At 66.2% G+C, this 57,671-nt stretch carries 42 protein-coding genes (1 of these 42 cut by a window edge); 23 read left to right on the top strand and 19 right to left on the bottom strand.

Going from position 1 to position 57,671, the window contains the following annotated elements; translation table 11 throughout:
* Window positions 1-432, bottom strand: partial view of a hypothetical protein gene (locus tag RFA01S_RS08320; protein ID WP_032366878.1) — the 5' portion only. Its footprint begins 69 nt before the window's first position; only the first 432 of its 501 coding nucleotides appear in the window; it begins with the start codon at window positions 430-432; its stop codon lies beyond the left edge, outside the window.
* Between the two features lie 316 nt (window positions 433-748).
* Between RFA01S_RS08320 and treS the strand changes: the two genes are divergently transcribed.
* Window positions 749-2,929, top strand: a complete 2,181-nt coding sequence (gene treS / locus RFA01S_RS08315) for a maltose alpha-D-glucosyltransferase (protein ID WP_027495653.1) — start codon at window positions 749-751, stop codon at window positions 2,927-2,929.
* A 16-nt stretch (window positions 2,930-2,945) separates the two neighbouring features.
* On the opposite strand, the gene RFA01S_RS08310 is transcribed toward treS, so the two are convergent.
* Window positions 2,946-3,338, bottom strand: coding sequence for a bleomycin resistance protein (locus RFA01S_RS08310; RefSeq protein WP_032406190.1), 393 nt, complete (start codon window positions 3,336-3,338; stop codon window positions 2,946-2,948).
* Between the two features lie 83 nt (window positions 3,339-3,421).
* Between RFA01S_RS08310 and RFA01S_RS08305 the strand changes: the two genes are divergently transcribed.
* Window positions 3,422-3,985, top strand: coding sequence for a hypothetical protein (locus tag RFA01S_RS08305; RefSeq protein ID WP_032375008.1), 564 nt, complete (start codon window positions 3,422-3,424; stop codon window positions 3,983-3,985).
* Here the strand turns inward: RFA01S_RS08305 and RFA01S_RS08300 are convergent.
* The 3 genes from RFA01S_RS08300 to RFA01S_RS08290 form a co-directional block, all read right to left on the bottom strand.
* Complete coding sequence (locus tag RFA01S_RS08300) at window positions 3,974-5,434, bottom strand: dynamin family protein (RefSeq protein ID WP_027495651.1); 1,461 nt, start codon at window positions 5,432-5,434, stop codon at window positions 3,974-3,976. The two genes, RFA01S_RS08305 and RFA01S_RS08300, sit on opposite strands and share 12 nt — an antisense overlap.
* Window positions 5,431-7,239 carry a dynamin family protein gene (locus RFA01S_RS08295; protein WP_032406189.1) on the bottom strand — a complete coding sequence of 603 codons (1,809 nt, stop codon included), beginning with the start codon at window positions 7,237-7,239 and terminating at the stop codon, window positions 5,431-5,433. Before RFA01S_RS08295 ends, RFA01S_RS08300 begins: the two co-directional genes overlap by 4 nt.
* A 152-nt stretch (window positions 7,240-7,391) precedes the next feature.
* Window positions 7,392-10,034, bottom strand: coding sequence for an IniB N-terminal domain-containing protein (locus RFA01S_RS08290; protein ID WP_032406285.1), 2,643 nt, complete (start codon window positions 10,032-10,034; stop codon window positions 7,392-7,394).
* Window positions 10,035-10,290: 256 nt separating this feature from the next.
* Here RFA01S_RS08290 and RFA01S_RS08285 point away from each other — a divergent pair, with 256 nt between their 5' ends.
* The 6 genes from RFA01S_RS08285 to RFA01S_RS08260 all read left to right on the top strand — a co-directional run bounded on the left by RFA01S_RS08285 (window position 10,291) and on the right by RFA01S_RS08260 (window position 20,017).
* Window positions 10,291-12,036: an Hsp70 family protein gene (locus RFA01S_RS08285; RefSeq protein WP_032406188.1), complete on the top strand. Its 1,746-nt coding sequence runs from the start codon at window positions 10,291-10,293 to the stop codon at window positions 12,034-12,036.
* A 6-nt stretch (window positions 12,037-12,042) separates the two neighbouring features.
* On the top strand, window positions 12,043-14,514 hold the full coding sequence (locus RFA01S_RS08280) for a helix-turn-helix transcriptional regulator (RefSeq protein WP_052060440.1): 2,472 nt from the start codon (window positions 12,043-12,045) through the stop codon (window positions 14,512-14,514).
* 121 nt (window positions 14,515-14,635) lie between these two features.
* The gene (locus RFA01S_RS08275; protein ID WP_032406187.1) at window positions 14,636-15,805 is read left to right on the top strand and encodes a hypothetical protein; all 1,170 of its coding nucleotides are present in this window, start codon (window positions 14,636-14,638) and stop codon (window positions 15,803-15,805) included.
* Window positions 15,802-17,451, top strand: coding sequence for an Hsp70 family protein (locus tag RFA01S_RS08270; RefSeq protein ID WP_032406186.1), 1,650 nt, complete (start codon window positions 15,802-15,804; stop codon window positions 17,449-17,451). The genes RFA01S_RS08275 and RFA01S_RS08270 overlap by 4 nt, the downstream gene beginning before the upstream one ends.
* A 75-nt stretch (window positions 17,452-17,526) precedes the next feature.
* Complete coding sequence (locus tag RFA01S_RS08265) at window positions 17,527-18,825, top strand: S1 family peptidase (RefSeq protein ID WP_032371871.1); 1,299 nt, start codon at window positions 17,527-17,529, stop codon at window positions 18,823-18,825.
* A gap of 139 nt (window positions 18,826-18,964) precedes the next feature.
* Complete coding sequence (locus tag RFA01S_RS08260) at window positions 18,965-20,017, top strand: S1 family peptidase (protein ID WP_072692070.1); 1,053 nt, start codon at window positions 18,965-18,967, stop codon at window positions 20,015-20,017.
* A gap of 9 nt (window positions 20,018-20,026) precedes the next feature.
* Here the strand turns inward: RFA01S_RS08260 and RFA01S_RS08255 are convergent, their stop codons facing one another.
* The 5 genes from RFA01S_RS08255 to RFA01S_RS08235 form a co-directional block, all read right to left on the bottom strand.
* Entirely contained in the window at window positions 20,027-20,920 is an 894-nt protein-coding gene (locus RFA01S_RS08255) for a glycoside hydrolase family 16 protein (RefSeq protein ID WP_052060438.1), read from the bottom strand.
* The gene (locus tag RFA01S_RS27700; protein ID WP_032371870.1) at window positions 20,917-21,144 is read right to left on the bottom strand and encodes a hypothetical protein; all 228 of its coding nucleotides are present in this window, start codon (window positions 21,142-21,144) and stop codon (window positions 20,917-20,919) included. Before RFA01S_RS27700 ends, RFA01S_RS08255 begins: the two co-directional genes overlap by 4 nt.
* Window positions 21,141-23,366, bottom strand: coding sequence for a hypothetical protein (locus tag RFA01S_RS08245; RefSeq protein ID WP_032406185.1), 2,226 nt, complete (start codon window positions 23,364-23,366; stop codon window positions 21,141-21,143). The genes RFA01S_RS27700 and RFA01S_RS08245 overlap by 4 nt, the downstream gene beginning before the upstream one ends.
* Window positions 23,363-24,517 carry a glycosyltransferase family 2 protein gene (locus RFA01S_RS08240; RefSeq protein ID WP_162182867.1) on the bottom strand — a complete coding sequence of 385 codons (1,155 nt, stop codon included), beginning with the start codon at window positions 24,515-24,517 and terminating at the stop codon, window positions 23,363-23,365. The genes RFA01S_RS08245 and RFA01S_RS08240 overlap by 4 nt, the downstream gene beginning before the upstream one ends.
* 99 nt (window positions 24,518-24,616) lie before the next feature.
* On the bottom strand, window positions 24,617-25,801 hold the full coding sequence (locus RFA01S_RS08235; RefSeq protein ID WP_052060436.1) for a glycosyltransferase family 4 protein: 1,185 nt from the start codon (window positions 25,799-25,801) through the stop codon (window positions 24,617-24,619).
* A gap of 141 nt (window positions 25,802-25,942) precedes the next feature.
* Between RFA01S_RS08235 and RFA01S_RS08230 the strand changes: the two genes are divergently transcribed.
* The gene (locus RFA01S_RS08230) at window positions 25,943-27,286 is read left to right on the top strand and encodes a hypothetical protein (protein ID WP_032406184.1); all 1,344 of its coding nucleotides are present in this window, start codon (window positions 25,943-25,945) and stop codon (window positions 27,284-27,286) included.
* 61 nt (window positions 27,287-27,347) lie between these two features.
* On the opposite strand, the gene RFA01S_RS08225 is transcribed toward RFA01S_RS08230, so the two are convergent.
* Window positions 27,348-28,001, bottom strand: coding sequence for a DUF8020 domain-containing protein (locus RFA01S_RS08225; protein ID WP_032367340.1), 654 nt, complete (start codon window positions 27,999-28,001; stop codon window positions 27,348-27,350).
* Window positions 28,002-28,540: 539 nt separating this feature from the next.
* Here RFA01S_RS08225 and RFA01S_RS08220 point away from each other — a divergent pair.
* Both RFA01S_RS08220 and RFA01S_RS08215 read left to right on the top strand, forming a co-directional pair.
* The gene (locus tag RFA01S_RS08220) at window positions 28,541-31,930 is read left to right on the top strand and encodes a (Fe-S)-binding protein (RefSeq protein WP_032406183.1); all 3,390 of its coding nucleotides are present in this window, start codon (window positions 28,541-28,543) and stop codon (window positions 31,928-31,930) included.
* Window positions 31,931-32,097: 167 nt separating this feature from the next.
* Window positions 32,098-32,367 (top strand): hypothetical protein, encoded by a 270-nt coding sequence (locus RFA01S_RS08215; protein WP_027495639.1) that lies wholly within the window; start codon window positions 32,098-32,100, stop codon window positions 32,365-32,367.
* Here the strand turns inward: RFA01S_RS08215 and RFA01S_RS08210 are convergent.
* On the bottom strand, window positions 32,360-34,273 hold the full coding sequence (locus RFA01S_RS08210) for a dipeptidyl-peptidase 5 (protein ID WP_032406279.1): 1,914 nt from the start codon (window positions 34,271-34,273) through the stop codon (window positions 32,360-32,362). The two genes, RFA01S_RS08215 and RFA01S_RS08210, sit on opposite strands and share 8 nt — an antisense overlap.
* Window positions 34,274-34,373: 100 nt before the next feature.
* Between RFA01S_RS08210 and RFA01S_RS08205 the strand changes: the two genes are divergently transcribed.
* Entirely contained in the window at window positions 34,374-34,610 is a 237-nt protein-coding gene (locus tag RFA01S_RS08205) for a DUF3263 domain-containing protein (RefSeq protein WP_027495637.1), read from the top strand.
* Here RFA01S_RS08205 and RFA01S_RS08200 read toward each other — a convergent pair.
* Window positions 34,607-35,311 (bottom strand): SOS response-associated peptidase, encoded by a 705-nt coding sequence (locus tag RFA01S_RS08200; protein WP_032406182.1) that lies wholly within the window; start codon window positions 35,309-35,311, stop codon window positions 34,607-34,609. The two genes, RFA01S_RS08205 and RFA01S_RS08200, sit on opposite strands and share 4 nt — an antisense overlap.
* 105 nt (window positions 35,312-35,416) lie before the next feature.
* Between RFA01S_RS08200 and RFA01S_RS08195 the strand changes: the two genes are divergently transcribed.
* Both RFA01S_RS08195 and RFA01S_RS08190 read left to right on the top strand, forming a co-directional pair.
* A complete protein-coding gene (locus RFA01S_RS08195; protein WP_027495635.1) occupies window positions 35,417-36,667 on the top strand; it encodes a pyridoxal phosphate-dependent aminotransferase in 1,251 nt (416 codons plus the stop codon).
* Window positions 36,668-36,912: 245 nt separating this feature from the next.
* Entirely contained in the window at window positions 36,913-38,259 is a 1,347-nt protein-coding gene (locus RFA01S_RS08190) for a YibE/F family protein (protein WP_174557229.1), read from the top strand.
* Between the two features lie 75 nt (window positions 38,260-38,334).
* Here RFA01S_RS08190 and ald read toward each other — a convergent pair whose 3' ends face one another.
* The gene (gene ald, locus RFA01S_RS08185) at window positions 38,335-39,417 is read right to left on the bottom strand and encodes an alanine dehydrogenase (RefSeq protein WP_032406181.1); all 1,083 of its coding nucleotides are present in this window, start codon (window positions 39,415-39,417) and stop codon (window positions 38,335-38,337) included.
* Between the two features lie 112 nt (window positions 39,418-39,529).
* On the opposite strand from ald, the gene RFA01S_RS08180 reads away from it, so the two are divergent.
* Window positions 39,530-40,054, top strand: a complete 525-nt coding sequence (locus RFA01S_RS08180; RefSeq protein WP_027495632.1) for an Lrp/AsnC family transcriptional regulator — start codon at window positions 39,530-39,532, stop codon at window positions 40,052-40,054.
* A 6-nt stretch (window positions 40,055-40,060) separates the two neighbouring features.
* Here RFA01S_RS08180 and RFA01S_RS08175 read toward each other — a convergent pair whose 3' ends face one another.
* Entirely contained in the window at window positions 40,061-41,926 is a 1,866-nt protein-coding gene (locus RFA01S_RS08175) for an Hsp70 family protein (RefSeq protein WP_032406277.1), read from the bottom strand.
* Window positions 41,927-42,025: 99 nt separating this feature from the next.
* Window positions 42,026-43,381 carry an acetate and sugar kinases/Hsc70/actin family protein gene (locus RFA01S_RS08170; protein WP_139278418.1) on the bottom strand — a complete coding sequence of 452 codons (1,356 nt, stop codon included), beginning with the start codon at window positions 43,379-43,381 and terminating at the stop codon, window positions 42,026-42,028.
* A 276-nt stretch (window positions 43,382-43,657) separates the two neighbouring features.
* On the opposite strand from RFA01S_RS08170, the gene RFA01S_RS08165 reads away from it, so the two are divergent.
* The 7 genes from RFA01S_RS08165 to RFA01S_RS08135 all read left to right on the top strand — a co-directional run bounded on the left by RFA01S_RS08165 (window position 43,658) and on the right by RFA01S_RS08135 (window position 51,488).
* Complete coding sequence (locus RFA01S_RS08165; protein WP_027495629.1) at window positions 43,658-43,915, top strand: acyl carrier protein; 258 nt, start codon at window positions 43,658-43,660, stop codon at window positions 43,913-43,915.
* Between the two features lie 5 nt (window positions 43,916-43,920).
* On the top strand, window positions 43,921-45,078 hold the full coding sequence (locus tag RFA01S_RS08160) for an acyl-CoA dehydrogenase family protein (RefSeq protein WP_027495628.1): 1,158 nt from the start codon (window positions 43,921-43,923) through the stop codon (window positions 45,076-45,078).
* Window positions 45,075-46,013 (top strand): amino acid--[acyl-carrier-protein] ligase, encoded by a 939-nt coding sequence (locus RFA01S_RS08155; RefSeq protein ID WP_032389787.1) that lies wholly within the window; start codon window positions 45,075-45,077, stop codon window positions 46,011-46,013. Before RFA01S_RS08160 ends, RFA01S_RS08155 begins: the two co-directional genes overlap by 4 nt.
* A gap of 46 nt (window positions 46,014-46,059) precedes the next feature.
* Complete coding sequence (locus RFA01S_RS08150) at window positions 46,060-47,868, top strand: alpha/beta hydrolase family protein (protein ID WP_052060434.1); 1,809 nt, start codon at window positions 46,060-46,062, stop codon at window positions 47,866-47,868.
* Window positions 47,865-49,439 (top strand): lipopolysaccharide biosynthesis protein, encoded by a 1,575-nt coding sequence (locus RFA01S_RS08145; RefSeq protein ID WP_052060433.1) that lies wholly within the window; start codon window positions 47,865-47,867, stop codon window positions 49,437-49,439. The genes RFA01S_RS08150 and RFA01S_RS08145 overlap by 4 nt, the downstream gene beginning before the upstream one ends.
* A 238-nt stretch (window positions 49,440-49,677) precedes the next feature.
* Window positions 49,678-50,529: a glycosyltransferase family 2 protein gene (locus RFA01S_RS08140; protein ID WP_032372043.1), complete on the top strand. Its 852-nt coding sequence runs from the start codon at window positions 49,678-49,680 to the stop codon at window positions 50,527-50,529.
* Window positions 50,526-51,488, top strand: a complete 963-nt coding sequence (locus tag RFA01S_RS08135; protein ID WP_032386498.1) for a glycosyltransferase family 2 protein — start codon at window positions 50,526-50,528, stop codon at window positions 51,486-51,488. Before RFA01S_RS08140 ends, RFA01S_RS08135 begins: the two co-directional genes overlap by 4 nt.
* A gap of 28 nt (window positions 51,489-51,516) precedes the next feature.
* Here the strand turns inward: RFA01S_RS08135 and RFA01S_RS08130 are convergent, their stop codons facing one another.
* Window positions 51,517-53,934 (bottom strand): glycosyl hydrolase 2 galactose-binding domain-containing protein, encoded by a 2,418-nt coding sequence (locus RFA01S_RS08130; protein ID WP_052060432.1) that lies wholly within the window; start codon window positions 53,932-53,934, stop codon window positions 51,517-51,519.
* A complete protein-coding gene (locus RFA01S_RS08125) occupies window positions 53,931-54,935 on the bottom strand; it encodes a DUF1839 family protein (protein WP_052060431.1) in 1,005 nt (334 codons plus the stop codon). The genes RFA01S_RS08130 and RFA01S_RS08125 overlap by 4 nt, the downstream gene beginning before the upstream one ends.
* 358 nt (window positions 54,936-55,293) lie before the next feature.
* Between RFA01S_RS08125 and RFA01S_RS08120 the strand changes: the two genes are divergently transcribed.
* A complete protein-coding gene (locus tag RFA01S_RS08120; protein WP_032406273.1) occupies window positions 55,294-56,232 on the top strand; it encodes an endonuclease/exonuclease/phosphatase family protein in 939 nt (312 codons plus the stop codon).
* Between the two features lie 10 nt (window positions 56,233-56,242).
* Here the strand turns inward: RFA01S_RS08120 and RFA01S_RS08115 are convergent, their stop codons facing one another.
* The gene (locus tag RFA01S_RS08115; protein WP_052053538.1) at window positions 56,243-57,637 is read right to left on the bottom strand and encodes a DUF7159 family protein; all 1,395 of its coding nucleotides are present in this window, start codon (window positions 57,635-57,637) and stop codon (window positions 56,243-56,245) included.
* Window positions 57,638-57,671: the final 34 nt, after the last annotated feature.

Raw genomic sequence — 57,671 nt, 5'->3', positions numbered from 1 at the left:
CATGAAGTCGGCATCGAGTGCGCTGGCGAAGGCAGCTGCGCCGGCAGGGCGAGCGACCCATTCGCGATCGGCCGACGGCACGGTGTAGGTCATTGCCTCGCCCGCCTTGATGGTCTTCTCGGTGTTCTGACCCTGCAGACCCGGCAGTGCGCCGTAGTTGACGTTGACGTTCGACGCGTCGTCGGCACCCTTGTTCTCGACCTTGACCTGCAGTGCGACGACGCCGCCCTCGGGGGCCTTCTCGACTGCGGTGTCGCAGACAGTGGCCATCGAGACCACCAGGTCGGGGCTTTCCAGAACTGCGGAGCCGAGGGGCATCGCGGGCTCGGTCTCGGGCTCGGCCGAGGCCATGGGTACGAGGACGACCGCACCGATGCCGGCGGCCAGGGCGGCCGTCGAGGCCAGGATCGATGTGCGGGCAAGACGTCGCATGGACAACTCCTGTGACTTAGGGGATGTGACCCGTGAGTCTGATGTGACTGAAGGGACAGTTGGTACTTCCTCACTATGGCCTATCCGATTCAGACATTCCACACCAGGCGGTCTCGATTCGATGACGTTCGCATATCGAACAAAACCGGTCGGGCCGAATGACATTCGTGTGATTCGGCCGCCGCTCACCGATCGACGGGCCGGGCCCGGCGCGCCCACACGCTAGGTTTCGCTGGTCGAAGAAGAGGGGAACCACAACCCTGCGGATCGGCCGCGCCCTACGTAGGGTTGAGGAAAAGCGAGGCTACGGAGGCACATGGATCCCGAAGTGCAGCACGAACCGAGCGAGATCACCTACGACGAGAAGTTCTACCCGGCTCGGCCGAAACCGCTTCGTCCGTCCGTGCGCCGTGCGAACCGAAGTAGTGGTCCCACACCGGACAGCGAGCCGGTCGCGTCCAATCCCGAGTACGTGGACTGGCTCACCGAACAGTCGATGCTGCGAGATGCCAAGCTCATTGCCGAACAGCTGTCGGGCAAGGGCAGCATGTGGCAGAACCCGTATGCCGATCCCGATCCGCGAGCTGCCGTCGAGCGAGCACCCGTCTGGTTCACCGCCTACCCCATCTCGGTGATCAACGCTCCGCAGACCAGCTTCCTGAGCACCCTCGGTGACGAGAAGTTGTGGCAGGCGTTCTCCGAGATCGGCGTCACCGCCGTGCACACCGGACCGGTGAAGGTGGCGGGCGGCATCCACGGGTGGCGTCCCACCCCGTCCGTCGACGGCCACTTCGACCGCATCGGTATGCAGATCGACCCCGCCTTCGGATCGGAAGAAGAGTTCCGACGCCTGTGCGTCGTGGCCTCCGCGTACGACGGCATCGTCATCGACGACATCGTTCCCGGACACACCGGTAAGGGTGCGGACTTCCGGCTGGCCGAGATGGCCGTCGCCGACTACCCCGGCATTTACCACATGGTCGAGATCGAGCCGCAGGACTGGCACTTGCTCCCCCGCGTGCGCGCCGGTGCCGACTCGCAGAACATCGACGCCGAGGCCGAGGCCAATCTCGCTCGCGCCGGCTACATCATCGGCCAGCTGCAGCGAGTGATCTTCTACGAGCTCGGCGTCAAGGAAACCAACTGGAGCGCAACACCTCCCGTCGTCGGCATCGACGGCGTCGAGCGGCGTTGGGTGTACCTGCACTACTTCAAGGCCGGTCAGCCGTCCATCAACTGGCTCGACCCATCGTTCGCGGGCATGCGCCTCGTCATCGGCGACGCCTGCCATTCCATCGCCGATCTCGGTGCCGGCGCGTTGCGTTTGGACGCCAACGGTTTCCTCGGCGTCGAACGTCGTGCGGAGGGTCCGGGTTGGTCCGAGGGACACCCACTTTCGGAGGCCGCGAATCACCTGATCGCCAGTGTGGTGCGCAAGATGGGTGGGTTCACCTTCCAGGAGTTGAACCTGACGATCGACGACATCAAGGCGATGGGCACCAACGGCGCCGATCTGTCGTACGACTTCATCAACCGCCCGGCCTACCAGCATGCGTTGGTCATGGGGAACACCGAATTCCTCAGACTCACCATGACTTTGGCGCGTGATCATGGTGTCGACACGGCATCACTGGTGCACGCGCTGCAGAACCACGACGAGATGACGTTCGAGCTCATCCACTTCGCGACACTGCACGCAGAAGACGAGTTCGCCTACGGCGGCGAGTCGGTCAAGGGCTGCGATCTGGGCGATCGCATTCGCGGTGAACTCACCGATCGCCTCACCGGCCGCTGGGCACCGTACAACCGAACGTTCACCACCAACGGAATCGCCTGCACCACAGCCAGTGTCATCACCGCGTCGCTCGGCATCCGCGATCTCGACCGGATGGACGAGCAGGACATCGAGACCGTGAAGCGGGCGCACCTGCTGCTCGCCATGTACAACGCACTGCAGCCCGGCGTGTTCGCGCTGTCCGGCTGGGACTTGCTGGGCATTCTTCCGATCGCCGCCGACGAGGTCGAGGATCTCATCAAGGAGGGCGACACTCGCTGGCTCAACCGCGGCGCACACGACCTGATGGGGTATTTCCCCGACGCCGTGCGCTCGGAGTCGGGCATTCCCCGTGGACGCAGCCTGTACGGGTCGCTACCGGAGCAGTTGGCCGACCCGCAGTCGTTCGCTCGGCAGCTGGCTCGAATCATCGAGCTGCGCAACAAGTACGGAATTGCCACGGCGCAGCAGATCGATATTCCGACGGTCTCGCACAAGAGCCTGTTGGTGATGGTGCACGAGCTCGGCCAGGGCACCATCCAGGCCACGGTGCTGAACTTCTCGTCCGACGAGATCAGCGCAACCATTCAGTCCAAGCACCTGGTGCCCGGCACCTGCGCCATCGATGTGTTCGACGACAACGAAATCGCGACGGTCGACGAACTGCACAGCTTCCCGATGAACCTCGGTCCGTACGAGGGCGTCGCGGTGGTGCTGCGGTGAGAGAACCTGCGAGCGGCTAGCCGGAGTCGGTCGCCGTGGGCGGCGCGTCGAGGTTCTCGATCAGATTCAGCTGGGTCCCATCGGGATCCACGAGAAATCCGACGCGCTGCCCCCTAGGCCGGCGCAGCACAGGATGCAGTCGAGGGCGACCGACGGGCTTCTCCACGACGCCTGCATTCGCGATCTGTCGATACAGTTCGTCGACATCGTCCACACGGACGCTGCACATGAACGAACTGTCGTCGGGCACCAGATCGGGAAACCGGAAGAACTCCAACCGAAGCGCTCCGCGCTCGATGATCAGCCAACCATCGTCACGGTAGGCCGACACGAACCCGAATCCGCCGTAGAAGGCGAGCGTGGCATCGAAGTCACGAGACGGCAGGTTCGGTACAGCGTGATCGGCCACAGCGTCCCACCGTACGACCTTTCGATGAACTTCGCAGCCGCACTGCCGGTGACTGGGCAGCTCCCCCGATAGACTCCTGCACCGTGGCCGAAGAACCGAACGATCCGACAGCACACAGGCCTCGGCCTGCCCGACCGCAACCACCGCGGCCGGAGCTGTCCGTCGAACCTCTTCGGCCACGACAGGAATCCACCGCAGACTCCCGTCTGCCGAAGATCGCGACCGGACTGTGGGCGGCGACCGCCGCACTGATCCTGGCGCTGGCCGCCGTCATCGCGCTGAACTGGAACGTCGTTCTGTCGGGCGTCGAAACCGCCGTGGCTCAGCAGGATTCGACGGCAAGCGCCGCAGACGTCCGGAACACGGCGTCGGCCACCCTCATCTCGAGCGGTGCTGCCGCCGCCGTGCTGGTACTACTCGGGTTCGTCTCGTTGAACCTGCTCCGCGGCGCAGCCACGTCGTCCAAAATATTGATGGGCGCGGTAGGAATTCTGACCATCGGGGCGGCCGTCACGTTCTCGACCTTCGTCTCCGACGCCTCGGCCCTGCTCGGCGGCGTGCTGCAATGGGGTCCGTTCGTCGTGGCAGGCGCTGCCGCAGCCGCCACGGTCGTCGCGTTGCTACCTCGACGCCCCTCACGTCAGTGAGGCGAGAATCCCTTCGGCACTGCGCGCGGCGAGGGCACACGAATTCGACGTGAACCGGTCCAGAAGCGGATGCTCCGAGAGGGATCGCCACTTACGCACCGCAGCCAGTGCCGTGTCGCGCTGCTGAGTGTGCCCCGCATCGGGCGGCAGATCGAGACGCTCGGTGGCGGCGATACCGAAGCCGCCGATGATGCGCTGCAGATCGAGCAGTCCTCCGTCGGGCAATGTCGGTGTGACCGAACGCAATCGGCCGAGCAACCGTAGTTCGGCAAACCCGTGCACGTCGGCGAGCATCCTGCCGGCTTCGGTACGCAGCGCATGCGACTCCGGCCGGAACTCCAGAATTCGTTGTAGCGCAACCAGAGCCGAGTGCAGCTTCAGCTGATCCGCACGCTGGCCGAATTGCACGTCGATGACCGAGCGAAGTTCGGACAGTCCACTGCGCTCGACCAGGTCGGCCGCCAGTGTCGGCGAATCACGCACACCGAGCCGAATCAGCGTCACGGCCATCCGAATCCCGAACAAGCCGAAGCGGTCGACAATGCTGGCGCGCAGGGCGGCATCGACGGGCAGAGTGCTCTCCGCCCGCACGAACCGATCGGCCGAAAGCATCGCCAGCTGCAGATCCTCGGTCGGTACCGTCGCGAGCATCTGGAATGCGGCGAACTCGCTCTGCCGCAACGTCTCTGCTCCCAACGCCAACAGCCCTGCCACCGGGACGACGGCCTGGCACAGTCCGGTGGCTTCGAGCTCGGACGCGAACCGGGCCGCGACCTCCTTGGCCGACATCATCGCGTCCATGCGGCCCGAGCCGACCTCGTCCGCCCGGGAGACCACCCCGATTACCCCCAGTGGCCCGGAATCACCTCCGACGTGTGCCCCGATCTGCCCAAGAAACGAGACGTCCGTGGCATTGAGGGTGCGCAGCAGGTAGACCACCGCGTCGGCCCCCGACGACGAATTCTCGGGGGTCAGCATCGCCAACGTGCGCGCCGAGACATCGCGAGAGAGCGACGAGGTGCCGGGTGTGTCGATGATCGTCGTCTGCGCCAAAGTACTTGCCGGCCATTCGACGTCGAGGCGATCGACCTGCGCCGCCGTCAACGCACCGAGATCGAACGTCAGCCGCCCGTCGCGTCGTTGCACCGGAACGTTCGCCGCCCGATCGCCGTCGTACCAGGCCGTCACACTGGGTGAGACGCCGTTGCGATACCACGTGACGACCTTGGTGCATTCGGTGGCGTCGGTCGGCGCAATATCCTGCCCGACAAGCGAATTGAGCAGAGTGGACTTGCCTGCCTTGAGCGATCCCGCGAGCGCGACCCGGAGCGGCTCGTCCAAACGGTAGAGACATTCGTCGAGCATCCAGGACGCCTCGGCGTCGCCGGCGTACGTCGACCGCGCTGCCGAGATCAGATCGCGCGCTCGGGCCAGTGCCGTCACGCTCATACTGCGACGTCCTTCACCAGACGCGTTGCGCGAGCATTCAATTCCGAGACAAGTCGCATGTCGTTCTCCAGCCTCGCGATCCGGGCGGTGCGATCGGTGTTGTCGGCGGCAGCGGCTTCTTGCGCCGAGCGCAACGACTCGTTGAGCGAACGCAATGTCTGCTCGGCGATCGAGGTGAAGTGATCTCGCAGCACCCGCTGAATCTGACGCAGCCGATCCTTCGACTCCTTGCCCACCTGGAAGCTGACGTCGTCGGTGAAGCGGCGAATCGCCATCTTGGCCTCGGAACGACGAGCCTTGACGCGATTCTCCTTGTCTTCCTTGTACGCCTTGGTGCCGAGCAGTACGCCTGCTCCGATCGAGATCGGATTGAGCAGACTCAGCCCGACGAACGTGGTGATCAGACCGAACATCAGTACGCCGCCGTAGGATCCACGCATTCCCACGAGCACTTTCTGCGTGATACCCACCCGACCCGACTCCAGATCGGCCAGGGACGTCACGGGCTCGAGCACATTGTCGAGATCGCCGAGATCGAGATCGGGCAGGGCCGCCGCGCCGGACGACGCGAAGTGCTCGGCCACCAACTCCGACAACCACAGAGCCCGCTCGTGCGCCCACACGAAATTGTCGCCCACCGACGCAGCGATCTGCTCTTCGAGCCATTCGCCCAGTTGCGGCCAGTCCTTCCCCGGATCCCCCTCGTCGACGGTTTCCTCGGCCTCCCGGGTGACGCGTCGCAGTCGGTCGCGCAGGTCGTGATCGATGTCCGACGCGAGATCTGCGATTCCGTCACCGAGCGTCTGTTGCCACTGCGAGGACCTCTTGTGCAGTTCCTCGGCGGCGGACTTGGCACGCTGGAGCCCGGCGACCGCGGCGGCCGCGCGCTCCGGATCCTTCAGCGCCGCAAGCTCACTGCCGAACGACAGTGTCAGGTGCTCGGTCACCGAGCGGACGTCGAGGGATACCGATGCGCGAGCCAGCACGTCGGCTCGTGCCACCACGTCGTCGCGCAGAAATGCGTACAGCTGCTGGAAGCCGGATTCTGCATTGAGTTCCTCGTCGTTCAAACGCACTGCGTGCGAACGCAACAACGACGACACCGGCAGCATCTGCACGGTGATGCCTGCACGGTCCAGATGTCCACGGTTGGCCTCGACGATCTGCCGCCAATGGGGATACAGATCGATCTTGGTGATCAGCACCGCCACCGCCGGGCACAGACCCTGCACCTGCCGCAGGAACGCCAATTCCGGCTCGGTGAATTCACGAGAGGCGTCGGACACGACGAGCACGGCATCGGCCGACGGAATCAGACCCAATGTCCCTGCCGCATGCGGGTTTCCGTGGCCACCGACTCCCGGCGTGTCGACCAGCACCAGGCCGTCGGCGAGCAGTGGGCTCGGTACCGCGATGTCCAGCCGCAGCACCTCCCGGCCCTGAGCCCGGGGACTCGCCGGAGTGACCGTGGTGATCTCTTCGAGCGGTACGTCCACGCGAATCGGTTCGTCACCGGGATTCGCGAGCACCAGCTGCGCGGAGAAGCTGTCCGCGTTGGACACCACCGTCGGAATCGCGGTGGTCTCGTCGTCGCCCACCGAGCACACCGTCAGATTCAGCAGCGAATTCACGAACTGGCTCTTGCCCTGTTTGAGGGGTCCGACCACGATGATGCGACGGCGAGGGTCGAGCACACGCGACTTCGCTGCCTCGACTCGATCGACCAGATCGGATCGTCTCGCCGATGTCGCTACCTCCGCGGTGCGATCGAGCAGCTCGGCCAGTTCCGTAGATTGCCCGTCCATACCTGTGTCTCCACAACCCATCTCGTCGACTCCCGCGAACCCAACTCGTCCCGCAGGCCGCATTCCCAGACTCTAGCGACGACTCGGCCCCGAGTGTCGTTGAACACTCGGGGCCGAGTCGTCACTTCGTCACCTGATCACAGGCAACGCGATCAGGGGTTCAGCGGGTCGATGTCGTGGTCGACGGTCAGCGAGTGGCCCAGTGAATCTGCTGCCGAATCGACCGATCCGTGCAGGTTGCCGCCGGTCTCGCCGAACAGGTCCGTGCTGCTCTCGCTCTGTCCGAAGACGTCGGAGTCGACGCTCGACCAGCCCGTGCCCGATGCGTTCGCGCTGGAATCGAAGGAGCTCGCAGACTCGAAAGATCCCTCGGCTCCGGACTGCACTGCACCGGTGACCTGGCCACCGAGCTGCGCGGCGGAGTCAAACCCGCCGGCCACGGAACCCGCAGCGTCCGCACCAGCATCCAAACCCCCGGTCACCGTGGAGGCCAGTCCGCCGCCGATCGAGCCGCCGGCATCCAGTCCGCCGCCGATGTTCGACGCGATCTCGCCGCCCACCGAGGTTCCCGCGTCGACGACGCCGCCCACGGTGCCCTCGAGTCCTCCGGTGACGTTTCCGGCCAGGTCACCCGCGGCGGAACCGGCGAGGTCACCTGCCGATTCGAGTCCTGCACCGACCTGCGTACCGGCGTCGATTCCGCCGTTCACAGCGCCGGTCAGAGTGCCTTCCAGTCCTGCGCCGGCCTGCGCTGCCGCGTCGATTCCGCCGTCGACGGCACCGGTGAGAGTGCCTTCCAGTCCTGCACCGGCCTGCGCTGCCGCGTCGATCCCGCCGTCGACGGCACCGGTCAGGGTGCCTTCCAGACCCGCACCGGCCTGCGCGGCTGCGTCGATCCCGGTCGAGACACCGCCCTCGACTCCACCTGCAACACCGCCTGCGATTCCGCCGAGTCCGGCCAGTCCGCCGGTCAGGCTCGTGCCCGCGTCGACGAGCCCATTCAGTCCACCGGCCACGTCGCCGCCGACGTTGCCGACCGCCGCGAGGCCGCCGGTCACATCTGCTCCTGCGCTGCCGACGGCCGCGAGGCCACCGGTGATACCTGCGCCGACGCTGCCGACTCCGGCGAGGCCGCCCGTCAGGCCGCCGCCGAGGGCACCGAGTCCGGCCAGGCCGCCGGTGAGGTCTCCGCCGACGTTGCCGAGTCCGGCGAGGCCGCCGGTCAGGCCGCCGCCGAGGCCACCGAGTCCGGAGAGGGTGCCTTCCACGGTGCCGGTGAGATCGGCACCTGCGGACACGGCCGTGTCGACCGCACCGGCCAGCTGAGCGCTGAGTTCTGCACTCGCGCCGAGTGCTGCTCCGAGGTCGAGTGTGGCTCCGGCGTCGACGATCGCTTCGACGGCCGTGCCGAGCTGTGCGCCTGCAGCGCCGCCCACACCGAACGCGGTTCCGAGAATTCCTTCGAGGCTGCCCGTCACTCCGCCGGTCAGTGCGCCGGTGATTCCGCCGGTCAGCTCACCCGTCAGCTCACCCGCCAGTTCGCCGGTGATGCTGCCACCGATGCCCAGACCTGCGCCGAGGGTTCCCTCGATGGCGGTGTCGATGGCCGTGGCCAGGTTTCCGACGACTCCGGCGTCGAGATCGAGGACGCCGCCCAGGGCACCGCTGACGACCGTGCCGATGTTGCCGCCGGCTGCGAGGAGTGCGTCGACGTCGATGTCGGCGAGGGCACCGGCGTCGAGTACTGCACCGAGTGCGGTTCCGATGGATCCTGCGATGGCACCGTCGACGGCGAAGAGTCCGCCGAGGCTGCCACCGATGCCACGGGCGATGTCGCCGACGAGCGCGGCTCCGGCTTCGGCGGATCCGCTAAGGGCTGCCGAGATGTCTGCGGTGAGGTCGGCACCGACCGTTCCGAGTCCGACGAGAGCGCCGCCGATGCCTGCGGTCAGTGCAGTCCCGAGGCCGCCGACGATGTCCAGTCCGGCTCCGGCGTCGAGCACGGATTCGAAGACGCCACCGACGGCAGCGCCCAGTTCGGCTCCGACGGTTCCGCCGACTGCGAAGAGGGCACCGAGTGCGCCGGACAGTCCGCCCTGGATGTCGGCCAGCGCGGCGAGGTCGACTGCGCCGGTGGCGCCGATCGCGGCGTCGAGGGCTGCCTGCAGCTGCGCTGCCAGGTCGGCGCTGATCTCGCCGCCGATGTCTGCGCCTGCTCCGATGAGTCCGGTGAGCGCAGCGCCGAGTCCGACCGTGCCGCCGAGAAGGCCGTCGAGGTCCAGATCGATTCCGCCACCGAGTCCGCCGCCGATGCCCGCACCGGCACCGATGAGTGCGTCGAGAGCGCCACCGAATGCGGTGCCGAGTTCGAGGCCGATCTGACCACCGACGGCCAGAGCTGCAGCGAGAGCTGCCTGGAGCGACGCTTCGATCTCGCCCGCCACGTCGATTCCACCGGTCAGCGCGCCACCTGCGGCGAGCCCGCCGCCGGCTACCGCTCCTGCGGCAATGCCGAGTCCGGCCGACAGTCCGCCGCCGAGGCTCGCGCCTCCGGCGAGTGCGCCGTCGAGGCCTGCGGATCCGCCTGCACCCAGGATGGCGGAGAGCTGGCTGCCCGCACCGGCGAACAGTCCCGACTCGGCGACCAACGGGGCCACCGCGACGATGTCCGCGTGGGTGACGCCGCCGAGGCCGGCAGCGGCCAACGTCGTCTCGGGGTTGGCGCAGTAGGCAGCAGCGGCGTTGTCGTCGCGCAGCAGGCCGAGAATGAAATCGAGTACGGCGTTGGTAGCCATGTGAGTCTCCTTGACGAGTGATGCTTCGTGGTTGATCACAAAGCTATGGTTCGCAGAGCCCCCGCCCAACGGGGACGATCCCCCTACTCCCCCGGGGGTCGCCAGGGGACTTGCATTAGGGGATCTGAGCGCTTTAGGGGATTTACCTCGTTGCACGCTCTAACCTGCTGTGAGACGTAACGAATCGGGGCACCGAGCCGACAGTGCGGGTAACGGCGGTGGGAACCAGGGCAGTGCGACAAGAAGGTGGCGGCAGATGAACGCAGGGCTCGGCATACGGATCGGAACTGTGACGGCTGTTGCCGCCCTGGATACCGACCCGGTGACCTCGGTGGTCAAGCGTTCGGCCCTCGATCTTCGTCCCGGTGCGGCCCCCAGTCTCGCCGACCTGTGGGACCGCTCGACGCGCCATCTCATCAGTGGATTCGCCGATCGCGTCGGTGACCCCGTCGAACTGATCGACGACGACGGCCGCAGTCACCGCGCCGAAGACCTGTACGCCACCGCCACTCGTGCCCTCGTCGCCGACGTCTCCGCCGGTGTCGACTCCTCCCCCTCCGTGGTGGTCACCCACCCCACACGCTGGACCGCCTACACCGTCGAGGTGCTCGGCGAAGCGCTCGATCGCGCAGGCCTGACCGACGTCACGCTCGTTCCCGAGTCGGTCGCCACGATGCGCTGGCTCGAGGTCACCCGTGGAACCCAGTCCGACGGTCTCGCGGTCGTCTACGACCTCGGCGCGACGGCTCTCGACGTCACGCTGATGCGGACCGGGTCCGACGCAGGCGTCGTCGGAACAGGCGTTCATTCGCAGGAGTTCGGCGGCGCTCAGTTCGACCACGAGATCATGCAGTACGTACTCGACACCGTCTCGGGCAGTCAGTCGTTCGAGTTCGATCCCTTCGATCCCGACACCGTCGGCGCATTGGTCGAATTGCGCGCCCGCTGCGGCGAGGCCAAGGAACAGTTGTCCTACGACACCTCCACATCGCTGACTGTCGACCTGCCGGGGCTGCACACCGAAGTACGACTCGTGCGCTCGGAGATCGAAGACCTCGTTCGCGCATCGCTGCTGGCCTCCATCGGAGTCGTGCGTGACGCGGTCGCGGCCGCAGGCCTCGAGGTCACCGACATCGATCAGGTGGTGCTGACCGGCGGCAGCTCGGCCATCCCCCTCGTCGCCGAGCTCGTCTCGACCGAACTGCGAGTACCGGTCGTGGCCGGGCCGCGCCCCGAACTGACCGTCGCGATCGGCGCCGCAATCCTCGGCAGCGACATCGCCGACGCCACCGCCGCGGACGACGCAGCAGCATTGGCTGCGGTTCCCGCCGCGACCGCCGTTGCCGCGCCGATGCCCCGTCCTACCCCGCGTCCCGCCCCGACCCCGACGGCAGTGGCGTCGGAATCGGGAATGTCCGGACGGAAGAAGGCCGGCCTGGTCGCCGGATCCGTCGTCGTGCTGGCCCTTCTCGCCGGCGGCGGACTGTCGGTCGGAACGGCCCTCAACTCGGACAACACCACTCCGGCCGAATCCAACGCCGAGATCTCGAGCACCGAGACTCCCGGCAGCACGGCCGCCGTGGCAGAAGTCGGGTCCACGACCGGGCCAACCGGTTCTGCAGCAGTCGGCTCCACGGGTGCACCCACCACGGTGGTCAACGCCGACGGCAGTGTCACCCAGATCGATCCGGCCACCGGGGCTCCTGTTGCCGGGGCACCCGTCGCCGGAGCGCCGGCCGCGGTCCCCGGCCAGAACGGGGCCGCCACCGTGCCGACCATCCCGTCGATCGCCGCACCGACGGTGCCCAACTACCAGCCCCCGGCCGTGCAGGTTCCGCAAGCACCGCAGTTCACGCCACAACCGCTACCGACGTACCAGGGCCCGACCCTCGGCGACGTCGGTCAGGGCGTCGGGCAGGGCCTCGGCGGTGTTGTCGGAGGTGTGGGTCAGGGCCTGGGTGACGGACTCGGCGGGGTCGTCGGCGGCTTGACGGGTCAGTAGGCCGCCGTGGCCAACAGCCCATCCGCTCTCGTCGGCGTCGAGCGCGCCGATCGATTCGTTCGTGACGCGTCGTCGAGCACCGGTGTGCATGTTGTCGTCGGGGTGAACGGCTCCGGTCGATCCGCGGTGCTCGGTGCGGTCGCGGCCGCCGCGACGACGGTGCATGCGGGCAGTGTCACCGACGCGCCGTCGGGTGCGACGGTTCTGGTCGACGACGCCCATCTGTTGCCGGATCACCGCGTGGACGAGATCGCCGCTGCGGCAACCCGTTCGGACATCACGCTGGTTGTCGCCACGGCCCCGCGCCGATACGATTCCCGGATCGAGAAGCTCGTCGCGTCCGCCGGTGCCGCTCGCCTGACGCTGGTGCCGCTGGACAAGACGTCGATCGCAACGCGGGCAGCCGCCGTCGCTCGGCCGATCTCGGCTTCGCTGGCGAGCGCGATCGCAAAGTCCACCGGAGGGCTGCTCGTCGCCGTCGACGCGGCACTGGCCGCGCTCGGGGGCGAACGGTCCGACCCGACTCCGCTACGTGCGGTCACCGAATCCGTTGCCGAGCAGCATCGCCGGATACTTGTCGACACCACCGACGACACCCGCGCCGTGCTGCTCGCGGCTCGCTTCGGCGTCGTCCCGGACCCGGTCACGGCGACGCAGCTCGTGACGCGGCCGGCCGACGCGGAGACGGTCGTCGATATCGCCTGCAGCTCCGGTCTTCTCGACGCCACGGGCGCGTTGGTCCCGTCCGCCGAAGGCCCCCTGACCGAGATGATCGGGGAGCGTCGATGCCGGGTGCTGCTCGATCGCATCACCGACATTGCCGCGCAATCCGGTCTGCTCGACGCCTCGGCCGCGCGAGCGTTGGCGACGCACGGGGTCGTACGCGCCGACCTTGCTGATTTCCTTGCTGGACAAGGCGATTCGACTTCCGTAGAGTCCGCTGGCCAGCTGTACGACGCGGCAGCAGCGGCGGGGTTCGACCCGTCGGCGCTCGCGGCCCGCCGGGCGGAGGTGGCCGCCGCGACCGGACACCTCGACGAGGCAGGCCGTCGTGCCGACGAGATCCTCGATGCGGCCACCGATCACACGCAGGTCGATCTACGCACGGCAGTCAGAGTCTCGGCGTCGATCGCCGCGCAGCGCGGAATGGTCTCGCGCAGTGCGCAATTGTTCGCCTGGCTCGGGACGGATCGACTCGGGACCGATGCGGTGTGGGCTGCCTTGTCGGCAGCTGCCGCCGGCGACCGCCCTGCCGCCGACCGCGCACTGAGTGTCGTGGCATCGCTGGCACCGACGTCGAGCACGGCGTCGGGCGCGTTGCTCGTCGACGGGGTACTCGGTTCGATCGACTCACGCAGCGCTGCGGCGTCGAGTGCGGCGACGAACGCGCTGATGCGCGCGGTCACGTTGACGGCCGCGCCGTCCGATCGTTGGTGCGCTCCGGATTCGGCAGCCGCGGTGGCCGCCCTGCATGCGGTGCACTGCGGTGATCTCGCCCGCGTCGACTCCGTCATCGCTCGTGCGCTACCCGAGCTGCGGCCGGGATCCGAGGCCCACACGCGGCTCGTTCTCATCGGCGGCTGGGCGGCCATGCTGAGAGGAGACGCCGCGCAGGCCTGCCACCTGGTCGACCCGCTCGAGATCCCCGACTCGCACGTGCGCAATCACCTGTTCCTGCACGGCATTCGAGTGGGGTTGGCCCGCAGGTCCGGGGACGCCGGGTCTCTCGTCACGGCGTGGACCCAGGCGCAGAACGTCGTCGCCGCGTACTCGATCGATCTGTTCTCTCTCTTGCCCCTCGGCGAATTGGTGCTGGCCGCAACACGAGTGGGCCAGTTCGATCGCGTCGAGCACCTCGTGTCGCAGGCCACGACGCTGCTCGCCGCGTTGGGGGATCCGCCGGTCTGGGCATCGGCGCTGCATTGGTATCAGGTGCAGGCCGCCATCGTGGCGCAGACGCCCGAAGCCCTGGTGCCGCACGCGAAGGCCCTCGCGTCCGCCGCTCCGACGCACCCGTACAGCTCCGCACTCGCTGCGGCGGGGCGGGCGTGGCTCGGTGTTCTACAGGGCAGGCCCGACGCCGCCGAGGTGGAACTCTCGGCGCGCACCCTCACCGCGTTCGGCCTGCCGTGGGACGGTGCCCGGTTGGCGAGCGAGGCCGCACTGACCGTCGCCGACACCGCTACGGCCACCTCGTTACTGCACATCGCCCGGTCGTTGCGTCAGCCCAGCACGCATCTGCGGGAGACCGACGGGACGACGCCGCAGCCGTCGGGATCTCTGAGCGAACGCGAGGCCGAGGTGGCAGAGCTGCTGGTTCTCGGCGTCACGTACCGCGAGGTGGGCAGCCGTCTCTACATCTCCCCGAAAACCGTCGAACATCATGTGGCTCGCATTCGCCGCAGGCTCGGAGCCGGGTCGCGCTCGGAACTGATCTCGATGCTGCGGGCGATGGGCTACGGAACATCGACCACCTGACCTCGGCACGCTGATGCCCCCTACTGCGGGTGTAACTGTGTGAGGATCCGAAGCGACATAACGACCGAACATCGACTCCGAGCCCAGGACAGGTAGATATCCCCATGACCGAGCAGCCCGCATGACCGAGCAGCCCGGCGGGGCGAGTACCGGCGCACCGGACGTCGGCCTCTATCTGGACGACGACCAGGCCGTTGCGGCCGTGTCGCACCCCATCGCGCCCGGCCCCTCCCTGCATCTGGCGTCCCTGCACTCGACCGTGCTCAACACTCACCCCGACGGCACCGTTTCACTCGGTGATGCCACCGACAACGACTCCGAGGCGTACACGCACTTCCTCGACTCGCTCGGCGACGGCGTCACCGGCAGCCGGGGCACCGTCTTCCCCGCCGAGCAGCTGACGTCGATGGCGCTGCTGTGCCTGCTCACCGAGGTGGCGTCGTCGATCGATCTGCGCCCCGGCGATCTCGCTGCGGCCGCCACCTACCCGGCCCGCTGGACCGCCGAGCAGGTGTTCGCCCTGCGTGCGGCCATGAACGGGCACGGGTTGGCGCACGTTGCGCTCGTATCGGAAGAGGAGGCGCTGGCCGCCTGGAACTCGTCGATGCGAGCAACCATGGAGAAGAAGGACACCGCCGTCGCCGCGGCTCGTGGTGCAGCGCTTCTGGCTGCCCGGTACCCGGTCGACGCCGTCACCGAACGCCTCGCCGTCGTCGGCGCACCGACCCGCGCCGACCGTCGTCCCCTGTTGACCGCGCCACTGTTCGCCGCCGCGGCGTTCGCAGCGGCGCTGACGGTCGGTGCCGGTGTGATCGCATTGCAGCTCGGCACATCCGCCGACACCCCGGTGCCCACCATCGAGAACGCTCAGGTGGCGCCCCCGACGACGACGTCGGGAATCCGGCCGGGTGGGCCGATCGACTTCCCCACTGCCGTCGTCGAACCGGCAGCCGAACTCGTGCCCGCCGTCTCGCCTTCACCGATCATCACGCCGGAGACCACCACCACGACTACGGATCCGACCCGAGAGCGACGCTCCGAACGCGACGCGGCCGAGGTCGACACGCGACCCGCCGTCGACCTTCCGGAGGCCACCGAGACCGAGGACCCCACCACGACGCCGCCGACCGACGACGAACCAGTCGGACCCGAGCTGCCCGACGACGAACCCGCCGAGGACCCGCCAAAGCCCACCCCCGACGAGAACGCCGACGACAATACCCAGGCCGGACGTCTCGCTCCGCCCCAGGACCGAGCTCCGGCCGGAGCTACGACGGGCGGCACTCCATGAGCGGTGCCGGGCATCTCGGAATCACGATCGGCAACACCAGGTCCGTTGCGGTGTATCGCGACTCGACCGCGTTCGAACCCACAGTCGTCGTACTGCCGACGACACTGAGGTTCGACGACGACGGCCGCGCTCATCTCGGAGAGTCCGTCGACACCGCGCCGTTCACTCGTTTCGTCGATCTGGTCGGCAAGCAAGAAGATCTCGAACCCGATGCCGACGCGTATCGCGCCGAGGATCTGATGGCCAACGCCGCGAACTGCCTCGTGAGCATGTTCTCCGAGACGTCCGAATCGGCGTCCACGCCCGTCACGACGATGACGTATCCGACGCGATGGCCCCGCGAGAACATCGCTCTACTGCGCGACGCCCTCGACCACACCGGTCTCACCGACGTCGCCCTGGTTCCCGAGGCCAAGGCTGCGAGCGCGTTCGCGCAACCGAGCCCGGGGGCAGCCGTCACGGTGATCGACATCGGTGCCACCGGCACCGACATCTCGACGTATCCGGGCGGCGGCACCGAGCGCACCACCGCGGTCAGCGGTGACGTGTTCACCGATGCCCTGTTCGATCACGTGGTGACCGATCGCGAACACCTCGACCTGTCCGACGCCGCAGTTCTGGCTTCTCTCACCGGTGTCGTCGCGTCCTGCGAGCAGGCGAAACACACGTTGAGCACCGCGGACGTGGCCACGATCGCGGTGGAGCTGCCCGGCGTCTCGGATACGACGACGGTCACCCGCGCCGAGTTCGCAGACCTGATCGCGCCGACGTTGGGCTTGCTCGACGTGCCGTCGACCGGCACGGTCGTGCTCACCGGCGGCAGTGCCGCCCTACCTTCGGTGGTCGCCGACATCGGCGAGCGCACCGCAGGCGCGCTGCTCGTCGAGCCGCTCGCTGCGGCTCGCGGCGCACTGAACATCGCCGAGATCGAGGACGTCGACGGCAACTCGTTGGTGACCGGCGCAGCGCCGGTGGTCACTCGCAACGACGGCACGGACTCGCTCGATACCGACGCGATCCCGGTGGTCGCTCCGCCGCCGCCCCTCGCGTTCTCCGAGGCGATACCGGCGGTGGCACCGGTGTTCGGCCCGTCCCAGCTGCGCTCGGAGCCCATCGTTCCGGCCGGAGATCCCGATGGTTCCGACACGGCGACCCAGCAGTACGCCGCAACCGCGTTCGCCGGTGCGGCGACCGAGAACAAGAAGGAACGCAGCGAGCGCTCGCGTACCGTCACCACGATCATCGCCGGTGCCGGTGCGGGCGTGGTCATCGTTCTCGTCATCGCAGCCCTGAGTGGGGTGTTCAGCAGCGGACCCGCCACGACACCGCCCACCGTCACGGACGCCGGATCACCGGTCACCACCTCCGCGCGGGTGCCGTCTACCGCACCGACCACGACGACGGTGCCCGCGGCCGCTCCCGAGGTGGTGCAGGAGCCGACGGCCGAGGAGTACACCCCGCCTCAGCCCGCGCCCCTGCCTGCGCCGCCGCCCGCTCCAGAACCGACACCGGCACCGCCTCCGGTGGTCACGACACCGCCCGTCGCGGTGACCACCACTCCGGAAACGACGACGCCGGCGGAAACGACGACTCCGGTCACTACGACGACCACGACGACCACCTCAGCAACGAACCCGGAGCCCTGACCAAGGCGAACACTGGTTCGGTGGCGCATGCCCTAGGGTGGGGCGCTGATGCCAAGCACCCGATGAAGGGATTTCATGCGTAACACCGGGGCTCTGCGTACTGCAGTGCTGTGCTCGACGGCTTTCGTACTTCTTGCTTCGTTCTCCGGAACAGCGGCAGCCGAACCTGTGGTTCAGTCGCCCGCCGATCAGCTTCCGCGAGAGCTCGTCGAAGCCGTGCAGCGAGATCTGAAGATCTCCCCGCAGGAGTACCTCGATCGTGCGGCGCGTGCGCAGGAGCTGTCGGCCTACGCCTCGGACTTCCGGGCGAGTCGACCCGCCGATTTCGCCGGTGCCTGGATCGGGCCCGACGGTAATGCCGTCGTCGCCGTCACCTCTCCCGCAGCCGCGCAGGCCGTCGCCAAGGACGGCTATGCCACCGCGCAGTCGCCGGTGTCCGCGGACGGGCTGGAGAAGTCGCTGGCAGATCTGAACACGTGGATCGCCGGCCTCCCTCGTGAGATCTCGGAGCAGATCAACGGCACAGCCATCGACTTCATCGACAATCAGATCGTGCTGAATGTGGCGAACAGTCCGATCGGCAAGGCCCTGAACCTGCCGACCCTGCTGGCCAACATCAAGGTGATGCTCTCCCCCGGTGGCAACAAGCCGGCCGACCCGGCACCGATGGGCGGCGACACGTACGTCACCACCGCCGGGCCGATCGCCGACGCACCGCCGACCGAGATCAGCATCTGCTCGTTCGGCTTCAATGCCGTCGACGCCGACGGCAGTGCCGTCAATCTGACTGCGGGACACTGCAATCCGAACAAGGCCACGGGTGCCGGCGGAGCACCGGTGTACCTGCCCGATCCGGCCGACATCGCGCGCAGCTCCCAGATCGGCTCGTTCGATCGCTCGAGCCTGGGAGCACCGGACGGCCTCGACTGGTCGGTCATCGGCCTCGACGCCGCCGGACAGAAGGCCGGGCTGGACCGTCCCACCGTTCGCGGGGCCAACGGCAGCACCGTCACCGTCACCGGAACGGCATCCCCCGTCATCGGCGCACCCGTCTGCAAATCCGGGCAGTCGTCGTCGTTCACGTGCGGAGTGGTGGCCGCCGACCGCGTCGAGACGCAGCTCTTCATGGAGGACGGCACGTCGCGCACCGTGCGCGGCTTCGCCAGCACCGCATGCACATTGGCCGGAGACAGCGGCGGGGCCATCGTCACCGGCACGCTGGCACTCGGCATCACCAGCGGATCCAACAGCGGCGGAGCACCCGATTGCACCGAGGCGAACCTCGCGCTGGCGCAGTTCGGCGGCACCGCCAGCCTGGGCATTCCCATCGATCAGGTCACGAGCGCGACCGGAGCTACTGTCCGAACCGGGTAAACCGGTACGCCCGAGGCCGCCGACCCCCTATAGTTCGTGTGCGAAGTGAACGGCATCACATCGTTCGATGCCCGGGGGGAAGGTCGTTATGCGTCGCCGTGCGTGTGCACTATCGGTCACTGCTGTCTCGTTGCTCTTCATGACGGTGGTATCCACTCCCACTGCCGTTGCGGCACCGCCCGAACCGGCGTCACTGGCCGACGCTGTGGCACGCGATCTCGGGCTCAGCCCTCAGCAGTTTCTCGACCGCGCCGACGCAGCGCGCCGGTTGGCCGAGTTCACAACCGCCGTCGGCCCGGCGGTCCGTGGCCATCTCGACGCGGCCGGGCTGCCGGTCGTCGCGGTCGCCGACGGACCGTCCCACGCGGATGTGGTCGACGCGGCGACGGCCGCCGGATTCGTGATCGACCCGGCTGCATTCGACCTCCCGGCCCCCGTCCTCGATGCCTTCGGTCCGCTCCTCGACCGGGTGTTGTTCGATCCCTCGCTCACCGCAGGGCCCATTCGCGCCAGTTCGTATCTCGGCGGCGACAGCTTTCTCGCCGGCACCCCGGCCGGGGCCGGTCTGCGTTGCTCGTTGGGCTTCAATGCCGTCGACCCGACGCGTGGTGCCGTCAACATCACTGCAGGACACTGTGATCCGGGCGAGTCGAGCACCGGTTCCGCCGTCACGACGGGCGCGTACCCCATGTACGGCAGCCTCGTAGGCTCCAAGTTCGGATCGTTCTATCGAACCAGCCGGGCGCACAACGACTATGCGCTCATCGACATCGACGACGGCAACATCGGGGAATTCGAGAGCAACGCGATGCGAGTTCCCGGGTCCGGCCCACTGCTGATCACCGGCACGGTGGATCCGGTCGTCGGCGCGCCGGTCTGCAAATCCGGAGCCACCACCGGATTCAGTTGCGGCACAATCCTGTCGACGGGCCAGCACGTCACCATGGGCGGCAATGTCCTGGACCGCAGCTTCTCCACGTCGATCTGCGCGCTGCGCGGCGACAGCGGTGGCCCCATCGTCAGTGGCACGCTCGCCGTGGGCATCGCGAACGCGTCGAACGTGGGCGATCAACCCTCGTGCGAGATCGCGACCGTCGTCAGCATGCTGCAGGGTCAGCGCCCGGAACTGTTCGCGACGCCGATCAACGACATTCTCGCCGAGAACCCGGGCCTGACGGTCCGTACGTCGTAGGCCGGCGGGTCAGTTCTGTTGTTCCAGCAGAACCGATCCCGACGGCGTGTCCTCCACGACGGACGGTGTCCCGTCCGATTCGTACACCGACACCCAGTCCACATCCACGTTCGCGACGTCGGGTGTTCCCGCCAGGCCGCATTCTCCGACACCCCAGGATTCGAGCTTGGTGCACGCGCCCGCCTGGGCCTGGATGCCCAACCACATCGGCTTGTCCGGGATGGATGCTCCCAGTGGTGTTCGCGCCCAGACTTTTCCGTTGACCAGATACCTGATCTGCTCGGGGTCCCATTCCACTCCGACGGTCTGCCAGTCGTTGGTGTCCAACTGCAGATTCGCCTGTGAGAAGTGACGGTCTCCTTCTGCGCCGCTCCAGTGCAGGAACGACGACATCGTCTGCCTGGTCCCGTCGGCGCTCTCGGCGATGTCGATCTCCGGCGGCCACACCTCGTCGGCGGGCCACAGCAGAATGTGGTAGCTGATCTCGTCGGATCGGTCCGCGCGCAGCCGCACGTCCCACTTGCCGTACTTCTGTGCCACAGGCGAATTCGAGACGCCGCCGGTCACCCAGCGGCCGTCCTTCTGCTCGGCGCGCAGCCGCAGTGCGCCACCGGTGACCGAGGCCTGTTCGTACTCCCACCAGCTGGCCGGGTCGCCTCCGGGTTGGCCGTAGTACGCACCCCAGTCGTCACCGAGATCGCACCGGTCGAAATCGTCGACGAAGGTCTGCCGCCAGCCCGGCAGATCCTCCCGGGGCACGGCTTCACCCGACATGACGTCGTCCGCCATAGGGTCGCACCGTTCGCTGCTGACCAACTCGGGTTGGGGTCCGGTCGACTGCGCACAGGACACCGTCGTCGCCACGACCAGCAGGGCCACCGACAGGCCGCGTCCGATTCTCACTCCCAGATCGCGATCTGCTGGAACCGCACGATCACGACGACTGCGGCCAGGAGCAACAGCACGATCAGTGTCGCGGAGAGCACCACTGCGCGGTTGATGCGTCCGTTGCCGCCGCGCCCGATCGCTCCGTCGGAGGGCACCTCGCGTTCGCGCAGTACCGACGAGACGATCAGCGCCGCGAACAGGGCACCGAATGCGAGGAAGCCGAGCCACAGATCTGTCATTTGAGCACCACCGGTGGGGTGGACGCATTCTGCAGAATGGTCAGGTCGGCGGTTTCGACAACCACGCGATACTCGTCGGATCCGACCAGCATGCCCAGCTGTTGGTCGACGACCGATTGCGAATATCCGTACTGCAGGTAGATCTGCGCCGACGATTGTCGAGTGGTGAACACGAAGTCTGGGTTCTCCTTTCGGACGCACCCGCTGAGATCGTCGAGGCACTCGAACGATTCCATGGTCGCCACTCTGACGTCGTCGAAGTAGCGTGCGGACACCAGCCCGGCCGCCGTTCCGATGACCATGATTTCCGAGCCCTGCGGAACCGACCGCATCAATGCGTCTCCGTATCGAATCTGGTCCTCGTCGGTGTGCTCGAACGAGGTGTTCAACCCGCGAGTTGCCGTCAGTATCAAGGCAATTCCGAGGATTGCCGCGGTCGCGGCGACGGTGCGCGACCAGTGCCGCGGCTGGGCCGATCGACCCGTGAACCGTCGAATGACCGCGAAGGTGCGCACCAACGCGTCCGCGGCGTAGGGCGCGATGAACGGCGACGCCAGCACGAAGCACCGGATCACCACCTCACCGCCGTAGCTCTGCACCAGCACCAAACCGAAAGGCACCATGCAGAGCAAGCCGCCGATGAGCCACGTCTTCCGTCGCCGGTAGGTCAGCCAACCGGCGAACGCGAACATCAGCAGCGCGCCCGACGCCGCCAACCGCAGATACTGCATCTTCTGATACAGCGGATCGGCACCGATCCGGTCGCTGACGCCGCCCTGCACCGCGCCCGACACCTGTCCCACATCGCCGAGCACGTACGCGAGGTGGCCCTTCCAGTAGTCGACGGCTCCGTAGCTGAACCAGGCCACGAACAGCGCGACCGCGAACAGCCAAAGCAGTCGGTACCGCGTGGTGCCGGTGAGCGAGAACAGGAACAGCGCCGCGATCAACACGATGGGCGTCAGCTGGTGAGTGATGACGATCGCCGCGATCATGACGATCATCAGCGCCTCGATCGCGAGGGTGCGGCCGGCACCGACACCGGGGACCGTGCCCAGAGTTCGCCTCGGCACCGTGACGATCCACCGACGCCACGACCGCGGGGCCGACGGCAGGGGCGCACTGCGCAACTGCCAGAGCAGCAAGGCGCAGATGGTCAGGTACAGCATGGTCGCCGTCGGCTGCGGCGCGAAGTAGTCCTGCTGGTACCAGTTGAACGACAGGTAGAGGATCACCGCGATCCACGCCACGCGCCTGCGCCCGGTCAGCGACAGCGCGATCGAGTACAGCGGCAACATGGTCACGCCGCCGTAGAAGAGCGGAGCCCACAGCAGCATCGGAGACAGGTCCGACAGTGCGCCGGCACCCGACATATGAGCTCCGGCAGAGAAGAACCCGGCCCAACTGAATCGCGCGTCCGACGGCGGCGGCAGACCTTGCAGAGACGCGATGATGTCGATCAGCCCGCGATGGGTGTACGCCGTCGGGATCGACGTGACGCCGTCGGCCAACGACACATACATCGTGGTGAACATGATCAGAGCGAGACCGGCCGCGCCGAGTACAACCGGGTCGAGTCGGGCCCGCGAGAGCGCCACGGCGATCACGGCCGCCACGATCACCAGCGCGACGAGGTAGCTGAAACCGATGTGGGTGATGACGCCCAACGCCCCGGACGCCTGCGGCCTCAGCACCTTCGTCGCGTGAGCGAACAGCACGACGGCGACGGCCACCGCGCCGAGAAGTGCGTACCGGGTCACCACCGCAGTCCGGTCCGGGCGCGGTCGAGGCACCGCAGGCACCAACGTTCGCGACGCCCACAGAATGAGCGCGGCGGACACCGCACAGATGTAGAGCTGCACCGTCACCGGACGCAGATTCCCGGTGACGACCTCGGCCTGCGCGATGATCAGCATCGTCGCGAACGAGATCGAGACCGTCACCGAACCGACCAGTGCCGGCTGTCGGAGGCGCAGCAGCACCGCGATGGGTGCCCCGGGCAACAGGGTCACGGCGGCGACGACCACGGCGACCCGCAGCCCGTTGGGTACCGCACCCGCGTGATCGGATCCGGCGAGGATGGCCAGCAGCGTCGACGCGATGGCGACCGCTGCGGCAGCGAACAGCAGCGCCTGCGCCCCGCGGTAGCTCGAGTCGGGTCGCGTCGGATCGGCTCGACCTACCGCGTCCTCGGGTGCGTCGGTGGTGTCGGTGATCGTCACGAATTGATCCCGGTGCCGCGAACCGTGATGGCCTTGACGTACAGGAACGGCCCGCACAGGTAGCCGTAGAGCTCGGTGAGCTTGAGGTCGCGAGGCATCGGCGGAGCCCCGTCCGCGAAGCGGTTCTCCTCGGGTGCGAGAAGCATGCGGAATGCGGTCGGGAGCCGGCCGAGCAGTGCGCGGGCCGGAGCTCCGCCGTCGAGGAAGAGTTTGGTGACGATGGCGGCCATTCCGCTTCCGTACCCGAACATCTGCTCGCGCAACGCTTCGTGATCGGCTCGATGATGATGGCCGACGACGGCCGTCGGGTCGTAGACGATCGTTCCCCCGCGCAGCACTGCACGCCGGAAGAGCTCGAGGTCCTCACCGCCTTTGGTGGGCGTGCCCGGTCCGATCCTCTCGTCGAATCCTCCGAGCGAGTCGAAGGCGCTCTTTCGGAACGACATGTTGTTGCCGCTGCCCATCTCCCCGGCCGTATAGGGGAACAGCGCTGCGGTGCCGCGTGCACCCAGTTCTTCGTCGATCGATCCGGTCGGCGCGAGGGTCCAGACCGTGCGCGTCGATCCCTTCTCGAACAGCCCCGATTCCTCGAACCACCGCTGCTGATCGGTCTCGACCGCCAGTCCGACGACCCGTCCGGTCACCCCGGCCACGACACCGTCTCGGTCTGCCGCGTACACCTGCGCCACGGCGGCGAGCCACTGCGAATCCGGTTCGGCGTCGTCGTCGGTGAAGGCGATCACGCGGCCCGACGCGTGCCGGGCACCTGTGTTTCTGGCTCGCGAGACCCCGCGGCGCAGCTCACGGACGACGATGCAGCGGGGATCGTCGATCGACCTCAACGCGTCGTCCACCCGTCCCGACGTGGGTGCGTTGTCCACCACCACGATCTCCACGGCCGGGTAGGACTGCGCGAGCACGGCCTCGACCGTGCCATGCAGCGACGGCCTGCCCACGGTTCCCACGACGACGGTGATGAGGTCGCCGTCGACGAACGGCTCTGCCGCCCGCAGGGGTTCCGGCGACCGTCTGGGTGCGAGGACCCAGCCGGCCCCGGCCAGGGTCGCGGTCGCAGTCGCGGCCAGAACGGCAACGCCGACCCGCTGCGGGGTGCGGCGGCGCGGGACGCCGGGGGCCATGTGGTCGAGCATCAAGAACTCCGATTCGGTACGAGCGTGTGCGTGCGGATGCCCCGACATCCGCACGGCTGGGTTGCGTCGTCAGCTCCGCTGCAGAGCCGATGCGTCACGTCATGTGATGCGCTTCTTCCCGATTGCTGAACTGTAGATGTCGGCGAAATGCTTCGCGCGATGTTGGGAATCGAATCGCGCGACTGCTTGCCCTCGCGCGGCCTCGGCGAGGGTGGCGGCCAGGCCGCGATCGGTCAGCATCCTGCACAACTGCGTGGCCAGCGAGTCGACGTCGCCGGTTCGGGCAACGAGGCCGGTGTGCTCGTGCGAGACGAAGTCGACCAGGCCCCCGGTGTCGCTCACCACGACCGGCACCGCACAGGCCTGTGCCTCGAGGGCGATGAGCCCGAAGGGCTCGTCCTGTGACGGGCAGGCCAACACATCCACGGCACGCAACGTCGACGCCACCGCGTCTGTGCGGCCGAGGAAACGATGCGCACCGGGCAGCAACCGTTCCGCGGCCTGCTGCAACTCGACGAGGTAGCCACCGTCGTCCTCGCTGGGCGCGCCGACGATCGCCAGATGCGCGTCGACTCCGGACCGACGCACCCGCGCCACGGCGTCGATCAGTACGTCGAGCTTCTTCTCGCGATCGATCCGGCCGACGGCTGCGATCAGTGGAGCATCGGGGTCGGCGGTCATGTCGGCCCGCAGAGCCGGGTCACCGGCACCCGGCGCGAAGGCCGTGGTGTCGATTCCCTGGTGCACCACGCTCACCCGTCCACGCGCACGCGTCGGGAGTTGCTGTGCTGCAGCTGTGCTGACGGCCACCGTGTGGGTTGCCGTCGCCGCGATCGCGGCGAGCAGTGTGCGCCCCGGTCCGGCGGGGACGATGTCGTGAAATTCGACGACGACCGGGGTGCGTGCGAGTCGGGACGCGAGCACCGCGTCGGGATGCAGCAGCAGATGGTTGGAATGCACGACGTCGAAGTCGCGGGCAGCTCGCCGAAGTATCGACACCGTGCGTGCGCTCTTCGGCACCTGCGCCGCGAGCCCGCCGAGGGGATGCAGAGAGTTCTCGCCCTGACGATGGATTCCGATGCGTTGCGGCAGGTCGAGTGGCAGGAACGGCAGGCCGGCGGCACGCCACCACTGTTCGGTGTCGCTGCCACCGGGTGCGCCCAGCGTGACGTTCACGCCCAGAGGCTGTAATGCCAGCGCCACGTTTCGCAGACTGTGATCGGTTCCGCCCACCGATGTCGACAGCGAGACCGCGAGTACGTGCACTTCGCTGACTCCGTCCACAACTCCAGTTTCCTGTCCAATAGTTTGTTTGACTCCATTACATCGTACTCAGAGTTGGCTGGAATACCCATTTGAGTTCATACTGATTCTGAGGCTTTCATAAACAAGAAGTAAAGCCGTCTATCGGAAGGGACCTACGCGATGAACGTGGTCTTTCCCTCGCACGTCACGGTTCACGAGACCGATGTCGCGCTTGCGGGTAACTGGACCGTGGTGGCTTTCGGTCCTGTCGATCATGGTGGCGTCGACGGGATCCGCCGGGCGCTACGCACGACGATGAGCATCGGCCCGGCCGCGCGAGTGGGCCTACGTCCAGATTCCGGCACCCGTCGCTGGCGATACGATCCCGATGCTCCACTGCACGCCGTCCGGGAAGACTCCGCGATCACCGAGGACGACTACGACACCGCGATGTCGCAGCTACTGGCCACGCACGACCCCGCCGAGCCACTGTCCATCACGGTGCGCGGCGACCACGTGGTGTTCTACATGGATCACGGGCTCGGCGACGGTCAGATGATCATCAACCTCTCCCACACACTCGCTGATGCCGACGCTCGCAACGGCATCGTGCCCCGCTGGGCGACATCAGCGCAGACGCATCACCCGCTCGCCGTCGCAGCGATGCGCTGTTTCGGAACCGATCCCAGGCGAGTTGCGCGGCTACTGCGCTCGCGCGTTCTCCCGGGTATCAGCGTGTGCGGCCGCAAGCCTGCAGATGGCGGGTCGGCCGGTCACGGGTCGAGACAGACGGCATCTACACAGGCGGCGTCGACCGCCGCAGGCTCACCCGTCGAGGTGGTGGCCGCGGCCGCCACGATCGAGTGCACCCGAGAACTGGCGAGGTGGCGAGACGAACACCGACCCGGACAGTCGATCTCGATCCTGTTCTTCGCCGCCCTCGATGCCGCACTGCGCGCCGAAGGACTGGCCGTCGACGATGCCGCCAAAGTGCTGTTCGACGTTCGCCGGTACCTACCACCCGAGCTGACCACCCTTGCGAACCTGTCGGCCGGTATCGACGTCTACCTCCCCGACACGACCGACACCGTTCTCCTGTCCCGCCAATGGCGACGAATCATCGAATGCGGGCACCCGATCGCAAACCTGATGCTGGTCGCACTTCGCTCGAAACTGGCCAGGTTGCGCTCCGCCCGCGCGACCGACACCCCGCCGCCCACCGCACCCGACACCATCCGTCTGGCCTTGTCCGACATGGGCCGGCATGGGCGATTGAACGACATCGCCTTCGTCGGCGAGACACAGGGTTCGTACCGAGTCATGGTGGCACCCGCGAGCCACGGACACATCACCCTGACGACCGCACGGCTACGCGACTCCATTCGCGTCGCCGCGTCGTTCCACTCGCACGTCGTCGATGCCGACACCATCCGACGGGCACTGCGCGCCGCCTGCTCGACGCCCATCGCATTCCTCGAAGCCGCCGCTTCGACTGCGCCCGTCGCCACCAATCCTACTGCCTGACAACACAAAAGAACCCACGACCTCGACGAGATCGTGGGTTCTTTCGAAGAATGCGCTGTGACTACTTGGCCCAGACCGACGTTCCGGGAGCAGCGTTCAACGTGTTGAGCAGATCGATTCCGGCAACGACCAAGCCGGGCCCGCCGACAGCGATGGTGCCGATGATTCCACCTGCTCCCGCACCGGTCACCAAGCCGGGGATGCAGCCTGCGGGGAGAGTCACAATGCAACCGATCACCGCACCGATTGCGGAACCGGTCAGGGTTCCAATCGCAGTAGCAATTCCGAGCTGCGACGAGAAGTTCTGCTGCGCCTTGAGGTTTTCCTCGGGCGAGGCGACCGTCGTCGCGCCGATGCTGCGCGAGTTGGCCGAGGCCTTCGTCAAGTCGAGCTGCGGCACCAGACGCAGGGTCTTGCCGTTGTCGTCGACGTTCTGCTCGTACGGGAAGTTCAGTCCGCCGAGGTTGAACGACAGCGGGAGGGTGACGAGTGTGTTGTCGGCGGCGTCGAGGACGTCGACGGTCTTGCCGTCGTCGGCAACCTTGAAGACGCCCGCATCGATGGTGGTGACGATGGTGCGGTCTTCGAGCTCGACGGAGTAGTTCGTGTCGGGGGTCGTGGCGCTGGTGTCGGGCTGCGCGTAGGCGGTTCCGCTGGCCAGACCCGTAGCAACTGCTACGAGAGCCGAGGTGACGACCAGTTTGCTGAGTTTCATGTGGTGTTGTGTTCCGTTTCTGTGCATGTGCTGCAGTGCTTTTGGCGGCAAACCGTCGAACGCGACATCACCCCGAATGACGTCCTCGCACCTCTGGTCCACAGGCAGTGTAAACCATCAATCAGACCGGTCGTTGTGCTACCGACCCTTTACCGTGTCCGAAAAGTTATGAACAATCACAACGCCCGAATCGGACAGAAAGACCGCACTTTCGTTCGGTTTCGCGGGACTTTTCTTCCACGGCGCAGCCGGCGGTAAACCTCGGGCATCGGGCCGATTCGGCCGGGTTAGGTCTGCCTTCTCGCAGGAGTCACAAGCCCGTACGCCTAACGTGATGCGGGCGACAACCTACTGACGAGTTCAGCCCACCCGTCGGACGGTCTCGTGCGCGCAACCACCAGCGTCGCTCCAGGCGATTCTGACCTAAGTTACCCGTCGGTAGATTTCGCGATCTACTGGCAGGTAACATCGCTGTATTCCTCTCGACGGGCTGGACCCGCGGTAGCTGCTCCAGCTGCCACTGAACGAAAGGCCGCGACATGAACGCCCTGACGATCACGTTGGGCACAGTCGGTGCTCTGCTCAGCCTCGTGTGTTGGTACGCCTTCATTCGTGGCGCCCTGCGCATGTTCAACATCGTGAGGCTGGGTCAGCCGGCACCCGACCGTTGGCGACCGATCGTCCCCCGCTTCAAGCAGATGATCATCGAGTTCGCCGCGCACACCAAGATGGTCAAGTTCCGCACCGTCGGCTGGGCGCACTGGCTGGTGATGATCGGCTTCATGGTCGGGTCCGTGTTCTGGTTCGAGGCCTACGGACAGACGTTCAACCCCGAGTTCCACTGGCCCATCGTCGGCGACACCGCCGTCTACCACCTGATGGACGAGATTCTCGGGCTCGGCACCGTCATCGGCATCACCACGCTGATCATCATTCGCCAGCTCAACCACCCGCGTAAGCCCGAGCGTCAGTCACGCTTCGCCGGCTCCGGGTTCAAGGCCGCCTACTTCGTCGAGGCCGTTGTCCTCATCGAGGGCCTGGGCATGGTGTTCGTCAAGGCGGGCAAGATCGCCACCTACGGACACGCGAACCCCTACACCGACTTCTTCACGATGCGCCTCGCCGAGCTGTTGCCGGCCAACTCCAACATGGTGTCGATCTTTGCTCTGATCAAGCTGATGTCCGGCATGATCTGGCTCTACATCGTGGGCACCCGCATCAACTGGGGCGTCGCGTGGCACCGCTTCACGGCCTTCCCCAACATCTACTTCAAGCGTATGGACGACGGCACCGTCGCCCTCGGTGCCGCCAAGCCGATGATGTCCGGCGGCAAAGTCCTCGAGATGGAAGAGGCCGATCCCGACGTCGACGCGTTCGGCGCAGGCAAAATTGAAGACTTCAGCTGGAAGGGCTGGCTCGACTTCACCACCTGCACCGAGTGCGGCCGCTGCCAGTCGCAGTGCCCCGCCTGGAACACCGGCAAGCCCCTCTCCCCCAAGCTGCTGATCATGTCGCTGCGCGATCACAGCCACGCCAAGGCCCCGTACCTGCTGGCCGGCGGCAAGAAGGACATGGCGGGCGACGAGGTCGGACTCGTCGATGCCGAGGGCAACGTCGACCAGAAGGCGCTCGACGCCATTCCGCAGAATGCTCGCGACGAAGCCGATCGCAAGCTCGTCGCCGACGCCATCGAGGGCGGCATCATCGACCCCGAGGTGCTGTGGAGCTGCACCACCTGCGGTGCGTGCGTCGAGCAGTGCCCGGTGGACATCGAACACGTCGACCACATCATCGACATGCGTCGCTACCAGGTGCTGATCGAGTCCGAGTTCCCGTCCGAGCTCGCCGGCTTGTTCAAGAACCTGGAGAACAAGGGCAACCCGTGGGGCCAGAACTCCAAGGACCGCCTCAACTGGATCAACGAGATGGACTTCGACATCCCGGTCTTCGGCCAGGACGCCGATTCGTTCCAGGACTACGAGTACCTCTTCTGGGTCGGCTGCGCCGGAGCCTACGAGGACCGCGCCAAGAAGACCACGAAGGCCGTCGCCGAGCTGCTCGCCACCGCAGGCGTGAAGTTCATGGTGCTCGGTGCCGACGAGACCTGCACCGGCGACTCCGCTCGCCGCGCAGGCAACGAGTTCCTGTTCCAGCAGCTCGCCATGCAGAACATCGAGACACTGAACAACGTGTTCGACGGCGTCGAGCAGAGCAAGCGCAAGATCGTCGTCACCTGCGCCCACTGCTTCAACGCACTCGGCAACGAGTACCCGCAGGTCGGCGGTGACTACGAGGTGGTCCACCACACGCAGCTGCTCAACCGTCTCGTGCGGCAGAAGAAGCTGATCCCGGTGGCCTCGGTCAGCCAGGACATCACCTACCACGATCCGTGCTACCTCGGCCGGCACAACAAGGTGTACGACGCCCCGCGTGAGCTGATGGCCGCGTCGGGCTCCAACCTCAAGGAGATGCCGCGTCACGGTGAGCGGTCCATGTGCTGTGGTGCCGGTGGCGCTCGTATGTGGATGGAAGAGAACATCGGCAAGCGCATCAACATCGACCGGGTCGACGAAGCGCTTGCGACCAACCCGAAGAAGATCGCCACGGGCTGCCCGTTCTGCCGCGTCATGCTCACCGACGGTGTCACCGCACGGCAGGAAGGCGGCGCACACGAGGGCGTCGAGGTCGTCGACGTCGCGCAGTTGATGCTCGAATCGATCACCCGCGTCGAGTCCTCGGTATTGGCCGAGAACATCAAGGTCATCCCCCGCGAGCAGACTCCCGAAGAGAAGCTGGCCACCGAAAAGGTCGCAGCCGTCGAGGAGAAGGGGCGCGTCGAGGAGATCGAGGTCGCAGCCGAAGGCGGCGATCCCGAAGCCGAGACGAAGAAGGCGCAGCCGGCCAAGGCTGCTGGTGGCCTGAAGATGAAGGGACTTGCGAAAGCTCCCGGAGCCAAAGCACCCGGTTCTGCGCCCGCCAACGCCGAAGCCGACAAGACGTCGGGGCACTCGGCCGATACTGCCGCGGACGCATCGAAGCCCAAGGGCCTCGGTTTGGCCGGTGGCAAGGCACCCGGTGGCAAGGGTCTGCAGATGAAGGGCAAGGCACCCGGCGCGAAGGCGGCTGCCCCGGCACCTGCCGACGCTCCTGCGGCAACCGAAGCACCTGCTCCCGCAGAGGCCTCCGAGTCGACTCCAACCGTCAAACCCAAGGGTCTGGCCGTCAAGTCCGGATTCAAGAAGCCCGGCGCGAAGGCACCCGGCAAGCCCGCCGACGCTGCTCCTGCGGCGTCGACACCCGCCCCGGAAGCGGCCGATGATGCAGCGGAATCACCTTCTGCTGCAACTGAATCCGTAGCCACAGAATCCAAGCCGACCGTCCAGCCCAAGGGTCTGGCCGTCAAGTCCGGATTCAAGAAGCCGGGAGCCAAGGCACCGGGCAAGCCTGCTACCGAAGCCCCTGCGTCCGAGGCTCCTACTGCTGAGGCACCGGCTACCGAGGCCACGGCGTCCGAGGCATCCGCCACCGAGGCTGCTGCAACGGAGCCTGCTGCAACCGAATCCGTAGCAGCAGAGTCCAAGCCGACCGTCCAGCCCAAGGGTCTGGCCGTGAAGTCCGGATTCAAGAAGCCGGGCGCGCGGACACCGGGTGCGGCCGCCGCTGCACCTGCCGCAGCACCAGCCGAGCCGGCTGCAGCAGAGCCCGAAAAGGCCGAGCCGACACCGGAAGCAGAGGCACCGGTCACGGAAGCACCGATCACCGAAGCCCCAGAGGCCGAGGTACCGGAAGCAGAGGCTCCGAAGGCAGAAGCGTCGGACACTGCGGCCGAGACCACATCCAACGGTTCGGATGATCGCACCCCGCCCAAGCCGAAGGCCGGTGGACTCGGATTCGCTCCGGGTGCAAAGGTTCCGGGTCGCCGGAAGTAACCTCACACCCTTTTTACCGACTGCGCGCCCCTGCTCACTTCAGAGCAGGGGCGCGCAGTCGTCGGTAGGGGTGTGAAGTCCCTGCTGGACCCCCGCGGCGGTGGACGAATCGGACATCGTGAGTATGGTCGGAACCGAACTGCATACCCGAAAAAGTAGGAGCAGGCATGACCGACGACGCGGACAAGCTCTTTCGCCGCTACGACGAGTGGTGGACGGCGCTCTCGCCCGACGATCGAGCGCATGTCGAGAAGTGCTGCGAGTCCGGCCGCACCGACGAGCGCCTCTGTGCATTGGTGATCGAGCACAACGGCCCGTCGAAGGCGGCGTTCGAGGCGGGCAGCAAACTGTCCGTCGGCAACAGCAAGTACTGCGCGATCCCCAGCGCGCTGCTCGAATTTCTCGAGGCGAAGCGCGCACACCCACCACTCAGCTAGACGGTCGCCACAGCTCCAGTTCGGGGATTCCGGGTGGGGTGAATCCCATGACCTGACCGTAGAACGACAGTTCCGATTCTCGGGCGTTCACCTGTGTTTCGAGTTTGCGGAATCCGTGCGACTCACCGGCGTACGTGAGGTAGGCGTACGGTATTCCCTTCTCCACCATGGCGTCTCGGAATCGTTCGGCCTGCGAGGGCGGCACGATGGGATCGTCGAGACCCTGCAGCAGCAGTACCGGGCACGAGAGTCCGGCGACGTTGTTCACCGGCGCGCGAGTGCGATACAGGTCGATGGCCTCGGGCAGCGGCCCGATGAGCCCGTCGATGTAGCGGGACTCGAAATCGTGCGTCTCGGCGACGAACATCTCCAGTTCGGCGACGCCGAAGTACGAAGCACCGCAAGCGAATACGTCGGACGATGTGAGCGCGGCCAATACCGTCCAGCCACCTGCCGAACCACCTTCGATGGCCAGCCGGTTCGGGTCGGCGAGGCCGGCGTCAGCCAATCCACGGACCGCGGCGATGGTGTCTTCGACGTCGACCACGCCCCATTGCCCACGCAACCGGTTACGGTATTCGCGCCCGTACCCACTGGATCCGCCGTAGTTCACATCGACGACGCCGATGCCGCGGCTGGTGAAGTATGCGAACACCGGGTTCAACGCCGGCGCCACGTGTGCCGTAGGACCGCCGTGCACGAACGCGACGTACGGCGGTAGTTCGCCGTCGAGCCCCTCGTACGACGGGTTACGTGGCGCGTACGCGATGGCATGCACTTCGCGATCCGGTCCCTGGAAGGTGACCTGACGCCCCGCGGGAAGGTATTCGACATCCGGTATCGACTCGAAACTCGAACGCACACTGCGTAATTCGCGGGTGGCCAGGTCGACTGCGAACAGTCCCGACGGCACCTGAGCGCCGCCGCCCCGGAGCAGAACTGTAGATCCGAGCCGTCCCCCGAGCCCCACCGAAGTCACTCCGTCGAGTTCGATGTCGTCGAGGGTGCCGGTGGCGGGGTCGAGAACGGCGAGCGTATCGGTCCCGACGGTGCGAACGGTCAGCAGCGTGCCGTCGTCGAGAACGTCGTACCAGCGGGCTCCGAGTTGCCAGAGCGGGGCACCGAAGTCTGCATCGAGGGTCGACACCGGCGTCGCTGCGCCGTCCAGCATGACCGAATACAGGTTCCACCAACCACTTCGGTCGCTGATGACGTACAGCGACTCGTCGTCGATCCATTCCGGCTGCAACACCGATTCCTCGGTCAAACCCGCCAACACAGTCCACGACGACGGATCCGCCAGCGATGCGACCCGCAGTTCTGTTCCGTCCCAGGGCATCTGCGGATGGTTCCAGGCGATCCACGCGATGCGGCTGCCGTCGGGTGAAAGCCTGGGGTAGGCAAGGAAATTCGATCCCGAGACCAGTGAGCGCACTCCGCCGCCGCCGAGGTCGATCGCGACGATGTCTCGGGTGACAGCTCCGGCGTCGTGCGTCTCGCGGACGGCGATCACGTCGGTACCGACCACCGACAGCTCCCCGTACCGAATGCTCGACGCCACAGCCGGGGCCGGGGTGAGCGGTAGCGGTGCGTCGCCGGGGGTGAGTCGGTAGATGCGCTGATCCGAGAATTCGGCGAACACCAGATCCCCGTTCGGCGTTGCCGTCCATGCGCCGCCGCCGTATTCGTGAACGCGGGTGCGGGCATTGAACGGTGCCGGCAGGATTGCCTCGACCTGTCCGTCGACGTGGCGGCAGATCGCGGTTCGGCCCTGTTCGGTGGGCCGCACCTCGGACCACCAGATCTCGTGTCCGACGAATCGTCCACCCTCGACGGGGTGGCCGGCCGACGACAGGTCGGCTGCGGTGATGGGCGAGGGCCAGGATCCGTACGCGAGAGCGGTCACCTGCTCCACCCTAGTGAACTCCACACGCACGTAACGCGCTGTTCATCGCACCTTCAACCGCGACACAGATGATGGTGGGACGCAGCACGAGGGAGAGATCATGCGCCGGACCACCACCCACTCCGTCGACCACGAGATTCTGACGTTCGGTCGTACCTGGCATGGGTACGGCGGCGGCAGTGCCGAGGACATCTATGTGGCGTTCGGGGTCGATGCGTCCACCTACTTCCGGCGACTCGAGCGCATCCTCGAATCCCCGGTGGCCGACGACCTGACTGCGAGCGAGCGAGCCGCGATGCTCGATATCTGCCGGCACCGCACCGACGGTCAGGGCTAGACCGGAGTCAGCAGCTCGGGGCTGTTGTTCTTCACACTGTTCACCGCGGTACTCACCTCGTAGGGCTCGAGCCGTGGCTCCGGTATCGCGGCCAGCAGCTCGGACACGTCGCTCAGGTCCGTGAGCGTCGGATCCAGCCAACTCGCCCGCAGATCGGGGGGCAGCACAACCGGTGATCGATCGTGGATGTGCCCGAGGGCGTCCGCAGCAGGCGAGGTGAGCACGGTGGCCGACCAGACCCAGCGGTCCTCGTCGTCGTCGGCCTTGGTGGGGTCTCGCCACAGCTCGTACAGACCCGCCATCGCCAGCACGCCCTGCTCGTGCAGGAAGTACGGCACTTTGGCACCGTCGCGCTTTTCCCACTCGTAGTACCCGTCGGCCGGAATGATGCAGCGCCGACGGCTTGCGGCCTTCTTGAACGACGGCTTCTCGGTGATCGTTTCGGACCTGGCGTTGATGAGCCGGGAGCCGATCTTCGCGTCCTTCGCCCACGACGGAATCAATCCCCATCGCACCGAACGCAATTGGCGCACTGCGTCGGACTCGGGTTCGTCCTTGGGCGCGCGTTCGAGCACCGTCCTGATGGTCTGAGTCGGGGCCACGTTGTACGACGGCGGCACCTCGTCGCCCACTGTCTCGGCGATCTCGAAGACCGCCTGCAGGTCGCTGTCACTCCGGGTACTGGCATACCGTCCGCACATGGAACGAGATTGTTCCACCTGCCACCGACACGGCCCAGTGAAACAGCGGTGCCCGAACGACAACCTCGTGGATTCCCACGGCACTCACCTGGCACGATGTGACGGGTGAGCACTCCGCAGATCCACCCACAGCCGCGTTATCGCACGTTGCAGCAGTCGACCAAGCTGCAGAACGTGCTGTACGAGATCCGCGGACCGGTACACGCGCATGCGGCCCGGCTCGAGGCCGAGGGCCATCGCATCCTGAAGCTCAACATCGGCAATCCGGCCCCGTTCGGCTTCGAGGCTCCGGACGTGATCGTGCGAGACATGATCGCGGCGCTACCGGTGGCCCAGGGCTACTCGGAGTCGAAGGGCATCCTGTCGGCTCGACGTGCCATCGTCACGCGCTACGAACTCGAACCGGGCTTCCCCGATCTCGACGTCGACGACATCTACCTCGGTAACGGCGTCTCCGAGCTCATCACGATGACGATGCAAGCGCTGTTGGACGACGGCGACGAGGTCTTGATCCCGGCCCCGGACTACCCGCTGTGGACGGCGATGACGACGCTGTCCGGCGGCAAGGCGGTGCACTACATGTGCGACGAGGAGAACGGGTGGAATCCCGATCTCGCCGACATCGAGTCGAAGATCACCCCGAAGACCGTCGCGCTGCTGGTGATCAATCCCAACAATCCGACGGGTGCGGTGTACTCCAAGGAGGTCCTGCAGGGCATCGTCGATCTGGCGCGCAAGCATCAGCTGCTGTTGCTCGCCGACGAGATCTACGACCGGATTCTCTACGACGACGCCGAGCACACCTCACTGGCGAGCCTGGCTCCGGATCTGCTGTGCCTGACGTACAACGGTCTGTCCAAGGCGTATCGCGTGGCCGGCTACCGTGCCGGATGGCTCGCGATCACCGGCCCGAAGAAGCACGCCGCGGGGTTCATCGAAGGCATCGACCTGCTCGCGTCGACGCGTCTGTGCCCCAATGTGCCTGCCCAGCACGCCATTCAGGTTGCTCTGGGTGGGTATCAGAGCATCGAGGATCTGATCCTGCCCGGCGGGCGGCTGCTCGAGCAGCGAGATGTCGCGTGGGAGAAGCTCAACGCCATTCACGGGGTCTCGTGCGTCAAGCCGCGCGGTGCGCTGTACGCATTCCCGCGACTCGATCCCGAGGTGCACGAGATCTACGACGACGAGAAGCTCGTACAGGACCTGCTGCTGCAGGAAAAGATCCTGGTTGTGCAGGGAACCGGATTCAACTGGCCCGGGCACGATCACGTGCGGATCGTGACGCTGCCGTGGGCCCGCGATCTGGCCGTCGCGATCGAGAGGTTCGGCAACTTCCTGTCCTCGTACAAACAGTGAGGCTCGAAGTTACCGACAAGTAGTTGAAAGTGATGGACAAAACACCGGGGTGATCCCGCCTCCGCCGCGAATCATCTGTACATTGGCGGACGGCACTTCAGTGCCCGCGAGCCCTGTTCGTACCCATCCCCCCCGGGTCGATCAGGTGGTGGCGGGGGACGCCCCCCCTGCTCCCCGCCACCGAGCTCCTCGCCTCGGCCGAGTACCCGGCCGGTAACGATCCGGCCCCGTACTAGCCTTGCACCGTGGAACCACACGGCACGCAACCCTCGGACGGCATCTCGCCGGGCTCCTCTTCCCATGTGGGTCACGGTCACGGCCACAGCGACTTCCCGGTGCCGTTGGGACCGGTGGCAGCCAAGGTCGTCGTCGGATTGCTGATCGCTATTGGCATAGCCGTCATCGCCGGGGCCTTCGCGCTCTGGCCCAGCAAACAGAGCATCGACATCCCGCTGCCGTTCCAGACCTCGGGTGGCGGTGCAGTGTCCACCGAGGCGGGCACCATCACCTCGCAGAGCATCGGGCCCTGCGGGAGTCCCGACGCAGGTCGAGCATTCACCGGCAACCCGACCCCTGCGGTCAACGACTCGTACGAATGTCAGCGCAGCATCGTCGACATCACCACCGGTGAGGACGCAGGCAAAAGGACGGTACTCGAGATCGCGCCGGGTCCCGGCCAACCGACTCTGAGCGCCGGTGGGGACATCCGGCTGGTTCTGCAGACAGACCCCTCCGGTGGAGTCCGATACTCCTTCAACGACTATTCCCGCGGGCTTCCGCTGGGGTTGATCGTCGGCGTGTTCGCCGTGGTCATCTGCGTCGTGGCCCGCTGGCGAGGATTCCGCGCGCTGGTGGGCCTGCTCATCGCGTTCGCCGTCCTCGTGGTGTTCATGCTGCCCGCGCTGCTCGACGGCGCTCCGGCCATTCCGGTCGCGCTGGTCGCCGGCGCGATCATTCTCTACGCCGTGCTGTATCTGGCGCACGGCGTCAACCTCCGGACCAGCTCGGCGCTCCTGGGCACGCTGACCTCGATGGGCGTTGCCGCAGTGCTGTCCTACGTCGCGATTCGGATGACGCACCTCACCGGGTTGTCGGAGGAACAGAACACTGCGGTGCAGACGTACATCGGCAGTGTCAGCGTCACCGGTCTGCTGTTGGCCGGCTTCATCATCGGCTCGCTCGGTGTGCTCAACGACGTGACGATCACCCAGGCCTCGGCGGCCTTCGAGTTGGCATCGGTGGACGAGACGGCGTCGCGGCGCGAGATCTTCACCGCCGCGATGCGGGTGGGGCGCGATCACATCGCCAGTACCGTCTACACCCTGGTACTCGCGTACGCCGGTGGTGCGCTGCCGCTGCTGCTGCTCTTCAGCGTCGCCGACCGGTCGATCCAGGACGTGTTGACCGGTGACGCGGTGGCGATCGAAATCGTGCGGTCGTCCGTCGGTGGCGTCGCGCTGGCCCTGTCGGTACCGCTCACCACTGCCATTGCCGTCCTGCTGGCTCGGCCGCTCACCTCGTCGCGGATGCCCTCTTCGCCGCGGCAGGCCAAGCCCACACGATCGCGGGGCTCGGGCCGCCACAGCGCGTAGAGCGGCTTCGCCGCAGGTGAGTGGAAACTCGTAGCAGGCACCGATCTTTCGCGCACGTGCGGCGAAGCCGCTCGGTCAGGCGAACGCAGCCGCAACGGTCGCGGACAGCAGCTCACCCTCATGGGTGCTCAGGCCCGCTTTCAGACCGGGGTCCGCGGCGCAGGCGGCTTCCCAACCCTTGTCGGCCAGGGCAACCACGTAGGGCAGGGTGGCGTTGGTTAGCGCGTACGTCGAGGTACGGGGCACGGCTCCGGGCATGTTGGCCACGCAGTAGAAAACGGATTCGTGCACCTTGTAGGTGGGATCGGCGTGGGTGGTGGCCACCGAGTCCTCGAAGCAGCCGCCCTGATCGATGGCGATGTCGACCAGAACCGATCCCGGCTTCATGCGCTGAACCGAGCTGTTCGACACGAGCTTCGGCGCTTTCGCTCCGGGGACGAGTACGGCTCCGATGACCAGATCGGCGGCCAGCACGGCCTGTTCGAGTTCGTATGCGTTCGACACCACTGTCTTGACGGCACCGCGGTACTGATCGTCGATCGCGCGCAGCGCTCGGACATCGAGATCTAGTACGGTGACGTCGGCGTGCATACCGAAAGCGATTGCGGTGGCGTTCTTTCCGGAGACGCCGGCTCCGATCACGACAACGTTGGCGGGACGCACTCCCGGTACGCCACCCATCAGTACGCCGCGGCCACCTTCACTCGACATCAGGTGGTAGGCACCGGCCTGCGGTGCCAAACGGCCGGCAACTTCGCTCATCGGCGCGAGCAGGGGCAGCGATCCGTCTGCGGCCGTGACGGTTTCGTAGGCAATGGACGTGGTGCCCGACGCCAGCAACGCGTCGGTGCAGGCCTTTGACGCCGCAAGATGCAGGTAGGTGAACAGCACCTGACCCTTGCGCAGGCGTGAATACTCCTCGGCGATGGGTTCTTTGACCTTGAGCAAGAGATCGGCCGCGTCACAGACGGCAACCGCGTCGGTGAAAATTTGCGCGCCTGCGGCTTTGTAATCGGTATCGGTGAACGACGAACCGGCGCCGGCTTCGGTTTCGATGATCACTTCGTGTCCTCGCGAGACAAGTTCGTGCACGCCTGCCGGGGTGATGGCCACCCGGTATTCGTGGTTCTTGATCTCGCGTGGAATTCCGATTTTCATGACGTCCTCCTGCAGTGGCGGTGACCGAAGCGACGCTCCGTGGGTACGCCAACTATGAATTATGTGCGGAATTGCTGCAATGGATGTGAACAAAATTCTGTATCGTCGGGCCATGGATGCAGATAGTTCATTTCAGCCGGTCGATGAGGGGGCTCGATCGAATGATGTTCGGTCCGTCGCCCTGGACCGAATCGACCACATTCTGCTCGACGAACTGCGTCGAGACGCACGCACACCGAACAATGCGCTGGCGGCCGCAGCAGGGATCGCGCCGTCCACTGCCCTCACCCGAGTTCGGGCGCTCGTCGAACGCGGCGTCATCCGCGGCTTCCACGCCGACATCGACCCCGAGGCCCTCGGGCAGGGCATTCAGGCCATGATCTCGGTTCGGCTGCAAGCGGATGCTCGACGGCGGATCAGCGAATTCGGTTCGAAGATCGCGTCCCGCAAGGAGACGCTGAACATCTACTTCATTGCCGGGGCCGACGACTTCCTGGTGCATGTGGCGACGGTCGACACGGCCACCCTGCGCGATTTCGTCGTCGAGAATCTCAGTGCCGACCCTGCCGTCGCAGCGACCGAGACCATCTTGATCTTCGAGCACATCAGGCCGCGAAACACGAACGCGGACAAATAGAACCGATCAGGGTGCCGGCGGCACGATCGGGGGGAAGCCCGGCAACGTGAAGTCCGGGAAGCCCGGAATCAGCGGCGGCGGCTGCTGCGTCGTGATGGGCGGAACGGACTCGACCGGTGCCGGTGGCGGCTCGACCGTCGTGGTCTCGGTGGTCGTGACCGGCTGTTCCCACGTGGTTTCCGGCTGCTCGGTCGTCGGCTCCACAGTGGTGGTCGGTTCCGGCGCAGGCGGTGGCGGCAACAGAACGGGAGCGGGCGTCGTCGTCGGCACCGTCGTGACCACCGGAGTATCGGTTTGGTCGCGACTGACCGAGGTGTCCACTACCTGCGGAGAGTTCTGGTGGGTGAACATGAAGCCGGACACGGCGACCACCGCTGCCGCGCAGAACGCGAGCACTCCGCCGGTCCGCAGCCTGCGCCGTGCGCGAGTGCGATCGTCTTCACCGTCGTCGTCGTCGTAATCGGCGTCGAGCCAGTAGATGTTCTTCAGCTGGAACGGAACGGGCTTACCGTCCTCGACGGTGTCGGCGGCAGCATCGGTTGCGGATGCCTGCGACACCGGCTGTACTGCAGGCGCTTCCACGGCGAGAGCAGAGACTTCACCCACGCCGTTCTCGGAAAACTCGTGCACCGCAGTCGATTCCGACGAAGGCTGAGCATCCGCGGTGGACGACTCAGGAATATCGGCGGGCGCGTCGGCGAACTTCGATGATTCGAAACCGGTTGCTGCAGAAGCAGATTCGGTAATCGAAGCGGCGGCGATCCACGGACGTGCGGGCACGGGACGAGTTGACCTCGGCGTCGCCACCGGCGGTGCGGCATGCTGCGACTCCGAACGCGCCGGCATCAGCGGCTCGGGCGCAGGTGGCACCACAGGCACAGGCGGTGCCACCGGAGCCGGCGGGACAACAGCAGCGCTGTCCGTGTGTCGACGTCTCGGCACGCTTGCCTGCGCGTCGTGCGCAGTACGGTCCGGAGCGGTTCTGGTGCGCGAATTCGGCCGCGCGGCCAGTGCTGCTCCGCGTGCGGCCACCGTCTCGGGCTCGGTCGGGACGATGGAGGGCAGTTCGAGCAGTGGGCCCACGCGCTGCTGGACGATGGGCATGCGGGCACCACCACCGATCAACACGACCGCGTCGATCGGCACGTTGGCACCGATCATGACCTCGCGGGCGAACTCGATCGCCTCGTCGAGCAGGTCTGTGATCAGCAGTTCGAAATTCTCCCGAGACAGCAGGATCATCCCGCTCGCGTCGGGCAGGCACACGGCGTCCTGGGTGGACAGGCGTTCCTTGGCGATGCGGCAGCGCTTCTCGAACAGCGCAATGTCGGGGTCGGTCGCCGGCTTGCCGAGGCGCTGGAGCTGATTGTTGCGCACGTAGGCGTCGACCAGATCACCGCTGTAGGAGCCGGAGCGCTGAGATGCCGTCACCGTGCGCGCCGTCAGGTCGACGACGCTGACCGTCAATCCCGAACTACCGAGGTCGAACAGGGCGACAGAGCCGGCACCTCGCGCCTCACCGGTGACGGCGAGGTATTCGATGACGGCCTCGACCTCGGGGACCAGGTGGTAGTTGTTCAGGTGAGCACCGGCGAAGGCGGCGCGCAGTGCATCGGCCTGACGCGGATCCCGGTAGGCGATGCCGGTGGACAGTTCGGGTTCGACCTCGGCAGCGGCACCGATCGATTCGGCGGCCAGGTGCGGGAGGTCCCCGGTGGCACTGTCGATCAGTTCGTTGCGAAAGAACAGTGGCCTCTCGACGTCGGTGACCAGGGCGGACGAGGTGTCGCCGGAGGCTCCGAACTGGTCGGCTCTGGGCTGCGCCGTGCGCACGGCTCGGGTCCCCATGGACACCCCAAGCAGCACAGTCACGATCGTCGGCCTCACTTCGTTCGGCGGTTTCGGTGAACGCCCCATCGGGAGTCCACCCGCACACGGTACCGTCTCGCGGCGAGCTGCACTAAAGGGTGCCTACGGGCCTGCTTGTTCGGCTTCGGTGTCGGTGAAGCTGAAACCGATGTCGGACGCCTCGCCGGGAGGCTGGTACATCTCACCGGTGTACGAATATTGCTCGACGTAGAGCTGCTCGTACGTCAGAGTGGTCGGTCCCGCCGCAGCCGGTTGGTCCGGTGGAGGCGTGTCGGTGACCGGGGGTGCGATCTCGGCGAGAGTCGCCTCGAAACCGGGGTCGGTATTGATCACGGATCTGGGCGCATTGTCGAAATCGGCGAAGAGCGCGAACATCAGCGCGACAACCACGACTCCGACCGACACCGCCACGGCACCGATCTTGAGTACCGCCTGCCGAGTCCACTGCCGGTCCGAAAAAGTCGACAGGTACGACATAGGAATCGCAGCGACCCCGCGGCGACCGACACCACGGGCTTTGTGTGGCGATGGGTCTTCCCGAGCGAGTTCCGGTTCCGCTTCGGGTTGCGTCGTCGACTCGACCTCGGACGGCGACTCCGATTCCACTACCTCCGCTACAGGCGACGGTTCCACTACCGGATCGGGGACCTGTTTCGACCCGATTTCAGCCCTGATCAGCGCGCCCTCGGCAACCGGCGACACCGAGTCGTGGACGGTGAGCGGCACCGGCCAGGTGGCGCGAACCCGCCGCTGGACGAGGGGGCTGTTGGCCACTCCTCCCAGCAACACGATCGCGTCGGGGGTCTGGGGACCGACCCACTCGATCATGTCGTCGATCAGTGGGGTGGCGACCGCCTCGAACTCGTCGCGTTCGAGGATCATCGGGCCGTTGTTGGGTGCGCGCACACCGGCCGACGTGGTCAGTAGCTCCCGAAGCTCTCGGAAGAACGTGCGATAGGACGCGACACCCTCGGGCCCTTCCGGTTCCGGCAGGATCCCCTTGGTCATCACCAGGCCCTGCACCACGTCGTCGAGGCGTTCGCCGCCGAACGACTCCGTTCGGTCGTGCCATTCGACGGTTTCTTCGGCGGTGTTCAGAACCAAGGCCGACGTCCCGCGCCTGCCGAGGTCGAGCACCAGCACATTCGTCGCGTCGGCGAGGGTGTCGAGCGAACGCACGAACGCGAGCAGCGCGTAGTGCTCGTCGACCGTCTCGACGGATGCAGCCAGGCCTGCCGACGTCGGGAAATCCGAGTAGCGCAGGGTGCGAGCCTCGCGCCCGGTGATGACGACGGAGTCGAAGGGGCCGCGCGCTCCGATTCGGTCGGACAGGTCGTGCATCGCGCGGTCCGGATCGGTGAGCTCGAGATCGACGGACTCGACGACGCGGCGGTCACCATCGGTGTAGGCGATGCGCAGGGCGTCCGACTCCACGGCCACGCCGCAGACTGGTCCCATCGAGTGTTGTCCTTCGATTGCTTGCCGTATGAACAGACGATCGGAACCTATCGTACGCACGCTCGGTGTGGCCGAAACGAGCAAACGGGCCGAAAACCGACATGCGGGACGTAGGTCACGAAACTTGCACTCGGTATGCGGTATCGGCTTCAAACAATCTGAGATATTGTTTACCCGGGTCTGGGGAGACTGCGGGTCGAAATATTTTCCGTCGGCCCGTACGACTTGCGAGGCCGCCCGGTCTCGCACCCAAGCGATCGGTGGAGGTCCGTCACGATGGAAACACTCAGTACGCAGTTCGACGCACGCATTCGGGACGTGCTGGACAAGCTCGGCAAGATGCCGGTCGCCGCGTCGGACATCGACTCTGCTTCCGACCTCTACGACAGTGGGTTGACCTCGCACGCGAGTGTCAACGTCATGATCGGCCTCGAGGACGAATTCGACATCGAATTCCCGGACTCGATGCTGCAGAAGTCCACGTTCGCGAGCATCGACGCGATCGCAGCTGCTGTCGCACAACTCGCAGGCTGACGACCATGACGGTCTCGTCCGACAGTCGCCCCGCGCAACTGCCCCTCACCGACGTCCTCAAGACCCTCCGCACGTTCGCGGCCGAGGTCGACCGCGAGGGCAGGTTTCCCGCCGAGTCCGTCGACGCTCTGCGCTCGGCAAATCTGTTCGCCGCCGCGATACCGACGGCGCTCGGCGGCGGTGGCCTGTCCCTCACCGAGCTCGCCCGGGTCGCACGCGATCTCGGTGCCGAATGTGCATCGACGGCGATGATTTTCGTCATGCACCAGTCTCAGATCCTGAGCATCGTCAGGCACGGCGGCACTCCCACATCCGACGCGTTGCTGCGCCGCATCGCAGCCGACCAACCGCTCGTCGCGTCGGCGACGACGGAGATCAACATCGGCGGCGACGTGCGTTCGAGCAGCTGCGCGGTCGAGTACGACGGAGACCGCATCCACCTGGCCAAGACCGCACCGGTGATCTCGTACGGCGAATACGCCGAGATCGTTCTCGCGACGGCGCGGCGCACGGTGGACAGCCCGCCGAGCGATCAGGTTCTGGTGGTGTGCCAGAAGCCCGACGTCACTCTCGAACGCACCAGCAACTGGGACACTCTCGGGTTTCGTGGCACCTGCAGCCCGGGCTTCCAGCTCGACGCCGTTGCCGACCGCTCGAGCATTCTGCGCGACAACTACGGCGAGATCTCCTCGCAGACAATGCTTCCGGTGGCCCATGTGCTGTGGGCCTCGGCCTGGCTCGGTATCGCCGACGCAGCCGTGTCCAAGTCCCGCAAGTTCGTCCGCAAGGCAGCGAGCAAGAGCCCCGGCGTCACTCCTCCCTCCGCCCTGCGGCTGGCCGAGTTGTTCGTGGCCCACGAACAACTCGTCGACACCGTGTTCGGCGCAGCGGCGAAGTTCGAGGCCATCGCAGATTCCCCCGAGGAGCTCGGTTCCATCGGTTTCGCCGTCAAGATCAACAACGTCAAGGTGACGGCGTCGACTCTCGTCATCGACATCGTCGGCAAGGCGATGCAGATCTGCGGCATCTCCGGGTATCGAGAAGACGGCGACTTCAGCATCGGACGGCACCTCCGCGACGCGCACGGCTCGGCGATCATGGTCAGCAACGAACGTATCCTCGCGCACAACTCTCAACTCGCGCTTCTCTACAAAGGCAAATGATGACCCAGACACAGGACAAGACCTCCGAACTGGATTCGGCGCGAAGCGAATTCAGGCAAGAGCTCGTCGACGCCGGCTTGCTGATCCCGTCGTCGGTGCTCGGTCTGTACGGCCGGTCCGGCGAGTTCGAGGACATCATCGAATCGATCGACCGTCGGGTCGTGGCCGCGAGCGCGTCGGAACACGGAACGGCTGTGCCCAGGTTCCGATTCCCACCGGTCTTCCCGCGGGAAGCATTCGAGAAGACCGACTACATCGCGTCGTTCCCCAATCTCACCGGTGCCATCAACACGTTCGACGGCGACAACAAGGCCCATGCCGCGCTGCTCGCCGATCGGTCCGAGGGCAAGGACTGGGATCACCACCTCGAGTCGGCCGGGACGATGCTGGTGTCCGCGGCATGTCACCCGTCGTACTCGATGTTGCCGTCCGTACTCCCGTCCGGCGGGACGACGTACGACATCTACGGGTACTGCTTTCGGCACGAGCCTGCCGTCGACCCTGCTCGCATGCAGGCCTTCCGCATGCACGAGATCGTGCGGGTCGGCACTCCGGACGACGCCGTCGCCCACCGCGAGAGGTGGGTGCAGCGCGGCCTGGAGGTACTGGCCGATCTGGGTCTCGAGGCAGAAGCGGTGATCGCCAACGATCCGTTCTTCGGTCGGGCAGGTCGCATGCTCGCGGCCAATCAACGCAACGAGAACCTCAAGACCGAGTTGGTCGTGCGGCTGTACGGAGACCTGGACGACGGCACGGCCGTGGTCTCGTGCAACTGCCATCGCGATCACTTCGGCCACACCTTCGACATCAGCACCGCCGACGGCGAACCTGCACACAGTGCGTGCGTCGGCTTCGGCATGGAGCGTATTGCGCTGGCGCTGTTGCGGACCCACGGTATCGACCGCGACAAGTGGCCGAGGTCGCTTCGTTCGTGACGTCGGTAGCCGACGTCGATATCCCTACCAGCGATCGGAGCGCGCTGTGAACACCACGAATACGGCGACATCCGAGTCCGCCGACAACCGTACCGACGAGCTCGAACAGCTGCTGATCACCGAGGCAGGCGTACCGGGCAGACAGTCCACCTGGTTCGGGTCGGCAACATCGCCACTCCTCGGTGCCGTGCACGTTCCCGAGGGATCGGTTGCCCGCGGTGCCGTCGTACTGGCACCGCCGCTCGGCAAGGAGCAGGTCGACTCGTACCGCGGTCTGGTCCTCCTGGCCCAGCGCCTCTGCGCTCGGGGCCTGCTCGTACTGCGCTTCGACTACCCGGGAACGGGCGACTCGTCCGGTGCACAGGACGACGACGGCATCGTCGAGCAGTGGCAACGCAGCGTCGTCACGGCGGTCGATTTCGTTCGGCAGTGCGGTGTTCGCGATGTTGCGGTCGTGGGTCTGCGAGCCGGCTCGCTGCTCGCCGCATCCGTGGCGGATCGGTGCGGCCCTCTGACGGGAATGGTGTTCTGGGATCCGGTCGTCAGTGGCCGCTCGTATCTTCGGGAACAGCGCGCCCTGTATTCGATGACCGTCGCGCGAGACGACGAGTCGGACCCGCGAGTGTCCATCGTCGGCGCAGTCCTGCATGCCGGAGTGGCCGCCGAATTCTCGACCCTGGATTCCTCGAAGCTGGAACGGCTCGACTGCCCGGTACTGGTTGCCACCCGCAGCGAACGCGCCGACGCCACGCCCGTCCGCAGACTCGTGTCCGCGCAGCAGGCGGACGAGCACACACTCCGCGATCACGACGCATTCCTCGAGCCACCTGCCTGGGACGTGGTCATTCCGCGTCCGGACATCGACGTGATCGCGCGCTGGGTACAGGCCACGTTCGCGTCGACGACCACGCCGGTCACCGTTCCGATCCGACGTTCCGCCGTGGTCTCGACTCCCCGGGGCGACGTCGTCGAAACCATCGAGCGGCTCGGTGACGACGAGCTGTTCTCCATCCGCACCACCGCGGTGGCCACGACGGCCGGCGGTCCTGCTGTGGTCATGTACGGCACCGCGTACGAGCACCGGGTCGGACCGGTACGGCTGTGGGTCGAGTTGGCCCGCACCCTCGCGACGGCGGGCATCACCTCGGTCCGTTTCGACCGTCGCGGTACGGGAGAGAGTGGAGACGTCGGTGCCGACGACGCACCCACGCTCTACAGCGAACTCGGCGACGACGACGCACTGTGCGCCGTTCGATCCGTGGGAACAGCGCCCGACAAGATCGTCTCGGCAGGTCTGTGCTCGGGTGCGTGGTATGCCGGTTACGCCGCCCACCGGGAGGGCCTGAACACCGCAATCCTGATCAATATGCGCGAATGGACAACGCGGCGTGTCGATTTCACCAAGAGATCCACGATCGCCCAGAAGCAGGGATTGACCGCGATCGCACTCGACCGCGCACACACGGCCGCCGTTCGCTTCAAGAACTGGTCGCAACCCCGGATGCCGTACCGACTGTGGCTCGCGCTCGGCCGTCGTGGCTGGATCCAGGTTCCCGAAATCTCGTTGGGAGAACTGCAGCGCAAGGGAGTCGACGCGTCCGTGCTGCTCGTCCCGGACGACAAGCAGTGGTTCCTCGACAACCGCGGCCCCGAGAGCCTGCATCGGTTGCGCCGCCGGGCCGAGCCCGAGCACCCACCCGTGGTGAAGGCGTTCACGGACGGAGATCACACCCTCTTCGGACGCGATGTTCGCGACACGGTCAGGGCCGAGATGCTGCAGACGATCGGTGCTGCGCTCGGAGTCCACATCGAACCGCAGGACCCACCTGTGAAGGTGAACTGGACGCCGTTGTGAAACATCGCGCTCGCCGGGTACCCCCGCCCGATCACGGCCGACTCGACAAGATCACCTACTACCCTGTCGAGCAGGTCCGATGGGACATGGGCTTCAACAGCCGCACCGTGCCTTTTCACGCGGTGCCGCCCGAGTTCGCGGTCGCGGCATCGCAACCCGCCGGACAGCTGTCTGCGGCCGATTCGATCCCCGACTGGGACCCGATGTTCACCGCGGCCGAGGCGTCGGGCACGGCGGTTGCAGGCTCCAAGCCCGCCGGCCGCAATCTCGCACTGAACTCGTTCGCGATGATGTTCTCCACCATTGCCACCGGCGCGCTCGGTCTGGCCTTCTGGGCCGTGGCGGGCCGGCTGTTCCCCGTCGAAGAAGTCGGCAGTGCATCGGCGGTGATCGCGTCGGCGGTGATGATCGCGACGCTGTCCAACCTGAGTCTCGGCTCGATGTACGAGCGGTTCCTGCCGACCGCGGGCGTGAAGGCCAAGTCCTATGTGCTTCGCGGCTACGCTGCCGTGCTGTCGCTGGCGCTGGTCCTGGGATGCGCGTTCTTGGTCGTGGCACCGGTGGACGAGTTGTTCACCACCACGACCGAGATCGCGACGTTCCCGATTTTCGTCGGCGTACTGGCCGTGTTCGCGCTGCAGGATCAGACGTCGTCCGGGCTGGGCTTCGCGCGGTGGGCGGCGGCCAAGAACGTCTTCCACGCGGTCGTGAAGTTGGCGGTCCTGGCCGTCACGTACGAGACCGGCCGTAGTTTCACCATCATCGCGGCGTGGGCGGTACCGGCGGCCATCGCGGCGATAGTGCTGTTTCGCGCGTTCGGGAAGAAGCTCGGCACCGATCCGCGTTACCAGCTCACACCGAACCTGCCGCCCCGTAAAGAGCTGTGGTCGTACTTCGGGTCGGCGTACGGCATCACTGCCCTGGGAACCTTGGCACCCCTGATGATCCCGATCATCGTGGTGAGCACGCTCGGTGCCGAGCAGAATGCCTACTTCTCGCTCACCTGGTCCATCGTGAGCGCCATCTACGTGTTGATCGGGGTACTGGTCGGCCCCTTCGTGGCGGAGGCGGCTGCACATCCCGAACAGTTCTCCAAGCTCGCCAAACGCTTCATCGGCCTGCTGTGCATCGTCGCCGTGGGCGGATCGTTCTTTCTGGCGGTCGTCGCACCGTTCGGACTCGGTATCGTCGGCCCCGACTACCGCGAGAACGGGACCATCATCGTCCATCTCGCTGCCGTCACCATCCCGCTGTCCGTCATCGGGGCCCTGTACGACGGTCTGGCCAGGGTCCGTCGTCGTATGCGGCTTGCGGTGCTCGTCCAGATCGCGGCCACCATCATCATCGTCACCGGGTCGCTGACGTTGTCACCGAGCTTGGGCATCGCGGGCATCGGCTGGTCTTATCTGGCGGCCGAAGCCTTCGGTGCCGTGGTTCTGTTGGTGCCCCTCATCAGGTGGATCGGGGACCTGTCCGGCGGCGCTGGTGCCGAGCATGCCGCGCCGGCTCTCGATCCGCGCGACGAATCCACGTCGCAGGCGACGGGTCGTGAGCACAGCGTACGAGCGTAACCGACATCACTCTCGTTAGCTGGCACCGCAAACATTCTTCGAGTACGTTTATACGCAGCTTGACAATCTCATGGCTTCTTTTAAGCTTCTAGTCAGGAAAAGACAGTGGGTTCGACGGGTAGATCAATCCCGCCGAAACCTACGTGCGAACTCGGCGGGGGTCGTGTCGCATCGGTCAGATACAGCTGCAGTAGCTCGATCAGCTAGTGCCCACCGAACTCGAACATCTGGAATGGATATGTTGAATCGTCAGAATCCCCGCGTCAGTGTCGTCATCCCGACTCTCAACGAGGCCGCGAACCTTCGCCATGTCCTCCCCTTGCTGTCCCACGAATTCGAGCTCGTACTGGTCGACGGCGGATCCACCGACGGAACCATCGAAGCCGCACGCGAGATTCGCAGCGACATCCGCGTCATTCAACAGACCCGCAAGGGTAAGGGCAACGCGCTCGCTTGCGGCTTCGAAGCTGCCACCGGCGACATCATCGTCATGTTCGACGCGGACGGCTCTGCCGACGCGGCCGAGATCCCCCGGTTCGTCGATGCCCTGATCGCCGGTGCCGACTTCGCCAAGGGCAGCCGGTTCTGCGAGGGCGGCGGCAGCCACGACATCACGCCGCTGCGCCGCGCCGGCAACGGTGGTCTGCACCTGGTGGCCAACACGCTCTTCGGCACCCGTTTCTCGGATCTGTGCTACGGCTACAACGCCTTCTGGCGAGATCTGGTGCCGGTCCTGGATCTGCCCGTGGTCGATCAGCCGGGCAGCGAGGGAATGATGCTGTGGGGTGACGGATTCGAGATCGAGACCATCATCAACTGCCGCTTCGCCGAGGCGTCCGTACGGATCGAAGAAGTGCCGAGTGTCGAGCTGGCGCGCATCTACGGCCAGAGCAACCTACGCACCTTCTCCGACGGCTTCCGGGTGCTGCGCACCTTGATGACCGAGCGCATGCGCGCCCGCAGAATCTCCCGCAAGCACATCGCTCGTCCGTCGCGTGAGTCGATCGATGCCCGCACCGACATGGACCTCGAGTTCGAGGTCATGGAGTCGTTCGGCGAGGTCATCGAGCTCCGCGAGAGAACGGCGTGAGTCTGCCGACTTCCTCGGTCGTCATTTGCGCGTACACGTTGGCTCGATGGTCCGAACTGTGCACTGCCGTGCGTGCAGTTCTCGATCAGAGCGTCGCTGCCGACGAGCTGATTCTCGTCGTCGACCACAATCAGCAGCTGGCCGAGCGCGCTCGAGCGGAATTCCTGCCGCTGAGCGAGACCGTGAACGTGGTCGAGAACAGCCACCCACGAGGACTGTCGGGGGCACGGAACACCTCCCTCGACCTCGCCACGGGTGACATCGTCGTCTTCTTGGACGACGACGCGTCCCCACGCACGACCGAATGGCTCGACGCCATTCTGTCCCATTACTCGGATGATGCCGTGTACGCCGTTGGGGGCTCTGCATACCCGGTATGGCCGGACAAGCGTCCGGCCTTCTTACCGGCCGAGGTAGTGGGTGAACCCGGCGAACTCGATTGGGTCGTCGGGTGCACCTACCGCGGGCAGCCGACGGAAACCGCTCAGGTCCGTAATCTCATGGGCGCGAACATGTCTTTTCGCCGCGCGCCAGTCGTCGAACTCGGCGGCTTCGTCTCCGGAATCGGCCGGATCGGACGCGTTCCGCTCGGGTGCGAGGAGACGGAACTGTGTATTCGCCTGCGCCAGACGCATCCCGACGCGCAGATCGTGTTCGATCCCTCGATCGTCGTCGATCACACCGTCAGTGCCGATCGGACGCGACCCCGCTACCTGATCACCCGCAGCTACGCCGAGGGTGTGTCCAAGGCAGCGATCGCGCGCCTGATCGGTGCGGGCGACGCACTCTCGTCCGAGCGTGCGTACACCGCCAAGGTTCTGCCGCGTGCTGTCGGCCGTGAGACGAGCGCGGCTGCTCGCGGCAACCCCGCGCGGGCGTGGGGCGCAATGGCTGTGGTGGCCAGCGTCGGGGCCGCGGGAGTCGGTTATGTCCGAGGCAAATTCAGCGTGAGCCGCTAGCGGCACGTGCACGGAACTTCGTAGCCCACTACGAACTTCCACTCACGACCCTCGGTGCCACCGACGCCCGTTCCACGGAATTCAGGGCCCGAACGTGTCCCCTGGGTTTACCGGTGCCTCGGTTGACGAGTGCGATGGTGCGCGGTTCGTTCGGCGCGAGATGGAACCACGAATCGGACGCGTCGAAGCCGTCGACATCGACGCAGACGTACTGCGCTGCCCACTCCGAAGACACTGTGAGCTCCCACGTCCCGGCTCCGGTAATGACGACACTCGCGCTCAGGCCCACGGTGTTCTGCCGACTCTGCGCCCCGACGAGCGCGGTGTTCCGGGCTATCTCGACTCCGTCGTCACCCGCGAACACCACTGTGATCGCCGAGTACGTCCGACTCCCGAAACGGTAGGCGTGATTGGCATCGGTGAACGACCCCACGATGGAGTCCACCGTCAATTCGGTCGAGCCGTTCGAGTCGACCGATACCGCCCGCTCGAACTGCTGCACGCCCCGCGCGGTGTGCAGTGCCACGCGCAGTGTGCCCGATCGGGCCGGGCCGTCGTTGACGAGCTCCACCGAATAACCGTCGAGACCGTTGTCGCACAACAGCACTGCGGTCGGCGAGCTGGCCCTCGCGAGCGCGTAGAACGGTGCCTTCGGTGCACCGGTGGCGTCGGTGATACCCCACCCGGCACCGGGCACGGTGTCTCGTAACGTCAACACGAGCGCGCCCGCACATCCGGAAGACGCCCGACGCCACCGACCGAACGCTTCCTCGAAAGCCTCGACGAGCACCGCCCTGCCGTAGTCCAGGTAGAGCTCGGCGTCGTCCCGCCGAATCAGGTGCGGGTCGACACCGAAGACAGTGCGTACGTAGTGATCGCGGACGTCCTCGAAATCCCACGACGAACCGCGATCGCGGGGGACCGCGGATTTCCACTCGGGGTGGTGCCCTGCCACCGCAGCAGATCCGAAGAACCTGTCGACCTGCGCACGTTCGGGAGGAACGGAGAAGGCCAGGCATTCCGCAGCGAATCGCACACCCGCGGTACGAATATCGGACAGTGGCCGCAGGTAACCACCCACCCCGAAGTAATGGGCGATACCGTCGCCCACGTGGGTGTGCAATTCGCCGGACGAGCTGGACGGAGACGACGTCACGTATGCGACGTCCGGCAGACGATCGGCGAGGAAATCAGGAACGATGGTGTCCAGCATATCCATTCGCTGATCCTCGGCCGCGAGACCCAGCATCGTCGGTTGCTGCTGCGTTTCGCTTCCGCCGCTGACGACCATCAGCGCCGGATTGGCGCAGACGATGTCCGCGAACGCGTGCAGCTCTCCGGTGACCGCCGCCGTGTACACCTCGTCGGTGGGCGGGTCGACGGTTCCCAACATGACGTCCTGCCACACCATGATGCCGAGTTCCGCACACAGAGACCAGAATTCGGCCTGCTCGTACACCAGCGTGCCGACCACGCGCACCATGTTCACGCCCGCCGACTGCAGCTGCACCAACGCTGCACGCAGGTCCTGCTCCGACGACCACAGTCGCACCGGATCGAGTGGAGTCCACGTACCACCGCGACAGAAGATCGGGCTACCGTTGACCACCAACTGCGCGCCGCCGCCGGAGCGATCGAGTACGACGGCGCGAAAACCGATGTCGCCCAACGGGTATTCCACCCCGTTCACGTCCAACGCCACGCGGTAGGTCCTGGGCCGTCCGTGCGTGTGCGGCCACCACAGCTCGACGTCCGGCAGCGTCAGAGTCGTATCGATACGATCGACCGTTCCGATCTCGAACACGCTGCCCCCGATCAGGATTCGCGTCGCCGACGCGGAATCCAGCTCGGCGTGGACCGTGACGATACCGTCGGTGCCGCGGACCGTCGTCGACAGACCGACGCCACGAGGGCTCGACATCGGCGTCATCGACACCGGCCGCCACGGACCCACCGGAACAGGCACAGGCCCGTACACCGGTGCCCGGCCCAGCATCGTCGTACGCTCGTGCCGCAGACCCTGCGCAGCGATCATCGAGGATCGCCACCGACCACGTGGCCGTCGGGTCTTCAGATGTGCGGCAAGGGATTCGATATGAACTGCAATGGTGACGGTCGGCCCGCAACCGGTCAGATCGACAGTCTCGGGCACGAACATGGACGTGACCGTTCGCCGATGTACACCGTCCACCCAGATCTGGGCCCGAGTCGCGATTCCGCCGAAGGTCAGCCGCACCTCGGGGTATTCGCCGGTCGGGACGGTGGTCGCGTACCACCAATCGTGTTCGTCCGGAGCACAATCGGTGTCACCGAGCGCGCTCGCCACCGTGCCGGGCACGACGGCGTCGAGCCACTCGAGGTCGGCAGGCAGATCAGCGGGGTCGAGGATGGATCCGGCGTCGGTTCGGGCCAGCCGCCACGGCACGCCGTCGAGCAGATCGATCACGCGCTCAATGCACCCACGACGATATCCATCGCTGCCGCCCAGTTCTTGCTCATGTCGTTCAGCGGTTCGTCGAGCACCACGGCGCGGCCACGCGCTGCTCGCGCCATCCGGAACTGCACGGCCTTCGCGCCGGACGCTGCGTCGAGGAAATGCTGCGCCGCGTCGCCGGCTCCACGTATCCCGCGGCTCTCGAGGTACTGCACGTAGTTGGCGGCAAGCTCTGCGGTGGCACCGAATTGTCGGAGCAATCCGAACGACCACAGATGAAAGGCGTCGGGCCCGGACGTCTGGACGAGCGGGATGTCGGCCACGATGCGCCGAGCGAGGGCATCGACGGGATTGCCCGGTGCCCTTCTGGACAGATGTGCCCGGGCGACGTCGAGGTCGCGGTCACCGACCCCCGCGTCGAGCACTGCCGCGTCGACTCGAACCTGTTCGACGTACGGCAGCAACACCTCGGCGTGAGGCTCGGGCGCGAGATTGAACACCCCGTCGAAGTCCGCCCCGGTCAGCTCGAAGTAACCACGGTTGTGGAAGTAGCCCATCACCTTGTCGTCTCGGTTGACGAGATTCGGCACGATGGTGGTCTTGGTGTGCTGATTCCGGTAGCTGGTGCCTGCGGTGTCGGGAAGCCAGAAGCCGTCGACCTCCACCGTGACGTGGGTGCCGTCGAGCAGCCCTTCGACGACGTGCTCGAGAACGGGTCGCCATACGTTCATCTCGGCCACGCCGATGCCGTAGAGCGCGCGCAGATCCTCGGGCAGAATTTTCACGAAGTCCCACTGCCGTCCGTCACAGCCGGCGCTGAGCACGAATGCGAGCGCCGGGGTGGGATCGGCACCGAGCGAGTGCAGTACCTCGATCCACAGATCGACGTAGCAGTTGGTCTCGGTCCAGATGCGGTCGTGGTTGTGGATGGGATGAGGCCGGTAGCTGATGGGGTCGAGTTCGAGAACCCGGAGGCCGGTACCGAGCCTCTCCAGCACTGCATCGTTCGACATGACGCGCCTCTCCTACCGGAACAATGTCGGACGGTCCCCGAGCCGCATTTGTCCATATTGCCTGCATCCAGGCCACTCATCGTAGCGAATCGGTTTGTTCTACGCTTCCGATCCGGCGGTAGGATTGTTTTCGACGCAACTGCTACTTACTGATCCACCGTTTGAGCGTCTGTACAACAGGAACCCGAAAACGCGGGCAATCACACAACGAACAGTTGGTTCCGCGGCGGTAATGCTGATGCGCAGCTTGTTCGTGTCGACACTTGCATATCCGCTCTGAGCTGGGCACATGCCGAGTGTAGACAACACCTGCAACATCCATGCCCATCTCGGGCGGACACGAGGAGGCACGAGCGCGATGCGCCGTTTCGTTCGCAGCGCAGCGCTGGTCGTGGGGTGGTGCCTCCTCGCCGTAGCTCTCGGAATGTTTGCCGTCCGACAGGTCGGCGTGACCGAGATCACTTTCGTCGCTTTGGTGGTCGGAACTCCGTACCTCGGAGTCGCCACCGTCGCGGCGCTCCTGCTCTTCGCCGCCGCCCGCTCACGTATCGGATCGGCGGTCGCAGCCGTGGTCACCGTCGCCGTCGTGGGCGTCCAGGTGCCGATGTTCCTGGCCGACGGACCGGACAACTCCGGACCGGACCTGTCCGTGTTGACGGTCAACGTGGCGCACGGGGATGCCGATGCCGGCGCAATCGTCGACGCGGTCCGTGATCACGACGTCGACGTGCTCGCCGTCCAGGAACTCACGCCCGAGGAAGTGACCGACCTGAGGGGTGCAGGTCTGGACGACCTGCTGCCGTTCTCCTTCACCGCCGCACTGCCCGTGGCCGACGGCACCGGATTGTGGAGCCGAACACCCTTGACCGACGGCACCCGACTGGACGACTTCGGCTTCGTACCGGTGCAGGCGAACACCGTCGTCGACGGCACGACGCTGACCCTCGTCTCGTTCCATTCGATGTCTCCCGCGACGCCGCGCCACACCACCCAGTGGGACGCAGACCTGGCGAGGATGCGGGCCATCATGGATACCTACGACAACACTGCCATCGTCGCGGGCGACTTCAATGCCACCAACGATCACCGGCAATTCCGCAGGTTGGCTTCGGCTCCGTTCTCCGACGCGGCCGACGCTGCGGGGGCAGGACTGTTCCGCACCTTCCCGTCCGAACGTCCGTTGGCGCGGTTGGACCATGTCGTGACCAGTGACAGCGTCCGCGCGCGGTCGGTGCAGCCGTTACCGATCCCGGAGAGCGATCATCTGGCGGTGCTCGCAACGGTGCAGTTGCTGTGACCGTCCCCGGCTAGAAGCGTGGAAGCTGAATGACCGGAGGCGGCGGCAGCTGGATCTGTGGAAGCTGGATCTGCGGCAGACCGGGGATCAGCGGTGCCGGGGCAGGCGCAGGAGCCGGTGCCGCGGGCGGCACGTACTCGGGCTCGGAATACGTCTGAGCCGGAGCCTGAACGGGCTCGGACGTGGGCGGCGGCGTTGTGGTCGGCGGTGGCGTCGTCGGCGTCGGGGTGACCCGGGTCGTCGTGGGACCTGCAGTGATCGGCACCGGTGAATCTGCCGGTGCACTGGTCGGGGCCGGCGACCCACCCCCGTATCCGAGAGACAAGCCGAGGGCGGCGACCGCGACGAGACCACCCGCGACCAGTACCGCACCGCGCACCTTGCGCTTCGAATCCGCTGGCTTGTCGGAGTGGGGTTCCGGAGTCAACCAATCGGGTGCACCGGTCAGCGACGCCGGGTCGGCCGCGGGCTGTCGCCCGCCCGACTGCGGATTCGACTGGGGGTTGGACTGCGCATTCGGTTGGGGAACCGGCTGGTGCGGTGCCTCGACGACCGGTGTGGCGAGCAGTGCCGCTCCTCGGGCCGCAACCGATTCGGGGTCTGCCGGAGTGACGACGGGTAACCCGACCCAAGCATCGAGTATGGCTCCGACCAGCGGTATTCGGGCGCCGCCGCCGATCAGGAACAGCGCGTCGACATGTTTGGGAGAACGCCCGATGACGTCTCGAACCAGGCGAGCGGAGTACTCGATCGGGACGGTCACCAGTGACTCGAATGCCTCGCGGGAGATCAGGATGACACCGCCGTCGCCCGGAAGACATACAGCGCCGCTGGTCGACAATTGTTCCTTGGCGACCCGGCACCGCGCGGTGAACGCGCTCAGTTCTTGGTTGTCGGCAATGTCGACGCCCTGCTTGGCCAACTGGTTGTCGGCGATCAGGCGATCGAAGTCGTCGCCGCTGATGTCGATGGTGCGTTCTGCCAGCAGAACTTGGCCTGTACCGCGGTCGATCACGCTGATCGTCAGACCCGAACTGCCCAGGTCGTACAACGCGATGGTGCCGAAATGCCCCAGCTCGCCCGACGCTTCGAGGTACTGCAGCGCAGCCCGAGCCTCGGGAACGAGTCGATAGTTGTACAGCCGCTGACCGGCCATGGCCTGCTGGATCTCACCGAACTGCTGCTGGTCGCGATACGCCACGCCGGTTGCCTGCACTGGGCCACCGTTGCCCGGTTGCGAGAGCACCACGCCGATGGACTCGGCGGCCAGTTCCTCGGCCCGGTCCCAGTAGGCGTCGACGGTGTCGTGGTGGAAGTCGAGGCGTCCCGAATCCTGAGGGCGCAGGTCGGGTCGAGCCATGCGCACCGCGCTGGCCCCCACCGACACACCGAGAACTTCGGTCATTACCTGCCTCTTGTCGATTTCCCCGTCAACACAC

Source organism: Rhodococcoides fascians NBRC 12155 = LMG 3623 (genome assembly GCF_001894785.1).
In the GTDB taxonomy this organism is placed as follows: Bacteria; Actinomycetota; Actinomycetes; order Mycobacteriales; family Mycobacteriaceae; genus Rhodococcoides; species Rhodococcoides fascians.
The sequence above is the reverse complement of the archived record's forward strand: the minus strand, read 5'-3'. Positions and strand labels throughout refer to the sequence as shown.

What these genes read in the sequence shown, in the direction of transcription:
- RFA01S_RS08300 (WP_027495651.1), bottom strand. Translation starts at nt 5,434, where the DNA reads ATGAGCGTGACGGCACTGGCCCGAGCGCGCGATCTGATCTCGGCAGCG.
- RFA01S_RS08165 (WP_027495629.1), top strand. Translation starts at nt 43,658, where the DNA reads ATGGAAACACTCAGTACGCAGTTCGACGCACGCATTCGGGACGTGCTG.
- RFA01S_RS08260 (WP_072692070.1), top strand. Translation starts at nt 18,965, where the DNA reads ATGACGGTGGTATCCACTCCCACTGCCGTTGCGGCACCGCCCGAACCG.
- RFA01S_RS08125 (WP_052060431.1), bottom strand. Translation starts at nt 54,935, where the DNA reads ATGTCGAACGATGCAGTGCTGGAGAGGCTCGGTACCGGCCTCCGGGTT.
- RFA01S_RS08170 (WP_139278418.1), bottom strand. Translation starts at nt 43,381, where the DNA reads ATGGGACCAGTCTGCGGCGTGGCCGTGGAGTCGGACGCCCTGCGCATC.
- treS (WP_027495653.1), top strand. Translation starts at nt 749, where the DNA reads ATGGATCCCGAAGTGCAGCACGAACCGAGCGAGATCACCTACGACGAG.
- RFA01S_RS08140 (WP_032372043.1), top strand. Translation starts at nt 49,678, where the DNA reads ATGTTGAATCGTCAGAATCCCCGCGTCAGTGTCGTCATCCCGACTCTC.
- RFA01S_RS08155 (WP_032389787.1), top strand. Translation starts at nt 45,075, where the DNA reads ATGATGACCCAGACACAGGACAAGACCTCCGAACTGGATTCGGCGCGA.
- RFA01S_RS08230 (WP_032406184.1), top strand. Translation starts at nt 25,943, where the DNA reads ATGAACGTGGTCTTTCCCTCGCACGTCACGGTTCACGAGACCGATGTC.
- RFA01S_RS08115 (WP_052053538.1), bottom strand. Translation starts at nt 57,637, where the DNA reads ATGACCGAAGTTCTCGGTGTGTCGGTGGGGGCCAGCGCGGTGCGCATG.
- RFA01S_RS08295 (WP_032406189.1), bottom strand. Translation starts at nt 7,239, where the DNA reads ATGGACGGGCAATCTACGGAACTGGCCGAGCTGCTCGATCGCACCGCG.
- RFA01S_RS08160 (WP_027495628.1), top strand. Translation starts at nt 43,921, where the DNA reads ATGACGGTCTCGTCCGACAGTCGCCCCGCGCAACTGCCCCTCACCGAC.
- RFA01S_RS08200 (WP_032406182.1), bottom strand. Translation starts at nt 35,311, where the DNA reads ATGTGCGGACGGTATGCCAGTACCCGGAGTGACAGCGACCTGCAGGCG.
- RFA01S_RS08205 (WP_027495637.1), top strand. Translation starts at nt 34,374, where the DNA reads ATGCGCCGGACCACCACCCACTCCGTCGACCACGAGATTCTGACGTTC.
- RFA01S_RS08275 (WP_032406187.1), top strand. Translation starts at nt 14,636, where the DNA reads ATGACCGAGCAGCCCGGCGGGGCGAGTACCGGCGCACCGGACGTCGGC.
- RFA01S_RS08270 (WP_032406186.1), top strand. Translation starts at nt 15,802, where the DNA reads ATGAGCGGTGCCGGGCATCTCGGAATCACGATCGGCAACACCAGGTCC.
- RFA01S_RS08180 (WP_027495632.1), top strand. Translation starts at nt 39,530, where the DNA reads ATGGATGCAGATAGTTCATTTCAGCCGGTCGATGAGGGGGCTCGATCG.
- RFA01S_RS08290 (WP_032406285.1), bottom strand. Translation starts at nt 10,034, where the DNA reads ATGGCTACCAACGCCGTACTCGATTTCATTCTCGGCCTGCTGCGCGAC.
- RFA01S_RS08265 (WP_032371871.1), top strand. Translation starts at nt 17,527, where the DNA reads ATGCGTAACACCGGGGCTCTGCGTACTGCAGTGCTGTGCTCGACGGCT.
- RFA01S_RS08285 (WP_032406188.1), top strand. Translation starts at nt 10,291, where the DNA reads ATGAACGCAGGGCTCGGCATACGGATCGGAACTGTGACGGCTGTTGCC.
- RFA01S_RS08220 (WP_032406183.1), top strand. Translation starts at nt 28,541, where the DNA reads ATGAACGCCCTGACGATCACGTTGGGCACAGTCGGTGCTCTGCTCAGC.
- RFA01S_RS27700 (WP_032371870.1), bottom strand. Translation starts at nt 21,144, where the DNA reads ATGACAGATCTGTGGCTCGGCTTCCTCGCATTCGGTGCCCTGTTCGCG.
- RFA01S_RS08215 (WP_027495639.1), top strand. Translation starts at nt 32,098, where the DNA reads ATGACCGACGACGCGGACAAGCTCTTTCGCCGCTACGACGAGTGGTGG.
- RFA01S_RS08120 (WP_032406273.1), top strand. Translation starts at nt 55,294, where the DNA reads ATGCGCCGTTTCGTTCGCAGCGCAGCGCTGGTCGTGGGGTGGTGCCTC.
- RFA01S_RS08225 (WP_032367340.1), bottom strand. Translation starts at nt 28,001, where the DNA reads ATGAAACTCAGCAAACTGGTCGTCACCTCGGCTCTCGTAGCAGTTGCT.
- ald (WP_032406181.1), bottom strand. Translation starts at nt 39,417, where the DNA reads ATGAAAATCGGAATTCCACGCGAGATCAAGAACCACGAATACCGGGTG.
- RFA01S_RS08240 (WP_162182867.1), bottom strand. Translation starts at nt 24,517, where the DNA reads ATGCTCGACCACATGGCCCCCGGCGTCCCGCGCCGCCGCACCCCGCAG.